Source organism: Amycolatopsis acididurans (assembly GCF_012328925.1).
Classification (GTDB): Bacteria; Actinomycetota; Actinomycetes; order Mycobacteriales; family Pseudonocardiaceae; genus Amycolatopsis_E; species Amycolatopsis_E acididurans.
Map to the genome: position 1 here is coordinate 1 of NZ_JAAXLS010000015.1, position 57,671 is coordinate 57,671.

Here is a 57,671-nt window from a genome sequence, read left to right on the forward strand (position 1 = left end):
GCAGTACTCGCTGGTGGGGGATGCGGAGTTGGATGAGGGGGCGGTGTGGGAGGCGATCATGGATCCGATGGTCGCCGAGCTGGGGGAGGTGGTGTGGATTGTTGATTTGAACCGGCAGAGCCTGGATCGGGTGGTGCCGAACATCGGGGCGCCGCGGCTGGCGGGGATGTTCGGTGCGGCGGGCTGGCAGGTGCTGACGGTGAAGTACGGGCGGTTGCTGGAGGAGTTGTTCGCCCGGCCGGGCGGGGACGCGCTGCGGCGGCGGATCGATGAGATGTCCAATCCGGAGTATCAGCGGTTGCTGCGCTGTACGCCGGCGCAGTTGCGGGAGCGGTTGCCGGACTCGCCGGAGCTGGCCCGGCTGGTGTCCACTGTAGATGATGACAGTCTGTATGCGGCGATGCGTAATCTCGGCGGGCACGACCTGCGGGCGGTGGGTGATGCGTTCGCGCGGATCGACGACACCCGCCCCACGGTGATTTTCGCCTATACCGTGAAGGGTTTCGGGCTGGCCAGTGAGGGGCATCCGCAGAACCATTCGTCGCTGCTGACCGCCGGCCAGTTCGCCGAGCTGGCGGCGCGTTGTGGCATGTCGGTGGAGGCGCCGTGGCAGCGGTTCGGCGCGGATACCCCGGCGGGCAGGTTGTGTGCGGCCACGGCGGAGCGCCTGCGCCGGGAGGCGGTGGCGCCCGCGGTGGTGCCGCCGTTGCCGGTGGACATCGGCCGTACCCCGTCGGGTAGGGCGACGACGCAGGCGGCGCTGGGCCGGGCGTTGCTCGATCTGACGCGGGAGGCGCCGGAGGTGGCGCGGCGGGTGGTCACACTGTGCCCGGACGTGTCCAGCTCGACGAATCTTGGTGGGTGGGTGAACAAGGTCGGCGTGTGGTCGCCGGACGAGCGCCGGGACTGGTTCGACGACGATCCGGAGACGATCCTGCACTGGCGGGAAAAACCGAACGGGCAGCACATCGAGCTGGGGATCGCCGAGGGCAACCTGGTCGGGGCGCTGGGTGAGCTGGGTGCCACGTGGAGCAGGTGGGGGCAGCCGTTGCTGCCGATCGGGGTGCTCTACGACCCGTTCGTGGAGCGTGCGCTGGAACCGTGGTCGTTCGGGATCTACGCGGGTGGACAGTCCATTTTGGTGGGTACGCCGTCCGGGGTGTCGCTGGCGCCGGAGGGTGGGGCGCATCAGTCGATCACCACCCCGTCGGTGGGGCTGGAGCAGCCGGGCTGTATCACCTACGAGCCGGCGTTCGCGATCGATGTCGAGTGGACCCTGCTGGCGTCGCTGGCCCGGCTGGGCCGCCCGGACGGGACCAGCGCCTATCTGCGGCTCTCGACCCGGCCGGTGGACCAGGTTCTGGCCGGGGTGCCCGCCGACCCGGCCGCGCGGGAGCGGCGCCGCAAGCAGGTCGTCGCGGGCGCGTATCCGCTGCGCCGGTCGGCGGGAGATCCGGCGGTGACGATCGCCGCGATGGGCGCGATGGTGCCCGAAGCGCTCGCCGCCGCCGACCGGCTGGAGTCACTGGGCACCGCGGTCGACGTCGTCGTCGTGACCAGCCCCGGCTTGCTGTTCCAGGCCGTCCAGGCCCGCGCGGGCCACGGCCCGGCCCAGACGTGGGTGCTGGAGGCCGCGTTCCCGGCCCGGCGCGCCGCGCCGCTGGTCACCCTGCTCGACGGGCACCCGCACACGCTGGCCTTCCTCGCCGGGATCAACCAGGTGCGCGCCACACACCTCGGCGTGACCCGCTTCGGCCAGTCCGGCGACCTCGACAGCATCTACCACTACCACGGCATCGACACCGACGCGGTCGTCGCCGCCGCACTCGACCTGCTCTAGGAGCGATCGGACGGAGGGCCGGTTGCTGTTCTCGCGTTGACTGCGTAATTCGCGCCGACCCCGGTTCCGGAAACGGCGTTGTGACTTCAGGTGATCGTGGCGCGGACTTGGAATTTGCCTTATAGCCGAACGTCTTCGGTCGCTTGAACGCGGGTCCCGTGCCCGTCGAACTTCCTCCCGTCTTGGTAGCGTTTCTCGCTTTTCGTCGTCCTTGATGGGAGTTTTCATGTTTGCGCGTAGATGTGGTGTGTTTGTTGCCGCGGTCGCGGTGGGAGTCGGATGCGCGGCCTGTGGCGGTTCGCCGGCGGCGGGCCAGGCCCCGGCGAGCGCCGCGGCCGCGGCGTTGACCGCGGACCAGGTTGGGGCGGCGGTGATGGCGGCCGCGCATGGCGCGTCGGCGGTGCATGTGCGCGGGACGGTCAAGGACGGATCGACCACGATGAAGATCGACGTGCAGCTGAACAAGGACAGCGCCGCCGGCACGATCATCCAAGGGGACACCACGATCCCGGTGCGGCGGGTGGGTTCGGTGTACTACGCGCAGATGACCGATGGCGTGATCACGATGGCGGGTTTGTCGCCGAAGACGATGCCCGGACCGTTGATGCGGGACAAGTGGGTGTCCTCGCAGTCGAAGCTGGGCGCGGATCTGGTGGAGGGGAGCAAATCGTTCCTCAGCTATGACGAGTTCGTCGCGAACACGGCGGGCCAGATCCGGACGGCGTCGCTGACGGCCGCGGGCAGCGACACCGTGAATGGTGTGCCGGTGCTGGTGTTCCGCCAGTCCGATGGTTCCACCGCGGATGTCACGACGGCGGCTCCGCACTATCTGGTCCGGATGGCCGACGACACCGGCGGGTTCGATTTCAGCGGCTGGGATCAGCAGGTGGCGGTCGCGGCGCCCTCGGCCGGGGAACTGTATTCCGGGCCGGGTGCGTAAACCTCAGCCTGCCGGTGTGCGCTTCGAGCAGGGCGGCCATCTCCCGATTGCCGTGGTAGCGCGCGGCGCCGAGGGCGGTGGCGCCGAACAGTGGTTCGGTGAACCGGAGATCGGGATTCTTGCCGAGCAGGAACCGGGCGACCGCGCGGCGGTCGTGTGCGGCCGCCCAGATCAGCGCGTACTCGACGGCCCGTTGCGGGGCCAGCCGCGGGCCCCGGGCGCCCATCCGTTCCGGCGGCGTGATGCCGTCCTCGATGTAGCGCCGGACCTGGTCGAGTTCGCCCAGAGCCGCGGCGAAGCACAGGTTGTCGACGCGGGCGCCGGATCGGGCGAGTGCTTCGGCGGCGGCCGTGTGCCCGGACGTGATGGCGGTCCACAGTGGCCGGCCGTCCTCGTCGATCCCGTCCGGGCCGGCGCCACCGCGGCAGAGTTCCTCGACCAGCGCCGCGTCCACCCCGGCGGCCGCCGGGCCCGCGGAGGAGACCAGCAGGCACAACGTCGTCATGCCGCCTCCGTAGCTGGCGCAGGTGGCATCCGGGTCCGCGCCTCGCGCGAGCAGCAGCCGCAGGACCTCGACGGCGTTGGCCGGCGACCGCTGCTGCCGTTCGACCTCGACACCGTTGGCCGCCACGTAGTGCAGCAACGTCTGCCGGTGCGGGAAAGGCGAGGGGGCCGTGATCAGCGCGGGGTGCGCGTCGAGCAGCCGGCGCAGCGTGCCGAGGTCTCCCGCGTGAACGGCGTCCGCGGCGGCCTCGAACCGTGTGTCGACCGGCTCGTTGCCGTGGGCCAGCGCGTCCGCCCAGTCCGCGTACCAGTGATCCCGGGCGATGGCCAGCTTCGCCGCATCGCCGTCGAGACGGTCGGCGGGCACCCCGGCAAAACGGAGCACGTCCTCGGCCATCCGGTCGCCATGGGCGGCGGCGGCACGCAACAGCCCGGCGCGCAGGGCGATCCACCGCTGGACCGGAACCTCGGTTTCCGCGACCTCGGGGGTCAGAGAATCCGACGCGCTGGTCAGAATGGCTCCCCGGGACGGGCCTCCGCGGCGCGATCCAGCGCACTCTGCTCACGATCGGCCCACGCCGCCATCCGGTCCTCGCGCGCGCGGTCACGATCCCGCCGTGCCGCGTCACGATCGGTCGCGGCCGCGGCACGATCCCGCGACTCCGACCGCCACTGATCGGCGATGCGGTTGATGACCTCCCACAGTTCCCGGCGCTCAGCGCGCGCTTGCACCCGGTCGGCGGCCGCGGCCGAACGGTCGGCTCGCGCGCGGTCCCACAGTTCGGCGAGCTCCTTGGCGCCCAGCCCGTCCGCCTCCGCGGCCCGCTCCCGCCGGGCGGCGGCCTCGTCGCGCCGGGCCGCGGCATCGTCACGCTGTTCCGCCCGCGCGATCGCGCCGCGCACCGCCAGGTAGTCCGAGGACGTGTCGGCCCCGCGAGCCCGGGCGATCTGGTCCCGGTCACACGCGGTGTCGTCCCGGACCGTGGCCTTGGCATCACGCTGGGCCGCGGCGTCGTCCCGTGTCAACGCGTCCCAGTCCCGCTGGTCACCGCGCCCCGAGCGCCTGCTCATGACCTCCATCGTCGCACCTTTCCGCCCGGTTACACACCACCGGCGGGAAGGGAATCCACGGCGAAGCCTCGAGCAAGGTCGACCACTTGGACCGCCTGAGTTATCCGCGATTCACATACCTCATGGAAGCGCAAGGCGCGGTTCGGCGATTCTTCCGCCATAGGCGGGCATTTTCTCGGGCGACACCCTTGCCATCTGGCTCTTAGTGAATCATGATGCACTAAGAGTCGAGTCCGGCGATGTCGGCCGGTGAAGGAGTCGATGTGGACTTTCGGGAGTCGTCGGAGCACAGGGACCTCCGGGACACGGTGCGGGCCATCGCCGCCAAGTTCGGGCCGGAGTACTACGTCCCGCGGGCCGAGGCCGGTGAGCCGACCTCGGAACTGTGGGCGGAGCTGGGCCGCAACGGTTTCCTGGGGATCAACCTGCCGGAGGCCTACGGCGGAGGCGGCGCGGGGCTGGCCGAGCTGGCGATGGTGTGCGAGGAGACCGCCGCGGCCGGTTGTCCGCTGCTGTTGCTGCTGGTGTCGGCGGCGATCTCGGGGGAGATGATCTCCGACTTCGGCACCGAGGAGCAGAAGCGCTACTGGCTGCCGCGCATGGCCTCCGGCGAGTCGAAGGTGGTCTTCGGCATCACCGAGCCGGATGCGGGCTCGAACACCCACCGGCTCTCCACGGTGGCCGAACGGGATGGTGGTGACTTCGTGATCAACGGCACGAAGCACTACATCTCCGGGGTCGACGAGGCCGAGGCCATCCTGCTGGTCACCCGCTCCGGCCGCGACGAAGCCACCGGGCGCGGGCGCCTGTCGCTGTTCATCGTGCCCACCGGCACCCCCGGCCTGGTGGCCACGCCGTTGCCGGTCTCGGCCAAGCTGCCGGAGAAGCAGTTCGTCCTGCACTTCGACGATCTGCGGGTGCCGGCGAGCGCGCTCGTGGGCGAGGAGGGCAACGGGTTCCAGCAGGTCTTCCACGGCCTCAACCCGGAGCGCATCACCGGCGCCGCGGTGTGCGTCGGCGTCGCCCGGCACGTGCTGGCGCAGGCCGCGGACTACGCGTCCACCCGATCGGTATGGGATACCCCGATCGGTGCCCACCAGGGCGTGGCGCACCCGCTGGCGAAGGCCAAGATCGAGGCCGACCTCGCCGCGTTGATGACGGCGAAGGCGGCGTGGCTGCACGATGCCGACCTGCCCGCGGGCGAAGCGTCCAATGTGGCCAAGTACGCCGCGGCGGAAGCGGCCGGTGCGGCGGTCGAGGCGGCCATCCAGGCGCACGGCGGCAACGGCCTGGCAACGGAGTACGGCCTGCTGCCCTACTGGGGGATCTCGCGGCTGTTGCGGATCGCCCCGGTGAGCCGAGAGATGGTGCTCAACTTCGTCGCCCAGCACAGCCTCGGGCTGCCGCGCTCCTACTGATTCCGGAAGAACGGACCATCGCGTCATGACGACTGTCCTGCGCTCCGCGCTGAGTACGGCGGACGAGACATTCCAGACCAACTACCGGCACCAGAAGCAGGTGCTGGCCGAGCTCGACGAACAGATCCAGGCCGCCATCGCCGGCGGCGGGCCGCGGTACCAGCAACGGCACCGCGACCGCGGGCGTCTGCTCGTGCGGGAGCGGATCGAGCTGCTGCTCGACCGGGACGCGTCGTTTCTCGAGCTGTCGACGCTGGCCGCGTGGGGCACCCAGTTCCCGGTCGGCGCCTCGGTCGTGACCGGCATCGGCGTCGTGTCCGGTGTCGAGTGCGTGCTCATCGCGCACGATCCGACCGTCCGCGGCGGCGCGATGAACCCGTACTCGCTGAAGAAGACGTTGCGCGCCTTGGAGATCGCGCGCGTCAACCGGCTGCCGGTGATCAACCTCGTCGAGTCCGGCGGCGCCGACCTGCCGACGCAGTCGGAGCTGTTCGTGCACGCGGGCAAGATCTTCCACGACCTCACCGAACTGTCCTCGATGGCGATCCCCACGATCGCGCTCGTGTTCGGCAACTCCACGGCCGGCGGCGCGTACGTCCCGGGCATGTGCGACTACGCGGTGATGGTCGAGCGGCAGGCGAAGGTGTTCCTGGGCGGCCCGCCGCTGGTGAAGATGGCGACCGGCGAGGAAGCCGACGACGAGGAGCTGGGCGGCGCGTCCATGCACGCCAGGATTTCCGGGCTGTGCGACCACTTCGCCGTCGACGAGCGCGACTGCATCCGCATCGGGCGGCAGATCGTCTCGGAGCTCAACTGGCACAAGCTCGGCCCGGGGCCGACGCTTCCGGCCGACGAGCCCCGCTACGACCCGGACGAGCTGCTGGGCATCGCGCCCTCGGACATCAAGGTGCCGTTCGACCCGCGCGAGGTGATCGCCCGCGTGGTCGACGGGTCCCGTTTCGGCGAGTACAAACCGTTGTGGGGCACCAGCCTGGTGACCGGCTGGGCCTCGGTGCACGGCTATCCGGTGGGCATACTCGCCAACGCTCGCGGCGTGTTGTTCAGCGAGGAGGCCAAGAAGGCCAGCGAGTTCATCCAGCTCGCCAACCAGACCGACACCCCGCTGCTGTTCCTGCAGAACACCACGGGCTACATGGTCGGCAAGGACTACGAGCAGGGCGGGATCATCAAGGACGGTTCCAAGATGATCAACTCCGTCGCCAACAGCAAGGTCCCGCACATCACGGTCAACCTGGCCGCCTCGTTCGGTGCCGGCAACTACGGCATGTCGGGGCGGGCCTACGACCCGCGGCTGATGTTTGCCTGGGCCGGGTCGCGGCTCGCGGTGATGGGCGCCGCGCAGCTGGCGGGCGTGATGTCGATCGTGGCCAAGCAGTCGGCGGCGGGCTCCGGGCGCGAGTTCGACGCCGAGGCCGACGAGCGCAACCGCGCGGCGATCGAGCAGCAGATCGACAAGGAGTCGCACGCCTTCTTCGTCACCGCGCGCCTGTACGACGACGGGCTCATCGACCCGCGCGACACCCGCACCGTGCTCGGCATCGCCTTGTCCGCCGCGCACTCCAACATCGTCGCCGGCCAGCGTGGCTACGGCGTCTTCCGGATGTGAGGACCACCTGACATGACCACACAGACCACTGTGGACCGTCGCCCGATCCGGAAGCTGCTGGTCGCCAACCGCGGCGAGATCGCCGAACGGGTCATCCGCTCCGCGCGGGCGCTGGACATCGCGACGGTCGCGGTGCATTCCGATCCCGACGCGGACGCGCTGTTCGTCGCGGCGGCCGACGAAGCCGTGCTCCTGCCCGGCGCCACCTCGGCCGAGACCTATCTGCGCGCCGACCTGATCATCGAGGCCGCGCTCGCCACCGGAGCCGACGCGATCCACCCCGGCTACGGGTTCCTGTCCGAGAACGCCGGCTTCGCCCGCGACTGTGCCGAGGCCGGACTGGTCTTCGTGGGCCCGCCGGTCGAGGCGATCGAGGCCATGGGCTCGAAGATCGCCGCGAAGGAGCTCATGGCCAAGGCCGGAGTCCCCGTTCTTCCCGGCGCCACGATCGACGACGCCGACGAGGTCGACGCACACGCGGTCACCGCGATGGCCGACGACATCGGATATCCGTTGCTGGTCAAGGCGGCCTTCGGCGGCGGCGGCCGCGGGATGCGGATCGTCCGGGATGCCGGCGAGGTCGTCGAGGCCGTGACCGGTGCCCGCCGCGAGGCGGCGTCGGCGTTCGGCAACGGGACCGTGTTCCTCGAGCGGTACGTGGAGAACCCGCGCCACGTCGAGGTGCAGATCTTCGGCGACACCCACGGCACCGTCGTGCACCTCTTCGAACGCGAATGCTCCATCCAGCGCCGCTACCAGAAGATCATCGAGGAAGCGCCGTCGCCCGCCGTGGACGACGCCTTGCGCGAGCAGCTCGGCGAAGCGGCCGTCGCCGCGGGCGCCGCCATCGGCTACACCGGCGCGGGCACCGTCGAGTTCGTCATGGCACCCAACGGTGAGTTCTTCTTCCTGGAGGTCAACACCCGCCTGCAGGTCGAGCACCCGGTCACCGAGGAGATCACCGGCCTGGACCTCGTCGCCTTGCAGCTGCAGGTGGCCGAAGGTGAGCCGCTACCGGTCGAGGTGCGGGAGGCCCGGATCACCGGGCACGCCGTGGAGGCCCGGCTCTACGCCGAAGATCCCGCCGCCGACTACCTGCCGGGCAGCGGAACCCTGCACCGCTTCCGCATCCCGGAATTGCCCGGGGTGCGGGTGGACACCGGCGTGCGGGACGGCTCGGTCATCGGCACCCACTACGACCCGATGCTCGCCAAGGTCATCGCCTACGGCAGGACACGCGGCGCGGCCGTGCGCAAGCTGGCGAGGGCGCTGGCGGAGGCGCAGATCCACGGGCTGGTGACCAACCGCGACCTGCTCGTGGCGATCCTGCGGGAGGCGGAGTTCTGCGCCGGCGCGACCGACACCGGCTACCTCACCCGGCACGATCCCGCCACGCTGGCCCGGACGCCCGGCGAGCGCACGCTGTCGGTGCACGCGCTGGCCGCCGCGATCGCGGGGCAGTCGGGGCGCCGCGCCGGGGCGCGCGTGCAGCGAGCCGTGCCCACGGGGTGGCGCAACGTCGCGAGCGCGCCGCAGCAGGCCGAATACCGCGCCGGTGACGCCCACATCTACCTGACCTACCGCTTCACCCGGGACGGGCTGCGGGCGCACGTCAACGACGAACCGCTCACCGGTGTCGAGGTCATCGCCGCGCGCAGCGACCTCGTGGATCTGCGTGTCGGCGGGGTGCGGCGGACCGTGCACGTGCACGCCGTCGGGGACACCGTCTACTGCGACAGCGTGCTCGGCGGTACCACGTTCGTCGAGCAGCCGCGCTTGCCCGAGCCGGGCACCGACGTGGCGCCGGGCTCACTGCTCGCACCGATGCCGGGCACCGTGGTGCGCGTCGTGGCCGAGCAGGGCCGTCAGGTCGATGCCGGAGCCGTGATCGTCGTGTTCGAGGCGATGAAGATGGAACATTCCGTGCGCGCGCCGGTTCCCGGGATCGTCGCCGCACTGTCTGTCCAAGTAGGACAAACGGTCGAGTCCGGTGAGGTCGTCGCCGTCATCGCCGAGGAGGAAGCCTGATGAGCACCGTGCGCTACGAGGTGACGGGCGGCGTCGCCTGGTTGACCATCGACCGGCCCGAAGCGCGCAACGCGTTGAGCGAAGACGTCCGGAAAGGACTGTTCGACGGAGTGCGCCGGTTCAACGCCGACGATGAGGCCAAGGTGCTCGTCCTGACCGGCGAGGGGGAGAAGGCGTTCTGTGCCGGCGGGGATCTCAAGGAGATGAACGCCACCGCGCTGCGGGTTCCGCCGCCGGACTTCCTGCCGCAGCTGGGGCGCAACATCGACGTCCCGAAGCCCACGATCGCCGCGGTGAACGGGATCGCTTACGGCGGCGGGTTCTTGCTCGCCCAGCAATGCGACCTCGTCGTCGCGGCCGAGCACGCGCGCTTCGCGGTCTCCGAGGTGAAGATCGGCCGCGGCTCACCCTGGGCGGCGCCGCTGTCGTGGCTCGTGCCGCCGCGCGTCGCGATGGAGATCCTGCTCACCGGTGACCCGATCAGCGCGGCACGAGCCCAGCAGTACGGGCTGGTCAACGAGGTGGTCCCGGGCCCGGAACTGCGGCAGCGCACGCAGCGGCTCGCCGAGCGCATCGCGGCCAACGCGCCACTGTCGGTGCTCGCCGCCAAGCGCACCGCGTACCTGTCCGCGAGCCACTCGCGGGCGGAGGCCTACGACCGCGCCGAGGAGATCTGGGAACCGGTCTACCTGTCCGAGGACGCGCAGGAAGGCCCGCTGGCCTTCAAGGAGAAGCGCGCACCGGTCTGGCAGGGGCGCTGACATGGCCGGGTCGATGCACGCGGTGCTCGACGATCTCGTCGCCGAGACCGAGGTCGTCCAGAATCTGGTGGCGGGTCTCGACGACGCGGGGATCTCCGCGCCGACCCCGGCGCAGGGGTGGAGCATCCGGGACCAGCTCACGCACCTGGCTTATTTCGACGAGACCGCGACGCAGGCCGCCGTCGACCCCGAGGTGTTCCGGCGTGACTCGACGGCACTGATGGCGGCCGGAATGGATTTCCCCGACCGGGTCGCGGCCGAGTACTCGGCACTGCCCGCGCACGAGGTACGCGCGTGGCTCGCGCGGGCGCGGGCCGAGTTCGTGGCCGTGTTCCGCGAGCTCGAGCCCAAGACACGACTGCCGTGGTACGGGCCGGACATGAGCGCGCTCTCGTCGGTCACCGCGCGGCTGATGGAGACCTGGGCGCACGGTCAGGACATCGCCGACGCGCTGGGCCGTGACCGCGAGCCCACCGACCGGCTGCGGCACATCGCCCACCTCGGCGTGCGGACGACCGGTTTCTCCTTCGTGCTCAACGGAAAACCGGCGCCGACGGCGCCCATCCGCGTCGAGCTCGACGCACCGTCGGGCGCGCGATGGGAGTGGGGCCCGGCGGACGCGGCGGACCGCGTCACCGGACCGGCACTGGACTTCTGCCTCGCGGTCACCCAGCGCAGGCACGCCGACGACACCGCACTCGCCATCACGGGTCCCGTCGCGGCCGAGTGGATCTCACTCGCGCAGACCTTCGCCGGGGCCCCCGGCACCGGCCGCGTCCCCGGATTCGCAACCAGGCAAGGAGCAACGCGATGACGACGCACCCCACCCGCGCCGTGCGGATCGGCAACTGCTCGGGGTTCTACGGTGACCGCATCTCCGCCGCCTGGGAGATGGTCGACGGCGGTCCGATCGACGTGCTGACCGGCGATTACCTCGCCGAGCTCACCATGCTGATCCTGTGGAAGGCCAGGCAGAAGGACCCGTCGGCGGGCTATGCCAAGACGTTTCTGACCCAGGCCGAGCACGTGCTGGGCACGTGTCTGGACCGCGGCATCCGGATCGTGTCCAACGCGGGCGGCCTGAACCCGGCCGGGCTCGCCACCGAACTGCACACGCTGGCCGGCCGGCTCGGCCTGCACCCGCGCATCGCGCACGTCGACGGGGACGACCTCGTCGACCGGCTGGACGAGTTGCAGGCCGCGGGACACCCGCTGGCGCACCTGGACACGGGCGTGAAGCTGGCGGACGCCGGCGTGCGGCCGGTGTCGGCGAACGCCTATCTCGGCGCGTGGGGCATCACCGAGGCCTTGCGGGCCGACGCCGACATCGTGGTCACCGGCCGGGTCACCGACGCCTCCGTGGTCGTGGGCCCGGCGGCCTGGTGGCACGGGTGGCGCCCGCAGGACCGCGACATCCACGACAAGATCGCCGGCGCGATGGCGGCCGGGCACGTCATCGAATGCGGTCCCCAGGCCACCGGCGGGAACTACGCGTTCTTCGAGGAGGTCACCGATCGCCGGTACCCCGGTTTCCCCATCGCCGAAGTGGCGGCCGACGGCTCGTCGGTGATCACCAAGCACGAGAACACCGGCGGCCTCGTCTCGGTGGGAACCGTGACCGCGCAGCTGCTGTACGAGATCGGCGCGCCCGCCTACCTCGGCCCCGACGCCGTCGCGCACTTCGACACGCTTTCCCTTGCGCAGGAGGGTGAACACCGCGTCCGCATCAGCGGCGCCCGCGGAAGCTCGCCGACGGATCAGCTCAAGGTGGCACTCAACTACGAGGGCGGGTACCGCAACACGATGACCCTCGTGCTCACCGGAACGCGGATCGAGGAGAAGGCCGCGTGGGCGATCGAGCAGCTGGCCGGCCTGCTCGGCGGCCGCGACCGGTTCGCCGAGTTCGACGCCCAGCTCCTGCGGTTCGACCACCCCGACGCCCCCACGAACGCCGAAGCCACGGCGCACCTGCGCGTCACGGTCAAGGATCCGGACCGGCGCAAGGTGGGGCGCGCCTTTTCCAACACCACGATGGAGCTCGCGCTCGGCGGTTACCCGGGTTTTCACACCACGACTCCGCCGTCGGCGGAAAGCGCTTTCGGCGTCTACTGGCCGACCCTGGTCCCCGCCGCCGAGGTCGAGCACCGGGTCACCCTGCCCGACGGGACTGTCCACAGTGTCCCGCATGTCCGCGGGGATACCCGCGCGCCCGAGCCGGTCGCGCCGGAGCTCCCGGCGGTACCCGGCGGGCCGACGCGCCGCGTACCGCTGGGCACCGTCGCCGGAGCGCGCTCGGGGGACAAGGGCGGCAACGCCAACATCGGGGTCTGGGCCCGGACCGACGCCGAACACGCGTGGCTGCGGGAATACCTCACCACCGACCGGCTCAAACAGCTGCTGCCCGAAACCGCCGAGCTGGAGGTCCACCGGTACGAGCTGCCGAACCTGCGCGCGCTCAACTTCGTCGTCGTGGGCATCCTCGGCGACGGAGTCGCGTCGGCGACCCGGCCCGACCCGCAGGCCAAAGGCCTCGGCGAATATCTGCGCAGCAGGCTCGCCGAGATCCCGGAAAGCCTGTTGCGGACTTGATCGCCGTGGACGAGGCACGAGTGCGCCGCCGTGACCCGGCACGCAAGGAGCGGATTCTGGCCGCGTCGGCCGAGTTGATCTCGCGACACGGCTATCACGCGGTGGGACTGGCGGACATCGGTACGGCGGCCGGCATCGTGAGTACCGGGGTCTACCGGCATTTCGAGAGCAAGGCCGCGATACTGGCCGCTCTGCTGCACCGGGTCATGGACCTGCTGGGCGACACCGCGGGCACGATCGTGGGCAAGGCACCCGACGACGCCGTCGCGATCAGCGAACTCGTGCGCCACCATGTCGGCGTCGCGATCCACGAGCGCCGGATCCTGCAGGTCTACCACCTGGAGGCCCGTAGTCTGCCGCCCGAAGACCTGCGCCGGTTGCGCCGCGCCCAGCGGCACTACGTCGAGGAGTGGGTGGCCGCGCTGACCCGGCTGCGGCCCGGGCTCACCGACGGCGAGGCCAGGGTGCTGGTGCATGCGGCGATCGGCAGCATCCAGTCCATCCTCTTCCACAACTCGGGCCTGGACTCCGACCGGCTCGCCGTGGTGCTCGCCGGGGCCGCACACGCCTGCCTCGGAGTGAAACCACGCGCGCTAGTAGATAGCCATTCACTCAAAGGCAGTGGAAATCGAGCAAATAGCGATTCTCATGTGAACCATTGATTACTCGGCTCTTGCGGTGCGGCGCGTCGCGGAGGAAGCTGTCAGGCAATCAGGCGGGCGGCAAGGAGGCTGTTGTGGACCTGAACGGGAAGATCGACGTCACGACGTTGCGCGGGCGTCGCGCGGTGAACCGGTGGGAGCGGACGTCGGTCGGCGACGTGTTCGAGCGGCTCACGTGGAGCTACCCGGACAAGGTCGCGATCACCGGCAGGCCCGGCGCCTACGGTGAGGACCGGTTCGCCTCGGTGACCTACCGGCAGGCCGATGAGATCGCGAATCGGCTCGCGCACGCGCTCGCCGCCCGCGGCCTCGAACCTGGCGCGCGCGTGATCTTGTTCTGCGAGAACTCGGTCGAGGCGTACCTCGCCAAGATCGGCATCGCGAAGGCGGGGATGGTCGCGATGCCGGTCAATCCCTCGCTGGCCCCCGATGTGCAGGAATACCTGGTGCGCCAGGCGGAGCCGGGCGCCGCGATCGTGGACGCCGAACTGTGGCCGCGCGCCGAAAAGGCTTTCGCGGCGACAGGACTGCCGGTCGCCGCGACGATCACCATCGGCGGCGGGCCGGTGGCGGGCAGCCCGTCCTTCGGGGAGTTCCTCGCCGGGCAGCCCACCACGGAACCCGAGGTCGAGATCCACGGGGACGACATCTGGCAGCTGCTGTACACCTCGGGGACCACCGCGATGCCCAAGGGCGTCATGACCTCGCACTACGCCAGCCACTTCGCGGCGCTCAACTTCACCGTCTCGCTGACCCGCGGTGTCCGGCTGGAGACCGACCTCAAGGTCATGACCTTCCTGCCGATGATCTACCACGTCGGCGACCAGATCTTCACCTTCTCCGCCTTCCTCGCCGGGGGCTCGCTCGTGCTGGGCCGCCGGCCGGCGCCTGCGGATGTCGCCGCCGCGGTCGCCGAAGAACGCCCGACCGCCTTGTGGGCGGGCTCGCCGCAGTTCGTCGCGGCACTGACCGCGGCAGCCGAAGCCGAGGGCCGGGACCTGTCGAGCCTGACCGTGCTCGTCTACGGCTGGGGCGCGCTCGAACCGGAGGTTTACCAGACGCTGCAACGCAAAGCGCCGGGCCTGGTCGCCCTGGGCATCTTCGGGCAGACCGAGGCGATCGCGTGCCACCGGTTCTGGCCCGCGAAGTGGCCCGAGGTCTACGAGCGCACCGCGCCCGCGGTGAACTATGTGGGCGTCCCGAGCCCGCTGCTGGCGTCGGACGTGGTCGACGAGACCGGGGAGTCCTTGAGGGACAAGCCGCAGACGCCGGGTGAAGCGGTTTACCGCAGCCCGGTCGTCACGGCGGGCTACTACCTCAACGAAGCCGCGACGCGGGAAGCGTTCCGGGGTGGCTGGTTCCACTCGGGCGACAGTGCCTCCGTGGACGCGGACGGTCTGCGCGTCATGGTCGACCGGTTCAAGGACATCGTGAAGTCCGGTGGCGAGAACGTCTCCAGTCTCCGCGTGGAATCCGTGCTGCACCGCCATCCCGCCGTCGAGAAGGCAGCGGTGATCGGTCTGCCGCACGAACACTGGGGGGAGGCGGTCACCGCGGTGGTCGTCCTGCGCCCCGGCGCCGAGGCCGACGAAGAAGCGATCATCGCGCATTGCCGTGCCGCGCTCGGCGGCTACGAGACACCCAAGGCGGTCGTCATCACCGATTCGTTGCCCGAAACCGTCGGCGGCAAGATCCTCAAGTACAAACTGCGCCGGCAGCACGCGGAGCTGTTCCGCAGCCGCGCCTGAACCAAGTGGACCGGCTCAGGCTCCTTGTTCGCCCTGGCACTGCGCGGGCGAAGCGACGACGGACACCGACGGGGCCGCGTCGACGCCGAGGCAGGCGTGCGCGGCCCTTGCCAGCAGCTCGGCCAGCTCGGCCTCGGGAAGGCCCGAGTTGAAGAACAGGATCGACTGGATGCTGCCGATCGCGGCGTGGACCAGCACGCGCACCTCGCCGTCGGCCAGCCCCGGGCGCAACGGCGCCACGGCGGCGACCCAGTCCTCGATGTAGTGCCGCTGGGCACGGCGCAGCTTGCGCAGGTCCTTGTCCGGGAGGTTACGCGCCTCACGGTGGTAGACCTGCAAAATGCGGCGGTCGTGGATGGCCACCCGCACGTGGTTGCGCACCAGGTCGCTGACCGCACCGCGATCGTCGGCGGCGTCCTCCACGATCGAGGATGCCGCCGCGGTGAGGCGATCCATCACCTGCTCCAGCAGCTCCGCCAGGATCGCGGACTTGCTGTCGAAGTGCCGGTAGATGCCCGAGCCCACGATGCCCGCCGCCCGGCCGATGTCGGCCATGCCCACGGTGTGGTAGCCGTTGCGTGAGATCAGCTCGGCCGCCGCGCGCAGAATGCGTGCCTTGCGTTCAGGATCACGTCGAGGCCGCCGCGCCTCCGCCACCGGTACCTCCCTCGCCAATTCGCCGGCCTCGATGCTACCCCGAGCCCGTGAACCACTGTTCTCGTGGAAGGGGGCGGTGGTGCGGCCCCGTGCGCCGCACGGGGCCGCACCACGGCTCAGCTCCCGGCGATGACGCCTTCCGGGAAGGTGCCCACGAGAGTGTCGGTCAGGTTCCCGATGGTGGACAGGGCCTGCGCCATGCCCGGGATCGGGTCCTGGTTGTCGCCGAGCCCCGGCACCACGTTGCTCGCCTGTTGCAGTAGCGCGATGGCAGGCACGACAGCCTGCATCACGGTGGCGTTGACGGCTTCCGCGGCGGGGCTGGGCGCCGGGTTCGGCGGCGCGGGCACCGGTGCGGCCGCACCAGGCGCCGTGTTCTTCAGCGCATCGCCCGCTCCGACGTACTTGTCGGCGAAGTCGAGCATGTCCGCGTTGCTCTGCGGAGCGCTCCTCTCCAGCTGCAGGTCGTGGGCGGTGTTCGGGACCACGTCGGCGACGACGGTCGCGTGGGGGCCGTAGAAGGGCCGTTCGAAGTCGGCGAGGGTCTGGGAGTTCGTGCAGCTGGGGCCGAGGAGACCGCAGATGAACGGGTCGTGCTGTCCGACGACGGTGTAGACGGGGATGTTCAGCGTGCGGTCGACGTTCAGCACGTTGTAGCCCGCGAGGGTCGCCAGTTCGACGACGTTGCCCGTCTCCTTCAGCTGTTCGTCCTTGGCGACGACGCCCGCGTCGGTCGCCGAGGGGTTGTCGAGGTAGAACCCGCCGCGGGTGCCGGGGTAGCTGGTGAGATAGGCGGGATCGAGGCCGGCGGAGGAGAACTTGGGGTCGAGCGCGGCCGGGTAGTCGTCGGCGATGATCTTGGTGAGGACGTTGACGTAGTTGATCGAGTGCGCGATCCCGGTGGGCATGATGGCGTCGACGTCCTTGTACAGGCCCGCTTCGGTCATCGTGACGATGCCGCCGAGGCTGTGGCCGACCTCGATCACCTTGCCGAACGGGGTGCCGAGATCACCGCCGCGCAGCGCGGTGATGACCTGGTGCACGGTGCTGACGTCGGCGTAGAAGTTGTCGAAGGCGCTCAGGGGATGGGTGGACCGGCCGTCACCGAGGCGGTCGATGTCCAGGGTGGCGTAACCGCGCTTGTTCGCCGCCCGCACGTACGAGTAGGTGTCCTGCTCGTAGGGCATGTCCCAGTAGTACCGGGCGTAGGACCAGCCGTGCACGAGCAGCTGGACGGTGGTGGCGCCGGGCGGAGTGCACAGCGTGCCCGTGATGGTCGACGCCTGTCCCGCCGCCGTGACGGGCACGGCGACGTTCCTGCACTCGGTCGCGGGGGTGCTCGTCGCGGAAGCAGCCGGGACGGCGGCGCCGAGCGCGAGCAGGACGCTACCGGTGAGCACGGCCGCGCGTCGCCTCGGGCGCCGATGTTGTGAACGCCGATTCTTGGTAAAAGTCATGCCGACCTCGTTGTCATCATGAATTAGGGGGCTGTGTAAGCGCTCTCAATCGCCAGGCTGACGCCTGGTCGATGCCGCGCCTCGACAGCAGTGAACCGCAATTCACTCGGCAGCAAAGTAACACACTGCGGAGCAACGTGTGTTCCCCTAACCAGGGGAGTCCCGTGGGGCCGGTCCATTGTGGAGGTGCACCGCGGCACCGCCCGTACGGACCGCCGTCGGGCCGGGCAGTCGCTCGTGATCCGGTTGCCCACGGCGAGGTGAGCAGGCTCCGCTTCAGATTTCGCGAATCGGCCCGTTGCCTAGCGTCAAGCCGGATCGCCCGTCACCGTCGGGTCGAGCGGTGCGCGGTGGAGCCGGCGGAGCGTGAGGGCGAGGTGGAGGCGGAAGCGGCCGGGGGTGTCGCCGAGGGACCAGCCCAGCAGGTGCTCGGCGTGGGTGAGGCGTTCCTGCAACGTCGAGTGGTGCACGTGCAGTGCCGTGGCGGCGGCGCGCAGGCTGGTGGCGCCGGCGAGCGTGTCGAGGGTGGTGAGCATCCACGGCGCGGTCTGGCTCGCCGTTTCGACGGCGATGACGTCGGCGATCTTGGGCGTGTCCGGGCCGACGGTGCGGGCGAGCACGATGAGCCCGCCCGCGTCCTCGGCGTGGACGATGCGGGGCCCGGGATCGGCGGGGGTGCCCTCGGCGGTCAGGCGCAGTGCGAGCCGGGCGGCTTCCCAGGAAGCGGGTAGTTCCTCGACCGGGACGGCGGGCCCGATTCCGGCGCGGGCGCCGTCGGGTATCGCGTGGCTGTGCCCGGCCGACGACGTGCCGGACGCGGGCTCGACGCGCGCGTCGCCGCCGGCCAGCGCGACGGCGCGGGAGTGCTTGTCGAGCCCGAGCCGTCGTGCGGCGGCCGACCGGGCCCCCGCCGGCGCGGCGGGGTCGAGGAGGACCTCCACGGACGCGGGGTCGTGACCACTGTTGGGGCCGCGGCCGTATACGCGCTCGAGGACGGCCGCGGCCGCGGATGCAGCTCGTTCCACGATCATGTCGTCGACGGGGCGTGCCGGCCCTGCTCGTTCCAGCCAGAGCACGGCGTTGCCCGGCCCCACGGGCGCGCTGGGCCACGCGGGGTCGGGGTCGTCGTCGGAGAGGCTGCCGCCGCGTCCCGTGCGATCGATCCGGACGCGGATCCCGCGGTCGTTGTCGACCAGTGCGGCGGCACCGGCACTGAGCACGGCGGCGCCGCGGACGATCGCCTGAACCCCGGCACCGTGGGAGAGGAGGTCGTCGAAGTAGGAGATGACGCGCAGCGCCGCACCGGCTTGCGGGTCCAGTGCGTCCAGGCGAACGGTCAGGTCCTTCATCGGCAACACCTCGTGACGGCGCATCAGCCGGCTTTCGCCTGCCTCAGTTCGACAATAGCCTGCGCAGCCACGGCAGACGGGCCGCCGCGGAGTCGTGTGAGAGCGTCGCCTGGGGCGCCAGCCCTTCGAATCCGTGGAAGCCGCCGGGCCACACGTGCAGTTCGGCTCGTCCACCGGTCTGCCAGATGCGACTGGCGTAGGTGACGGCTTCGTCGCGGAAGGTCTCGGCGGAACCGACGTCGATGAACGCGGGCGGCAGCCCCGAGAGGTCGGTCGCGCGGGCCGGGGCGGCGTAGGGGGAGACGTCGCCGGTGCCGCGTGCCGGTCCCAGCAGCGCCGTCCACCCGCCGCCGTTGGAGGCCTGGTCCCAGACGCCGATGCCGCGCATCTGCCGCGCCGAAGGGGTGTCGTTGCGGTCGTCGAGCATCGGGCACATCAGGATCTGGCCGATCAGGGCGGGGCCGCCGCGGTCGCGGGCGAGCAGGGCCAGCGCCGCGGCCAGGCCGCCACCGGCGCTCGCGCCCGCCACGAGGATCCGGCCGGGGTCGGCACCGAGTTCGCCGGCGTGCGCGGCGGTCCAGACGAGTCCGGCGTAGCAGTCCTCGACCGGTCCGGGGTGCGGGGTTTCCGGTGCCAGCCGGTATTCCACCGAGACGACGGTCGCGCCTGCCTCCTGCGCCAGATCGAGCATCGCCGGCACACCCTGCCGGTTGTCGCCGATCACCATGCCGCCGCCGTGCGTGTGGTAGATGACCGGGGTGGCGCCGGTAGCGCCGGCCGGGCGGCAGATCAGCAGCGTGATGTCGGGGGCGCCCTCGGGGCCGGGCACGGCGCGTTCCTCGACCAGGAAGGCTCCGTCCCTGGACAGTTCTTCGTCCGCTACGCGTGCCATGCCCGTGGGGTCCTGGCGAACCATCGCGATGTTCGCCGGGTCGCCGAACAGGTCGGGCGGCAGTTGCTCGTTGATGATCCGCAGGGCGGGCACGAGTTCGGGGTCGAACGGCGGCGGGGGACCGACCGGGGCGCTGGAGCTGTCGGGAACGGAGATGGTCATCATCGACTCCTCGGGGGTTGAGGTGTGCTCGCCATCTTCGTCGCGGTGGTCGGCCGCGGGCCCCTCCGGATGGCGGCCATTGCCCGCCATCCGGCGGGGTGCGACCGTCCGCCGGCTCGCGGCCGATGACGAACCGCCCCCGCTAGGCGACCGAGATCCCGCCGTTGACGCTGACGACCTGCCCGGTGATGAGCCGGGCCAGGGGAGAGGCGAGGAACAGCGTGAGGTTGGCCAGATCCTCGGGTTCGGTGAGGCCGAGATGGGCCTGGCCGGTGATCCGCTCGAAGATCTTCTTGCTGAACGGCTGCGACATGGCCCGGTCGTAGGAGCCGGTGTTGGCGATCAGTGACGGCGTGATCGCGTTGACCCGCACGCCATAGCGTTTGGCCTCGAGCGCGAGGGTGCGCGAGAAGGTCACGATGGCCGCCATCGCCGCGCCGAGACAGGTTTCGCCAGGGGTCGGCACCTTCGCCGCGTCGGAGGCGATGTTGATGATCGATCCGGATCCCTGCTCACGCAGGAACGGCAGCACCGCCCTGCTCATCAGCAGCGGTCCCAGCGCCTGCTGGGTGAGGATGTTGCGAACGTCGTCGACCGGGATCTCGTGCAGGGGCGTCGGCTGGTAGGGCGCGACGACGGAATTGACCAGGATGTCGATTCCGCCCAGACGTCGGTGGGTCTCGGCGGCGGCTTCGGCGGCCGACGCCGGATCGTTGGCGTCGGCCGGCAAGAACTCCGCGCGCGCATCTGTGACAGTACCGAGAACTTCGTCCACGGCGCGCTTACCGCGTTCTTCGTTGCGGCCGAGCAGCATGAGCCTGCGGCAGCCCGCCAGCGCGAACGCGACAGCCGTCGCCAAGCCGACTCCGGAAGTACCGCCCGCGATGAGCACTCCGCTGCCGGAGAAGTCGAATCCCTCGGCGGCATTCGGGATGGAGTCGGTCATTGTCGCGCACGTCCTCTCTGGTCGGCCCGCGAAGTGGCGGGACGGATTCAGCGTAAGACTTCATATGACGCTAGACAAGACTCAGTATCAAGTTATGTCTAGTATCACGTCGCTCTAGCTGCGGTCGCCGGCTGACGTGCGACACCTCGGGGAACACGACCCGGAGACATCGCGACGACTTCGGCACCGCGATCGCCGCGTATCCGGCCGGCCGGTCGACGTTCACGCCGTGCACCGAACCGGACAGCGAGGCCTGCTGGTGTTCGGCACCGTGGATCGATCAGGGCAGGCCGGCAGCCGATGCCGGCTGCGCGGTGCCGCCCGACGTGCGCACCGCGTCGAAGCGGAGCGTGCCCTGCTCGAAACGTTCGTGCAGCACGAACTTCTGGATCTTGCCGCTCGGCGTCGCCGGCATCTGGTCGACGAAGGCCCAGTAGACCGGTGTCTTGTGGGGCGCGATCTGCGAGCGCAGGTAGTCGGTCAGTTCCCGCAGCGAGGGACGGTCGGCGCCCTCCCGTACGGTCACGACCGCGCCGATCTGTTCGCCCCACGTGGCATCGGGCACGCCGATCACGGCGGCGTACTCGATCGCGGGGTGATCGCCGAGCGCGGCCTCGATCTCGGCGGGATAGATGTTCAGCCCGCCCCGGATGATCATGTCCTTCATCCGGCCGCGGATGGTGACGAATCCGCGCTCGTCCATCGACCCGAGGTCGCCCAGGTGCAGCCACCCGTCGGCGTCGATCGTCGCGCTGGTCTCGTCCTCCTGCCCGAAATACCCGAGCATGTTCTGGTAGCCGCGGCAACAGATCTCGCCGGTCTCGTGCAGCGCGACCGGCTCTCCCGTGACCTGGTCTGCGATCTTGACCTCCAGTTGTGGCAGCGGCTGGCCGACCGTCTCCGCCTGGTCCTCGGGCGAATCGGTCACCCTGGTCTGGCAGATGACGCCATGCGTCTCCGTCTGTCCGAAAAGGATGCTGAACTGGCAGTTCAGCAGTTCTTGTGTCCTGCGCACCAGCGAGGCGGGCACCGAGGCCGCACCGCTGAGGATCGTCTGGACGCTGGAGAGGTCGCGCTGGGCGCGATCGGGGTGGTCGAGCATCGCGATCAGCATCGTGGGGACGACGAGGGTGTGCGTGCCGCGGTAGGTTTCCAGTGCTTCCAGCAGTAACCCGGGGTCGAAGCCGGGCAGGATCACGAAAGTGCCGCGTTTGGCCCAGGCCCCGAACGACGTGACGGCACCGCCTCCGATGTGGTACATCGGCATCGCGTTGACGTAGACGCCGCCGTCGCTCATCCCGGCGCGTTCGGCGACATGCCTTGCCTCGTTGAGCAATCCTTTGTGGTGCAGCATCGCGCCCTTGGGAAAGCCGGTGGTTCCCGACGTGTACTGGATCTGGACGACGTCCTCGGCCCCCACAGCGGGAAGTTCCCGGTCCGGGTCCGCGCTGCCGAGGAACTCGTCCCATTCGTCGAAGGTCACGATTTCCCGGAGCTCGGATGTCTCGTGGCGGATATCGTCGAGCATGCCCCGCATGTCGAAGCCGCGGTGGTTGTCAGGGCAGAACAGCCCGGTGGCTCCGGACTGGCGGAGCACGAAGCTCATTTCCCTTGCCCGGTAGGCGGGGTTGAGTGCGACCAGCACCATTCCGGCCATGGCGATGCCATGTTGCAGGATGATCCATTTCGCGCTGTTCGGTGCCCAGATGGCGATGCGGTCACCCGGTGCGAACCTGGCCAGCAACGCACGGGCGACGCACTCGGCGTCCGCCACGAACTCGGCGTAGGTCCAGCTCTCCCGGGGGCCGGCGTCCGGTACGCAGTCGACGAGTGCCACCCGGTCCGGCACTGTCGCGGCCGCGTGCCGGAGCGCCTCGCACACCGTGGTGTCGTGCACGTCTCCCGGCTCGGCGGGCCAGTACGACGTCTCCAGGGCCCGGACGGTGGCCATCTCGCTACTCCTTTGTATCGATGTGACTCGGGTCACCGAAGTGTACATATTCGGTCGTACCCTGCCAATGGTCTGGCCAACATTTGTGTGACGACATTGTGGCTTGTGTTGCATGGGTTGTAAAGTGATCGTTCTGACCGCAATAGTGAATGTGCCGCTTTCTAGCCTTAGCCGGTGAAGTCGTGCGGTCGTCTTCGGTGTGTTGTCTGTCTACAACACCGCGTCTCCGGTGAGGTTGCACGTAGAATGCGGACGGTGATGCCCGATGTCGGGGAACGGCGTCGATAGGCTGCCGATGGGCCGGGAGCCGACCCGCAGACAGATCCTCAGGAGGCCAGCATGCCGACGCCCGCGGCGGTCGAGACGCCAGGCGAGTCCGCCGACGCCGCATTGGCCAACGCCAGTGCGCGGTCGCTGCTGATCACCATTCTCGGTGAGCTGGTGTGGCCTGCCGGGCAGCCGGTGTGGACGTCCACCCTGGTGCACATCTTCCAGGGACTGGGCATCGAGGCGCAGACGGCCCGGCAGGCGATAGCCCGTGCGTCGGCGTCGGGGTGGATCACGCCGGAGCGTCAGGGGCGCGAGGTGCGCTGGACGCTCACGGACAAGCTGGTCCACATCTTCGAGACCGGCTCCCGCCGCGTGTACTCGCTCAGCGATCCGTTCACCAGCTGGGACGGCACCTGGCTGGCGTTGTGGGTGATCATTCCCCAGACGCTCCGCCGCACCCGCAGGCCGCTCTATGCCGGTCTCACCTGGGCCGGCTTCGGCAACCCGGCGCCAGGGCTGTGGATGACGCCCCACGTCGAGCGGTCCGGCGAGGTTGGGCGCCTGCTCGAACAGCTGGAGCTCACGGAGCACACCTTCGCTCTCACCGGCAACGTGGACGCGGTGGGCATTCCGCAGGACAAGATCGTCGAGAGGGGCTGGGATCTGGCCACACTGCGGTCCCAGTACGAGACCGTGTGGACGGCGATGGACGCCATGCGCCCGGCGAACCCGCGGGAGACGCTCCTGACGCACATACGCCTGATCAGCGAATGGCAGGAGTTCCCGCGGGTCGATCCCCAGTTGCCCGAGGCCATTCTGCCGGACTGGGTCGGCAGGCGGGTGGCCCGGCGGATCGAGGCGTTGCGAGCACAGTGGGCGCCGATCGTGCGACGGCACTTCGCCGAGCTCAACACAGCCTGAACCACCCGCACACCGCGATTCCAAGGAGCTTGAATGCACACGGTGACCTCGTGTCACAACCGTCGTGAGTTTTGCCCCGGCGGTCCCGAGCTGATGTTCGGCGTCGAAGACTTGACGGCCGACGGGGACGCCTACCGGGGGGTCATGACCACCGGTCCCTGGTCGAAGGGACCGGGAAACGCCGCGGCGGTCGGTGTTCTCGCGGACATCGTGCTGGGGTATGCCCTCATCGCGTCCTCGCCCGCGGACCGGTGGTCGGTGAGTACCGAGATCTCGCTCGATTTCCTGGGTCCGCTGCCCTCGGACGGGTCGCTGTTGACGGCCGAGGGGCGCGTCGTGCACCAATCTCCGGGGACGGGGCTCGCGGAGGGCTCGATCACCACCTCCCACGGCCGGCCGCTCGCCCGGTGCCGTCAATGGGGCCGGTTCATCGAGGTGGACCCCGCCGAGCGGCCCGGCGAGATTCCTTTCGCGGGTCCTTGCCGGTCGGCGGAAGAGCTGGCCGACACCGTCGGGGGCACCGTGGCGGCCGCGGACGGCCGTGCCCGGATCTCGTTGTCCATTGAGGACGATCTGGTCAATCCACTGCGGACACTGCACGGCGGGATCACGCTCTGGCTGGCCGAATTTCTGGCCGGCCGCGCGGTCGAGTCCGTCGCGGGCCCGCTGATCCCTGCCTCGCTGACCGTCAGCTACCTGCGGCCGCTCGTGTGCGGTGACCTCGCCACGTTCAGCGCCGAGGTCACCAGCAGCGGCCGCAGGCTGGCCGTGACTCAGGTGACGGGTGTCAATCAGGCCGGCAAGCCCTGCATAGTCGCGTTGGCACACCACCACGGTGCGCACTGACCGGTCAGGGGGCGCCGACGCCCGAGGGCAGGCGTGCCGCCAGTGAGCGCAGGATCCCGGCCGCCTCGTCGGCCATCCGGGGCACGAACTCCGCGACGTCGACGAGGTCGGTGATCGCGGAGGCCACCTGACCGGTCATCACCAGGCTGTTCTCCGTGTCACCCTCGGTCTGGGCCCGCTGCATCGATTCGATCTTCCAGCGGGTGAGTTCGACCGGATCCACCACCGCCTCGTCGTGCCGCCCGGCGGCGTCGGCAAGCCGCTGTGACGCCGCGTTGCGCAGGCCGCGGCATGGTCCGTAGACCCCGTCGAACGCCACGTCGTCGCCTTCCCGTGCGTCCAGCAGTGCCTGGATGTAGGCGGGATGCCAGTCGGAGTTGGCGGTGCTGGTGATGAAGCGCGTTCCCATGGCGACCCCCTCCGCGCCCAGGGCCAGCGCGGCCGCCAGTCCACGGGCGTCCCGCGCGCCGCCGGTGAGCAGGACCGGAACGTCCACCGCCTCGGTCACGCTCGGTACGAGCACGAAAGTGTGCACGGCCTTGCTCGGTGCGTGGCCGCCCATCTCGAAACCCGCGGCGATCACCACGTCGACGCCCGCCTCGGCCGCCTTCACGGCCTGGCGGGTCGCCCCCACCTTGTGCTGGTGGACCATTCCGGCGTCCTTGATGAGCTGGATGTAGTCGCCGGGAAAACCGGCCGAGGTGGTCAGCACGCGTAGTTGCCGCTCGAGCGCCGGATCGGCCGCGCGCGCCTCCAGCGCGGTCCGGATATAGATGTCAGTGAAGGGGAGCACGTCCCCGTTGCTGTCCACTCCCACGGGGATGTTCACCGCGAATACGCGGTCGGTGAGCGATGCGCACTCCTCGATGTGCTCCCGGAAGGTCCGGGCGCCCAGCGCGATGTCCTCGGGCATTCCCGGCATGGACACCGTGCCGAGCCCACCGGCCTCGGATACCGCCGCGGCAAGCTTCGGCGTGCGGAAAGGCCCGAGCCCCTCCTGGACGATGGGGTGCTCGATGCCGGTGAGCCGGGTGTAGCGGTTGACGATCGGGGGCATGCCTCGACTCCTGTTCGGACGCCTTTAAAACTTTACGTCAGTTGTGATTGTGTCTCACGACGCGTAGAGTATCTGATGTAGCCGACGAGAGGAACCGTCAACGATGACCGAAGCGTCTTCCTTGGCCATGTCGAGGCTGGCCGAGGTGGCGCGCGATCCGCGTGCCTACATCGAGCAGTGGCGGTCCCGGCACCCCGGCCGTCCCGTGCTGGCGATCCTTCCGATGAACTTTCCGCGCGAGCTGGCGCACGCGGCCGGTGCGCTGCCGGTGATCGTCCAGGACGATCAGCAGCCGGTCACCGAGGGCCGGGCGCTGCTCGCGGAGTTCTACTGCGGCTACACGCGCAATCTGGCGGACCAGGTCGCGACCGGGCGCTTCGCCGTCTACGACGGGGTTTTCATGGCCGACCACTGCATCCAGCTGATCGGTTCGGCCGAGATCGTGCGCTCGGTGAAACCGGACACGACCGTTTTCCTCGGCATGCTCAACACGTCCATGAACGATTCCTGGGCCGGCAGCCAGGTTTCGTCGATGATGCGCCGGATCCGGGCGGAGATCGAGGAGTTCACCGGGCAGGCGGTGGAGCCCGGCGCGCTCCGCGACAGCATCACCGCGTACAACCGCGACCGCAGGCTGATCCGGCGTCTGCTCGACGAGCGCACCGCGGGCAACGCCGCGTTCGGTCCCGTCGCACTGCAGGACATCATCACCTCGAGCATGGTCATGGACCCGGCCGAACATCAGGCCCTGCTGGCGGAGGCGCTGCTGGAGCCGCGCACGTCGGAACGGGACGACCGGGTCCGGGTGCACCTGTCCGGGCACCTGTGTCACGCGCCGCGGCGGGAGCTGCTCGAGGTGATCGAGGACAGTGGGGCACTGGTCGTCGACGACGATCTCTACCACGGCCGCCGTTACGTCTCCACCGATGTCGCGGAGACCGGTGACCCGCTGGAGGCGCTGGGGGAGTGGTACGCCCAGCGCAATGTCACCATCCCGTGCCCCACACGGGTTCAGCAGGACGTCGACTGGGACGGCTACCTCGTGGACGCCGTTCGCGGCAGCGACGCGGAAGCGGTCATCCACCTGATGCCGAAGTTCTGCGAGCCACACATGCTCTATTACCCGGAACTGCGCAAACGTCTCGACGCGGAAGGCATTCCGCAGCTGCAGATCGAAACCGAACACGAAGGAATCCCGCTCGAGTCGTTCCGTACGCGGATCGAGACGCTGGTGGAGCGCGCTCGCCGGCGCCGGCCCGTGCGTGTCTGACACCCGACCGACAGGAGACGAGCCGAAAATGCAGGAAACCATCCAGAAGCCCGCCGAGGACAAGAGCAACAGGCTCGGGATCACCCGCGTCGGTGGTCGGCTTATCTCGGACTACTGGGACGATCTGTTCACCGCGCGTGAACGGGGAAAGCAGATCGTCTGGTACAACGGCGGCGCGCTGAACCCCATGTTCCAGGCGGCCGGGCTCGCGTGGTGTCACGGCGAGGCGTTCGCGGCACGGCTGGCCGCCCAGCGGCTGGAGGGGCCCGCGCAGCTGGCCGGCGCCGAATACGGTTACAACGCCGAGCTTTGCTCCTACTCGCGCACCCATCTGGGCTGTTCCGTGCTCACCCTGCAGGGCACCGACGGCGACCAGACCGGCGTGGTCGGCGCGCACGATCAGGAAGTGCTGGCAGCGAAGTTGCCCGCGCCGGACTTCTTCGTCAACAACTACGCGGGTTGCAGCACCGGGCAGCAGTGGGACGGTATTTCCTACCGGGTCTTCGGCAAGAAGCTGCCCATCTTCAACATCTCCCACCCGTTCCTGTGGGGCAACCGGCCCGACGCCGGTTACCTCACGGGAGAGGAATGGGAGGACGCGTCGAAGTTCGTCGCCGAGCAATTACGGAATCTCATCGACTTCCTCGAACAGCAGAGCGGCCGTCCGTTCGACTACGACGCGCTGTGCGAGAGCATGACCTACATCAAGCGCGCGGCGGAGTTACGCCGCGAAGGCCTGGATCTGTGCAAGGCCAAACCCGCGCCCGCGACGTTCTGGGACTGGATCGCGAGCGTCGCCCCGATCAACTTCCTGCCGGGAAACCAGGCTCTGGTCGACTACTTCGCGGGCGTGCGCGACGAGATCTCCGACCGGGCCGACAAGGGAATCTCCGCGGTCAAGGACGAGAAGTACCGGCTGTACTTCGACGGCATCATGAACTGGAACAAACTCGGCTTCCTGTCGCGGAAATTCGCCGAGTACGGAGTGGCGGTGCTGGCCGGCCGCTACATCCAGAACGCGTTCTGGCAGGAGCCGCACCTGATCGACACCTCGGACCCGATCCTGGGGATGGCGCAGCACTATCTGTTGTGCCCCACCAACCACGGCGCCAAGACGCTGGAATACATGACGTTGCGGGACTGCGAGGAGTACGACCTCGACGGCCTGGTCTTCCACTCCACGCGCACGTGCCGTGCCTTCACCGGCCCGCAACGTCTGCTCGCCAAGGCGGCGCAGGACAAGCTCGGTATCCCGTCCATCTTCTTCGAGGGGGACGTGGCGGACGCGTCCTTCTACAAGGACGGCATCCTGGAGAGCAGGCTGGTGGCGATGCTGGAGGCGATCGACGTCCGCAGGCAGCGCGGGTCGTTGCCCGCCGGGTTCAGCGCGATCGCATGACCGGGCACTGCCTGGGCGTCGACCTGGGGTCGACCACCGCGAAGGCCGTCGTCGTCGACCACGCCGGCACCATCACCGGATCCAGCGTCGTGCAGATGGGTGCGGTGAGCAGGCAAGGCATGCGCCAGGCCATCGAGGCCGCGTTGGCCGACGCGGGGATCGTCGAAGACGACCTGGCGGGCACGGTGTCGACCGGGTACGGGCGCAAGCTCGTGCCCGGCGCGCACCGGACGTTCACCGAGATCACGTGTCACGCGCGTGGCACGGCGGCGATGTGCCCCGGTGTCAGGCTCATCATCGACATCGGCGGCCAGGACAGCAAGGCGATCACCGTCGACAAGGACGGCCTGGTGGACGATTTCGCCATGAACGACAGGTGCGCGAGCGGGACAGGACGGTTCTACGACGTGCTGGCCCGGGCGCTCGAATGCGATATCGAGGGACTCGGCGAGCTGGCGTTGCGGGGCAGGCAGGACCTCGAGGTCAGCAGTATGTGCGCGACCTTCGCCGAGACCGAGATCGTTTCCATGCTGGCGGAGGGACTTCCCTCGCCGGACATCGCCGCGTCGGTGCACCGCGCGATCGCGGGACGGACACTGGCGTTGGTGGCTCAGGTCGGGCGCCACGCACCGGTGGTCATGACCGGCGGTGTCGCCCGGAATCCCGCGGCGGTGCGCTATCTGGAGCAGGCGCTCGACCTCGAGGTGCGGGTGCCCGAGCATCCGCAGATCACCGGGGCGTACGGGGCCGCGTTGCTCGCGCTCGAATCGTCCGGGCAGCCCGTGACGCCGCCGGGCCAGGACGCGGACACCGACGTCCAGCTTTTCCCGCACACCCACTCGGGAGCGGGACATTCGTGTGGCGGATGCGACGGCACCGCGGGCGGAGCCGTCCACCTGGGGTCGTCCATCACCGTCCGACGTAGCTGAACCACGCTCGACGACCTGCGGTTTCGCACCCACGCTCCTATCCTCCGAAGAGCAGTGTCTGGTTTGGACCGCGGAAAATCCGTGCGCTACCTGGATTCACATCTCCTCGAGGCCCCGTATTTATACGTGTTTTGCGCCTGAGTATTGCCACACGTCGAACATCTGGCAAAAATCGAATGACAGGGCAAACAGAGGTAGATGCGGATCGTGGCGAAGAGGAGATGACGATGGCGACAACCAGCGTCGCTGGGGTCGATTCGGTTCAACGAGAGCCGGCCGAGCCACCCGAATCGCGGAAGTGGCTTGTAGTGCTGTTCATAGCATTCGCGTCGCTGATGACCTTGCTGATCGTGACTGGAGAGACCGGTCCTGGCGCATTGCGTGATTCGAACCCCACGGCGACCCACGTGGTCGACGGTTACCCCAGGGCGAATCCACCGCTGCTGGGTTTCGAGTACTGGCCACAACTGTGGCAGGCCATTGGTTTCGGTGGCGCGGCGATCCTGCTGATCGTCTTCGGTATGAAGTCATGGCGTGCGCGACGAATGCACAACGGCCTGGTCGTGACTTTCGCGGCCGGCGGCATGATGGCGTTCGATCCGCTGTACAACTGGCTCGGCTACTTCCCGACTGATCCCCGCTTCCTACACATCCCGCACGGTGCGACCCCGTGGTCGGATCTCGCGCCCACATTCGAGCCGGTCTTCTTTTGGCCCCTGTACATGTTGTGGCTGACCGCTCCGGCCCTGCTGGCTCACTGGGTCTGGACGAAGCTGCGCGATCGCGCGCGCCGCCGCAAAGGGCCGGGCACCTGGATGCAACGGCACCCATTGCTGAGCCTTTTGCTGGTCTGCAAGCTCGTCACGCTTCCCCTTGACTGGGGCGGCTTCCGTCTCGGGATCCTGACGGATGCCTTTATCTTCTCGCAGGCTCCGGGCCCGCTCGTCAGCGCCGGCCACACCTCGCAGATGCAGCTGCTGTGGGAGCCGATCCTCTTTCCACTGACGATCATGGCGACATCTTTGCTGTTCTACCGGGACAGCGAAGGTCGCACGCTGCACGGCAGAGCCGCGCGCAAGGTGCGGACATTCGTGCGGTTTCCCCGGCTTACCGAGTTCGTCGTGGCCTGGTCGATCATCGCGCTGTCCTACGTCATCTGTCTCAGCGGCATGGCGGTCCTGCGTTTCACCGGACAGGCGGACGAGCTGGCGAGGCCCTGGCCCTACCAGGACACCCAGGTGTACGACCCGGACGGGCTCTACCAACAGTCCGGCGAACCAGGGCTCAAACGAACCGGCAGCGGCGACTTCGATCTGATCCGCCCGGTCATCCCGAAATAGAAATAAACGAGGAACCATTGTGTCGTACGTAATCGCCGACTCCTGCATCGACATCATGGACCGCTCCTGCATGGAGGAGTGTCCGGTCGACTGCATCTACGAGGGCGAGCGCAAGCTCTACATCAATCCTGTCGAATGCATCGACTGCGGCGCCTGCGAACCGGCCTGCCCGGTGAGCGCGATCTCGCAGGACCGCAAGGTGCCCAAGGACAAGGAGGCCTTTCTCGCCGACAGTGAACGGTTCTTCAACGAACCGCTTCCCGGGCGTGACGAGTCGATCGGCGCCCCCGGCGGCGCCGCGGTCGTGGGACCCATCGGTGTGGACACCGAGCTGGTGGCCGCGTATCCGGGGAATCAAGCAGCGTGACCGCGGGGCTGCTGATGGAACACGAAGTCGACCTGCTGGTCGTGGGTGCCGGGCCAACCGGGCTGTTCGCCGCGTACTACGCCGGTTTCCGTGGAATGTCGGTCGCGGTGGTGGACTCGCTGCCCGAACCGGGCGGGCAGATCAGCGCGATGTACCCCGAGAAACAGATCTATGACATCGCCGGCTTTCCCGCGGTGCGTGGCCGTGAGCTGGTGGAGCGGCTGCTCGAGCAGGCCGAGCCGTTCAAGCCGCTTTACCTGCTCGGGCATCGTGCGGACCAGCTCGAACCCGGGTTCACCGTGACGACGCACCGGAACACGCGAATCGCCGCCAAAGCGATCGTCATCACCGGCGGCATAGGCACATTCACGCCACGCCCGCTGCCTGCCGCGGACGCGTTCGACGGCGACGGCCTCGCGTACTTCGTGCGCAGACTCGATGACTACGCCGGCGCCGACGTGGTGATCGTCGGGGGCGGCGACTCCGCGTTCGACTGGGCGCAGGCTCTGCAGCCGCTCGCGAAATCAGTCACCTTGGTGCACCGTCGGAGCACGTTCCGGGCGCACCCGACGACGGTGGCCGCGGTGCGGGCGAGTCCGGTGGAGATCATCACCGACGCGCAGGTGTCCACAGTGGTCGGTAACGGTTCGGTCGAGTCCGTGGAGATCACGTGCGGGGACGAGGTGCGCGCCGTGCCGTGCCAGAAGATCATCGCCGCGCTCGGCTTCACCGCCAACCTCGGCCCGTTGCTCCACTGGGGTGTCGAGGTGGAGAACCGGCGCCACATTCCGGTCGCGTCGTCGATGGCCACGAACGTGCCCGGCATCTTCGCCGCCGGCGACATCAACGACTACCACGGCAAAGTGCGGCTCATCGCCGTCGGTTTCGGTGAGGCCGCGACCGCCGTCAACAACGCCGCACATTTCATCGACCCCGGCAAGCCGGTCTTCCCCGGCCATTCCACCGACGCCACCTGACGAATACGACCACGACCGGCCGGGCACACGGTTCTTCCGTGTGCCCGGCCGGTCGTGCGCGTTCACAGGGACGGAATACCTGATTTCCCCGGCGATACCCGGGCGCGAAAACCCCGTATTTCTACGTGTTGTTCGTCCCCGCCGGCGCCCAATAGTTTTCTCGGTGAGCGGCGTCACCTTCCTGGGCACGCGTTACATCGAGGGGTACAGCAAAGGAGCTGGAACATGGCAGTGGCGTATGACAGCTTGTTCATCGACGGCGGCTGGGCGACACCCGCATCGGATCGCCGTATCGATGTCGTCAATGCGACCACCGAGGAGTCGCTGGGCAGCGTCCCGGAGGCTGTCGAGGACGACGTCGACCGCGCGGTCCGCGCCGCCCGGCAGGCTTTCGACGATTCCCCGTGGGCGACGGCCGAACCCGCCGAGCGAGCCGCGGTCCTGAACCGGTTCGCCGACGCGCTGGAGAAGCGCACCGATCTGCTGACCCGGACGGTGAGCCAGCAGAACGGCATGCCGTTGAGCCTGAGCGAACAGTTCGAGGGCGGGTACGCCGTCGCGCTGTTGCGTTACTACGCCGCACTGGCCACCTCGACCGAGTTCGAGGAGCGCAGGCCCTCGCCGCTGGGCTTCGACACGTTGGTCCGGCGCAGTGCGATCGGTGTGGTCGGGGCGATCGTGCCCTGGAACTACCCCGTCGTACTCGCGATCACCAAGATCGCGCCCGCGCTCGCGGCCGGGTGCAGTGTCGTGGTGAAGCCTTCGCCGGGCACGGTACTCGACAGTTTCGTCCTCGCCGAGGCGGCAGCGGAGGCCGGAGTTCCGGCCGGTGTGCTCAACTGGGTTCCCGGTGGTCGTGAGCTCGGCGCGTACCTGGTGTCGCACCCCGGCGTCGACAAGATCGCCTTCACCGGGTCCACCGCGGCCGGCCGGCTGATCGGGGAGCAGTGCGGTCGCCTGATGCGGCCGGTTTCCCTTGAGCTGGGCGGAAAATCGGCAGCTGTCGTCCTCGATGACGCCGATCTGGACAAGGTGACCGAAGGCCTGTACTTCGCGTCGCTGGCCAACAACGGCCAGACCTGCATGGCGTGCACGCGGATCCTGGCCCCGCGCAGCCGCTACGACGAAGTGGTCGACGCGATCGGCGGCTGGCTCGGCGCGCTCCAGGTCGGCGACCCGTTGGATCCGTCCACTCAGGTCGGTCCACTGGCCTCGGCCGAGCACCGGGAGCGCGTCGAGGGATACATCGCCAAGGGCCGTGGTGAGGGCGCGAGGCTGGTGCTCGGTGGCGGCCGCCCGGCCGGGTTCGACCGCGGCTGGTTCGTCGAGCCGACCCTGTTCGCCGATGTGGACAACGGCTCCACGATCGCTCAGCAGGAGATCTTCGGTCCCGTGCTGTCCGTCATCGCGTTCGACGACGACGAAGACGCGGTCCGGATCGCCAACGACTCCGAGTACGGCCTCGGGGGCAGCGTGTGGTCGGCCGACGCCGCGCGAGCCACCGAGATCGCCCGCAAGGTGCAGACCGGCACGATCGGCGTCAACGGCTACGTCGTGGACCTCAACGCCCCGTTCGGTGGCGTCAAGGGCAGCGGCATCGGCCGCGAGTTCGGCCCCGAGGCACTCGCCGGTTACCTGCAGCTCAAGTCCATCTACCTGCCTGCCTGAAGGAGATTCTCATGCGTATCAAGGCCGCGGTCGTGCGTGAGGCCGGCCAGCCGTTCCAGATCGAGGAGCTCGAGCTCGACGCGCCCCGGACCGGCGAGGTCCTGGTCAAGATTCATTCGTCCGGCGTGTGCCACACCGACATCGGCGTCCGCAACCAGTGGCTGCCCGTACCGCTGCCGCTCGTTCTCGGCCATGAGGGCGCCGGCGTCGTCGAGGCGGTCGGACCCGGCGTGTCCAAGGTCGCGCCGGGCGACAAGGTCCTGCTGACCTTCGCGTCCTGCCGCAACTGCCGGATGTGCCGGCAGGGCGATCCCGCCTACTGCGAACAGTTCGTGATCAGCAACGTCGCCGGCTCCCGGCCCGATGGCACCAACGCGGTGCACGGCGAGGGCGACGTGCACGGCTTCTTCTTCAGCCAGTCCTCCTTCGCCACCCATTCGATCGCGGTCGAGAGTAACGTGATCAAGCTGGACGACGACGCCGATCTGTCGATCGTCGGCCCGCTGGGCTGCGGAATACAGACGGGCGCCGGCACGGTGCTCAACCGGCTTCGCCCGGAGGCCGGATCGAGCCTGGCCGTCTTCGGTGCCGGTGCGGTCGGCATCGCGGCGGCGATGGCGGCGAAGGCGGCGGGGTGCACCAAGGTGATCGCCGTGGACCTCGTGCCGGACCGGCTCGCGCTCGCCGCGGAACTGGGTGCCACGCACACCATCAACGCGTCCGATGTGGACCCGATCGAGGAGATCCAGTCGATCACCGGCCGCGGTGCCGACTTCACGGTGGACACCACGGCCGTGACCTCGGTGGTGCGCCAGGCGGTCAGCGCACTGGCGCCCAAGGGCACCTGCGCGGTGCTCGGCTTCGGCCAGGCCGGCACCGAGGTGCAGGTCGACATGCTGGAACTGCTCATGACGGGCCGCACGATCACCGGTGTCACCGAGGGCGACGCGCGACCCGACGAGTTCATCCCGCGGCTGCTCGAACTCCTCCGGCAGGGCCGCTTCCCGTTCGACAAGCTGATCACGAGCTACGACTTCGCCGACATCAACGCGGCCTGTGAGGACTCCGACGGGGGCAAGACCGTCAAACCGGTGTTGCGAATGGTGTGAGCGCTGTGCCCGGAACCTGCCAGAGGAGAGGACAAGACCGTGAGTGTCGATGACGGCGTGATCGGCAAGCTGATCGAACATTTCAGCCTGCACGACAAGGATTGCCAGAAATACCAACACGAGATCTTCACCGAGATGCGGAAATCGTGCCCGGTCGCGCACAGCGTCGAGCACGGCGGATATTACGCCCTGTCGCGTTACCGCGATGTCTACGACGCGGCACACAAGCCGGAGCTGTTCTCGTCGTTTCCGGTGACGATTCCCCCGTTCGGCAACCCGACCCCGATGATCCCGATCGAGGCCGACCCGCCGATGCACCGCAAGTACCGGACACTCGTAGGCGCCCAGTTCAGCCCCAAGTCCGTCGAGGCGCTCGAGCCGTACATGCGGGAGATGGTGCGCGGCATCGTCGACGGTCTTGTCGGCAAATCCGAGGCCGACCTGGCCAAGGAAGTGGCGGTCGCACTGCCGTTGCGCGCCATTCTCGAGCTCTACCTCGGTGTACCCGAGAAGGACTGGGAGATGCTCAAGAACGAGTTCATCTACATGCTGCAGCCCGACCCGGACGCGACCGACGAGGAGAATCAGGAACGGTCGATGCAGGCCGGGCTGAACTGCACCATGTACTTCGCGGAGATGCTCGAGGAGCGCCGCACCCAGGGCTACGGCTCGGACCTGATCAGCCACCTTGATCAGGCCGAGCTGGAGGGTGAGCGCCTCACCGACGACGAGATCTTCGGCTTCTGCCTGGTGCTGGTGCCTGCGGGATTCGACACCACGGCGAGCGTGCTGAGCCGGTTGCTGCTGATGTTCGCCGAGAAACCCGAGGTGCGCGACCAGCTGGAGCAGGTCATCGACGACCCCGGCAAGCTCGACCTCGCGATCGAGGAGCTGATCCGGTTCATGCCGCCGCAGCCCGGTGTGGCGCGCAACGTCACCGAGGCTTGTGAGTTCGCCGGACAGGAACTGGCCGAGGGGGACCGGTTGCTGTTGCTGTGGCCCTCGGCCAACCGCGATCCGGAGGAGTTCCCGAACCCCGACGAGCTCGTGCTCGACCGCCAGCCCAACCGGCATCTCGGGTTCGGCTCCGGCATCCATCGTTGCCTCGGATCGCATCTGGCCCGGCTGGAGCTGAAGATCCTTTTGCAGGAGTTCCTGCACCGGGTTCCGCGCTATCGCGTCGCGCCGGGCAAGGAAGCCGTGTGGCACACCGGCAACACGTGGGGCGTGAAGACGGTGCCCGTGGTGTTCGAGCAGTGGGAGACCGCGTGACCCGCGTCGCCATCGACGGTAGCAAGTGCCAGGGGCACGCACGCTGCGTCACGCGTGCTCCCGAACTGTTCGATGTGGACGACGAGGGCATCTCCTTCGTACTCGCCGAAGAGGTGCCGCCCGAACACGCCGACGCCGCGCGCCAGGCGGCGGAGGCGTGCCCCGAGCGTGCGATTTCCCTTCAGGAATAGGACCGTCAGAGCAAAGGAGCTCTCCGTGGGTGTCTTCAGGGACGAGGACGAGGTCTACCGGTACCTGGGCCGGATCTTCCAGGTGAGCATGGCCGACCCCGAGATGGGGCCGAAGCTGCGCAAGGTCGGATCGGTGCTCAAGCTCAACCAGTCCGACCCCGAGTCGACGATCGTGATCGACTTCGGGGAGGGAGTCGTGCAGCTGGGCGCCGAGGGCACGCCACAGGTGACCCGGCCGATCGACGCCGAGCTGGAGATGCAGGCCGACACCGCGCACCGGTTCTGGCTGGGCAAGGTGAACGTCGCGCTGGCCATGGCGCGCGGCCAGATCAAGACCAAGGGCAAGGTGTCCGCGGTGATGAAGGTCGTGCCCATCACCAAACCGCTGTTCAGCACGTACGAGACGATCCTCAGGGACGCCGGGCGTGCCGACCTCGTCGATGCGGTGAAGTGACGTGACCGCGATCGAAGAGCGCGACACCGCACCGCCGCCGCCCCGCCGGCCGGCCGGGGACCGGCTCGTCACGGCGGTGCCGGGGCCGGCCAGGACGGTCGTGCTGGAAGTCGGCCAGATGTGCCGCCTGCTCGGACAGGTCGTCTACAGCGCCGTCCGCCATCCGCGCGGGTACTGGAAAGAGACGCTGGACGAGATGTATGCGTTGCTGCGGCTGTGTTTCTGGCCCGCGACGTTTTCGATGGCGGGCTTCGGTTTCCTCATCACGGTGATGGGTGTCGGCCTGCTGGTGCTACTCGGCGCGGCCAACCGGATGGGCGCGTTCTGGGTGATGGCCGACATCCGGGAGATCGCGGCGTTCATGGTCGGCATGGTCGTGGCCGGGGTGATCGGTACCTCGATCACCTCGGATCTCGGCGCGCGACGGGCCCGCGAGGAGCTCGATGCGCTCAAGGTGCTCGGCCTCGACGTCGTCAGGATGCTGGTGATCCCCCGGGTCATCGCGACCGCGGTGATGTGCGCCCTGCTCAACTGCCTCACGTCGTTCGTCGGCGTGCTGCTCGGCCTGCTGGCGGTGGGTGCGCTCGGGGACACCAGCTCCGGCGCCTACCTCGACAGCATGTCGCACAACCTGTACGCCGCCGACGTCTGGGGCGCCGAGCTGAAGACGTTGCTGACCGGGCTGCTGATCGGGGTCATCTGCAGTTACAAGGGACTCAATGCCGGTGGTGGCCCGGAAGGTGTCGGCCGCGCGGTCAACCAGGCGGTCGTCATCTGTTTCGCGATGGTGTGGGTGTTCAACTTCTTCTTCAACGCCATCGCACAGGGACTCAACCCCAACCTGCTGATGCTGCGGTAGAGGACATCCACTCATGACGACTGTCCAAAGTATTCCCAAGCTGCCGAGCCTGCACACGGCGGTGCCGAAGCGATCCAACGTCCTGCGCGCGGCCGCCGAAACCGTCGGCGACATCGCGTACTTCGGGTTCCGGGTGCTTCTTGAGGCCCCGATGACACTGGGCCTGTACTTCTCGGAAGTCCTGCGCCAGGCCGCGATCCTGGTCCGCTCCAGCGGTCTGATCATCTGGTTCATGATGTTCGCCATCGGGGCGGAGACGGGCTTGCAGGGCCACTACATCCTCGACCAGGTGGGCGCATCCGGGTACGTGGGTGTGTTCACCGCCGTCGGTGACCTCAAGGCGGACACCACGTCCATGTGGGGCTGGGTGCTCGCGGCCAAGGTCGGCTGCGGGTTCGTCGCCGAGATCGGCTCCATGCGCATCAGCGACGAGATCGACGCGCTCGAGGTGATGGGCGTGCATTCGCGGGCCTACCTCGCGGGCACCCGGCTGTGGGCGATGTGGATCACCGCACCGTTCCTGTTCCTGGCGGGGGAGGGCTGCCAGTACATCGGCTCGTGGCTCGTCGTGCAGCCGATGCTGCAGACGACCTCACCCGGTGGTTACTCGAACATCTTCTGGTCCTTCCAGACGCCGATCGACCTGCTGTACGCGTTGATCTGGGCGATGCTGCTCGCCACGCTCGTGGTGATCGTCGGCTGCTTCTACGGCTACACGGCCTCGGGCGGCCCCGTGGGCGTCGGCCGCAACACCGCGAAATCGATGATGGTCAACATGATCATCGTCTCCGGTGCGGCGGCGATCCTGTACCAGTTCTTCTTCGGCACGACCATTCAGACACCCATCGCCAACTGACCGTTCGCGGTGGAGTTGAGGAGTACGCATGTATCCGCAGAGTCGCGGTGAACAGAGCACCCAGGAGCTACCGGCGGTCTCCGCGAACGGGTCCGGGGACGGGTCGGTCGCCATCGTTCGTGATCTGCACAAGTCGTTCGGCTCGTTCCAGGTCATGCGTGGCCTCACGCTGGAGTTCAAGCCCCAGGCCATCACCACCATCCTCGGCCCGTCCGGAACGGGGAAGAGCGTGCTGCTCAAACACATGGTGGGCCTGCTGGAGCCCGACTCGGGCACCGTCGAGGTCTTCGGCCAGGACATCTGGAAGATCCATGAGCGCAAACGTGCGGAGCTGCGCAAGCGGTTCGGCGTGCTGTTCCAGGACGGGGCGTTGTTCGGCTCCATGAACGTCTACGACAACGTGGCCTTCCCGCTGCGCAAGCACACCGACATGTCCGAGGCCGAGATCCGCGAGATCGTGATGGAGCGGCTCAAGGAGGTGGGGCTCGAGGCGGCCGTGAAGAAAGCGCCGAACGAGATCTCCGGTGGCATGAAGAAGCGCGCCGGATTCGCGAGGGCGCTCGTGCTCAACCCCGAGATCGTGCTGTTCGACGAGCCGGACTCGGGCCTGGACCCGGTCCGCACGAGCCTGCTCAACGACGTGATCCTCAAGGTGCACGACGACGACAAGGGCACTTACGTCGTGGTCACGCACGACATCAGGACCGCGCGCAAGGTCAGCGACTACGTCGGGCTCATCTGGCAGGGCAGGGTCGTCTACTACGGCGCGGCCGACGAGGCGTTCTCCTCGGACGACCCGTTCGTGCGGCAGTTCCTCTCCGGTGACTCGGTCGGCCCGCTGGGGATGGACTGACATGGCGGTGACGAAATGGCTGGCGGGCGCCGTCGTGCTCGCGGCCGCCGTGATCGGGGGTGGCTACCTGCTGGCCACCCAGAACGACGGCTACCAGGTCAAGCTGGTGATGCCCAACGCGGCCAACCTGCTCGACGGATCGCGGGTCGAGATCGATGGCAAGCCGGTCGGTTCGGTCACCAAGCTGGAGACGCGGGACAGCCAGGCGCTGGTGACCGTGTCGGTCGACGACGCGCACGCGCCGCTGCACACGGGCAGCACGGCCCAGGTCCAGTGGCGCGGGCTGCTGGGCGAGCGAGTGGTGGAGCTGATGCCGGGCCCGGCGGGCAACCCGCGGATCCCATCCGGCGCGATGCTGCCGGCCGGCAGTGAGCAGGTCGAACTCGACCAGGTCCTCGCGGCGCTCGACCCGGCCACCCGGTCCCACCTCGATTCCGTTGTGCAGCAACTGGACCAGAACCTCAAGGCGCATCCCCAGGACATCAAGGCCACCCTGGACACCGCGGGGCCCGCGGTGAACGAGCTGGGCGAGGTGCTCAAGGCGGTGGGGCAGGACGGTCCGGCGATCAGCAACCTCATCGGCGACCTGCACCAGATGATGGATCCGGTGGTCGCGCGCCAAGTGCAGGTGCGCCAGGTGATCGGCAACCTGACCTCGGCGACGGACTCGCTCGCGGCCGAACAGTCACAGCTGCAACAGGCTCTTGGCGCATTACCATCCACATTGGACGCCGCGCGGGGCACGATGGACAGCGTGCCCGCGGCGGTGGACGCATCCGTGCCACTGCTGAAGCAGCTCCAGCCGGCCACCTCCCAGCTCGCGGGGCTCTCGCAGAACCTCAGCCCGCTGCTCGCGGACCTGCGGCCCACGATCGCCGACCTCCGGCCGACGCTGCAGGCCGCGAACAAGTTGCTGCAGACGACTCCGGCGCTGCTGGACAGCGCCAACGGTGTCCTGCCAGGGGCCACCCAGGCCGTCACGCAGCTCAACCCCGCGGTGAGCTTTCTGCGTCCCTACACGCCGGACGTGATGGGCTGGCTGTCCAACTGGGGAGCGGCCTTCGCCAACTACGACGCCCAGGGCCACTACTTCCACGGCCTGGTCCAGGTCAGCACGAGCATCTTCGACGACAACCCGGGCGCCGACGTCGGGCTGAAGGGCGGCCCCAACTCCACCCCGGCACCGGGCATGGCCTCCGGCCGGCCCTGGGTCGACGCGAACGGGAGCGGACCCCGATGAACAGCAAGGTCAAACGCGTCCTCAAGATCGGCGCGGTGGTCGCCGTGGTGGCGGCCGCGGCAGCAGGTTACCTGGCATCTCAGTCCAGTTCGGACAGTGTCGAGGTGACGGCGGTGTTCGCCGATGCCAGCCCGCTCATCCCCGGCAACCTCATCCGCATGGACGGCGTCGACGTCGGCGAGATCGAGGCCGTCACCCTGCGCAACGGGCAGGCGAACGTCCAGATGAAGCTCGACCGCTCGGTACTGCCACTGCATCAGGACGCGAGCGCGAAGATCCGGCCGGTCACGCTGCTCGGCGAACGCTACATCGACCTCGACCGCGGCTCGGCCAACGCACCGGAGATGTCCTCGCCCCGGCTCATCGCGGCCGCCCACACGACCCGCGCCGTCGACCTCGACGAGGTGCTCGACTCGCTCGACGACCCGACGAGCACGGCGCTCGCGGCGCTCGTGACGACGCTGGGCGAGGGCACCGCAGGCCAGGGGCCCGACGTGGACGCCGCGATCAAGGCACTGGCTCCGGCCATGACCGACACGCGACAGCTGACCGACATCCTGAACGGGCAGAACGCCGTGCTCGGGCAGCTGGTCGACCGTGCCACGCCGATAGCGCAGGCGGTGTCCGGCGATCAGGGCAAGAACCTGGACAAGGCCGTCGACGCCGGCAACCGGATGCTCGCCGCCGTCGCCGCGCAACGCCAGGCGATGCAGGATGCGCTGCAGCAGCTCCCGGGCACGCTGCGCACTGCCCAGCGGGTGCTGGGCGAGGCAGCGGGTGTCGCCCAGGAGGGCACGCCCGCCCTGCAGTCGCTGCGGCCGCTCACCGGCAACCTCGTGGACGTCAACGCGGAGCTGAACGCGTTCGCCGACAGCGCGAACCCGGCCCTGTCCTCGCTACCGGCGGTGCTCGACCGCGCGAAGAGCCTGCTCGACCAGGCCGCGCCACTGGTGCGCGACCTCCGTCCCGGCGGCGCGGTGCTGCCCGGCGCGAGCGCGTCCGCGAATCGCCTCGTCGGCGATCTGACGCCCGCGCTGGGCACGGCGCTCGACTTCATGAAGTACTGGGCGATGAGCACCAACGGACGGGACGCGCTGGGCAACTACTTCCGCGCGTTCGTGGTCACCACCCCGAAGTCGCTGCTGCAGATTCCCGGCACGGGGCTCGGGCCTGCGACGCAATCCGCACCCGCACCCGCACCCGCACCCGCACCCTCACCCGCACTGCCGAACCTGCCGGTTCAGGTGATGCCACCCGGCGGTGACCCGGGCAGCGCGACGGGCCTTACCCAGCCGCAGGAGAACAACCTGCTCGGCCAGCTTCTCGGAGGGCTGTGATGGGCACGTCGAAAGCACGTACCTTCCTCATCGGTGCCGGCGGCCTCGCGGTGCTCGCCCTGATCCTGCTGTTCGGGGTCACCGCAAGTTCCGGCATGCCGGGTACACCGAAGACGGTCGTCCGTGCGGCCTTCCACAACGTCGGCGCGCCGCTCAAGGTGGGCGACGACGTCCGGGAGAACAGCTCGCGCATCGGCCGGGTGTCGGCGGTGGATTACGACGGTACGCAGGCCGTGGTGACACTGGAGCTGGACGGCACGGTCGCCGTCTACTCCGACGCGCGCGCCGCGGTATGGGACCAGTCGGCGCTCGCGAAGAAGTTCGTCGAACTCGACCGCGGGCACGCCCAGGCCGGCCCGCTGGGGGATCACCCGATCCCGGCCGACCGCGACGTGGACTCGGCCGACCTCGACCAGGTGCTCGACGTGCTCGATCCGCCCACCCGCGACGCGCTGGCCGGTACCGTGCGCCAGGTCGGCGGTGGAGCCGCGGGACACAGCCAGGACCTGCACGATCTCCTCGAACATCTGCCTGCCGAGCTCAACGGTCTGGGGACGGTCGCGGGCTCGCTCAGCGCGCCGGAGGCCGATCTGCCCGCGCTGCTGGCGCGCGCCGACCAGCTGGCCGGGTCGATCGCCGGGCACACGCAGCAGCTCGCCGACCTCGTCGGACAGGCAGGCGACACCGCGGACGCGGTTGCCACCGACAGCGGGAAACCGTTGCAGGACACGATCAAGGACCTTCCCGGCACACTCGCCGGCGCGCGAGGGGCCCTCGACTCGCTGGACAAGCCGCTCACCGACGTGCACGGCGCGCTGACCACGGCACGGCCGGGACTGGCCGCGCTGGGCCGGGCGACTCCCGACCTGCGCGGGGTGCTGCGGGAAGCGCCGACACCGCTGAACGAGGTGCCGGGCGTCGCGCGGGCCGCCGAACCGGCACTGCGTGATCTGACCGCCACGGTGGCCGACGCCCGTCCACTCGCGCCGGAGTTCTCGCGCGGACTGGTCGACGCCGCGTTGCCGCTCAACACACTCGCCCCCTACAGCACCGAGGTCGTGCAGTTCTTCCGCCGCATCGAAAGCATGGTGTCGACCGAGGTCGCACCGGGCGTCCACGGCGCGCGCGTCGGCGTCGCGGTGGAGGGACCGTCCATCCTCACCGGCGGGGCGCTCAAGGATCCGCTGCAGGGCCAGGACGCCTACCCGGCGCCGGGTCAGGCGGATGGTGAGCACACCCAGTCGCCGGTGAACATCCTCCCGGGAGGGAACAACTGATGGCGGCCAAGCTTCGTAAGCCCGTCGTGCTCGGCGCGGTCCTGCTGATCCTGGTGGTCGGTGCCCTCTTCGCCGTGTACCAGAAGGAACGGATCGGCACGATGCTCTCCTCGGGAGACGAGGTGCGCGCCGTGTTCGCCAGGGACTACCGGCTCGTGGCGAACTCCTCCGACGTCAAGGTGGCCGGAGTCGTGGTCGGCAAGGTGACCGACATCGGCAAGGACGACAAGGGGCAGGCCGTGGTGTCGATGAAGGTGGACGACGGCACGAGCGACAAGCTCGGTACGACGCCGTCGGCCATCATCCGGCCGACCACGCTGCTCGGTGGCAACTACTACATCGAGCTGGTGCCCGGCGGCGCGCACAAACCCTTCGACGGCACCCCGATCCCGGTGTCTCGCACGTCGATCCCGGTCGAACTGGACCAGGTGCTCGCCGCCATCCCGGGCCGCGCGCGACAGTCCATTCAGGACACCACCCGGCTGACCGACCAGACGTTGCGGGCGGGCGCCGGTTCCGCCGCGGGAGACCTGCTGCGGGACGCGCCGGGAACGCTCGCGCCGGCCGACGACGTCCTCTCCGCGCTGCGCGGAACGCAGCCGCAGCAGGACCTCTATCGGCTGGTGCCGGACCTGGACAAGGCCGTCACCGCGATGACGCGGCAGAAGGGGCAGCTCGCCGACATCATCGGCTCGCTCGACACGGTGAGCGGGAGCCTGGCCGCACAGCGGGCGCCGCTGTCGGAGGCGGTGGCCGGCCTTCCCTCGACGCTCGCGGCGACGAAGGACGGTCTCGGCGCGCTGCAGGGCACGCTCCAGCGGCTCACGACGACCGCTACCGGCGCCCGGCCCGCGGTCGCGGAGCTGACGCCGCTGCTGCAGAAGGCGAACCCGGTGGTCGCGCAGGCGCGGCCGCTGGTCAACGACCTGCGCCCGCTGCTGCACCAGGCACTGCCGCTGGTGAACGAGCTGGTGCCGACGTCCACGCAGGCGACGGCGACGCTGAACAACGTGCGCGGTCCCGTGCTCGACCGGGTCAACGGGCCGATCGCGAAGACCGTCCTCTCGCCGTGGACCGGTACCGGGGCTTATCAGGGCGACGGCGGCAACGGCCACAAGTTCTACGAGGAACTGGGCTACCTCGCCGCGCACACCGCGAACCTTTCCCAGTACGGCAACAACAACGGGCGGATGCTCGGCCTCGGTCTCGGAGCCGGCGTCTCCAGTGTGGGCGGCAACGACCCCGGCACGGCACAGCTGCTGCAGTCGCTCGGCCTGCTGCCCGGTGGCGGTGTACAGCTGCTACCGCCGCCCGACAACGCGGGGGACACCTACACCCCCGAGCCGGCGACGGCACCGGGCCAGAACCACGTGCTGCCGACGCTGCCACCACTGCCGCTGCCGGGGAACTAGGAGCATTGCGATGAAACGGACCTTCTCGATGCGCCGGACCTGGGAACGGATCCGGACCGTCCCCGGACTGGGGCGCAACCTGCTCACCGTGGCGGTGCTGATCGTGATCGGTGTGGTCAGTACGTCCACCATCCTGGGCAACCAGCGGTTCGTCCCGCCGTGGCAGGACCGCTACGAGTTCTCGGCCGACTTCGCGGAGGCGCCCGCGGTCAACCCCGGGCAGCAGCCCAAGGTGCGGATCGCCGGCGTCGAGGTCGGGCAGATCACCGGTAGCGAGGTGACACCGGACGGCAAGGCGCGGCTGAAGTTCTCGCTGGAACCGGGCCATCCCATCTACTCGAACGCACATCTGGTGCTGCGGCCGACGAACCCGCTCAACGAGATGTACGTGGAGGTCAACCCCGGCGGGCCGCCCGCCGCGCAGCTGCCCGCCGGCGGGGTCATCCCGGTCGGGCAGACCGAACGGCCGATCCAGCCCGACGAGGTGCTCAACCACCTCGACGAGCGCAGCCGGGCCGCCGTCGCCAACCTGCTCTCGACGTCCGACGTGGCGCTGGCCGACGCACCGGCCAGCCTCCCGGGAGGCCTGCGGGCCGCGGACGGCACGCTGGTCAACGCCAAGCCGGTGCTGGACGCGCTCGCCGCGCGGCGGGCGAACATCGCCAAGCTGGTGACCGCGTTGTCGCAGATCAGCACGGCGGCCGGGCACAACGACGCGCGGCTGACCGAGCTGATGAACTCGACCCGGCAGACACTGTCCACTTTGTCCCAGCACAATGCCGACCTCGAAGCGACGCTGGCCGAGTTGCCGGGCACCTCCGATCAGCTCAAGCATGCCATGACCGGGGTCTCGGAGCTGACCACGCAGCTGAACCCGGTGCTGGACAACGTCGACCGCGTGTCCGCTCAGCTGCCTGACACACTACGGAAGCTGTCCGGCACCGTGGACGACCTCGGCGCCACCGTCCGCGCGGCCGGGCCGGTGGTCTCGGCGGCGGGACCGGTGGTCGGTGACGTGAGCCCGCTCGTGTCGGACGCGCACCGCGCGCTCGGCGACCTCGAGCCGGTGACGAAGGACCTGATTCCCGATACCGCCACCCTGGTCTCCTACCTGGGCGACCTGCAGGCGTTCATCTTCAACACCAACGGCGCGTTCAGTCTCTCGGACGCGAACGGCGGATTCATTCGCGGCCACGTCGCCGTGCCGCTGCCCGACGCGGGCGTGCTGCCGGGGACGCACGGCGGCAACACCGGTGGGAGCCACCCATGAGGATCTTCAAAGGAACCGCGGGCAAGATCACCGTTCTCGGCGCGTTCTTCGTCCTGTCGATGGTGTATCTGGGATACCTGTTCGACCGTGCCGGGGTGGGCAATCCGCTGGCGTCGTCGGACTCCTACACGCTCTCGTTCGACACCACGGACGTCGACAACCTGATTCCCGTCGGCGATGTCGACATCGCCGGCGTCAATGTCGGCAAGGTCGAGGACGTGTCCCATCGCAACGGGACCGCGACCGTTGTCGTCAGCCTCGACCCGGACGCGGCGCCGGTGCATCAGGGTGCCACCGTCCGGGTCGGCGCGAAATCGCTCGCCGGAGAGTCCTATGTGGACATCGAGGACGGGCAGGGCCCGGCGCTGCCGCCGGGCACCAAGCTCGGCCCCGAGGCGGTCAAGCCCGCCGTGCAGCTGCGCGACGTCGTGGCGAGCCTCGACCCGAAGACGCGGGACGCGCTCGGCAGCCTGGTGCGCACGGCCGGCGCGGGCACCGCGGGAACCCAGCAGGACGTGGCGAACGCGCTGACCGGACTGGGCAACCTCGGCCGCCAGGGCTACACCGCGATCGACGCCATCGCCGGCCAGTCCCAGGACCTGACCGCGCTCGCCCAGCAGACCACGGTCGTGCTGGACGCGCTGAACACCGGCCAGGGTCAGATCGGCCGGCTCGTCGAGGACGCGCAGAAGCTGACGGCGGCCACGAGCGGGCAGCAGCAGAGCCTCGCCGACACCGTCCGCCGCCTGCCCGGTGTGCTGGGCAGCACGCAAACGGCGACGGTGAAACTGCGCGACCTCTCGAGCGCGGCCGGGCCGGTCGCCGCGGACCTGAACCAGGCGGCTTCGCCGCTGAACGCCGCGCTGCAGCAGCTGCCCGCCACGACCCAGGACCTGCGGGGCCTGCTGCCGGACCTCACCGGTACGCTCCGGTCGGCACCGGCCACTTTGGACCGTGTGCCCACGCTGACACGGGACGCTTCCGCGCTCGTCCCGCAGCTGCGCACCACGATGGCGCACCTCAACCCGATGCTGGGTTACATCTCGCCCTACGGCCCGGAGCTTGGCGCGTTCTTCGCGAACTTCGCGGCGATGCTCAACTACACCGACGAGGCGGGCATCCACTTCTTCCGCCTGGAGCCCGACCTGGGCAACGAGAGCATCGTGAAGGGCGTTCCGGTGCCGCTGCCCACGGTGCTGACCAACCGCAACCCCTATCCGGCTCCGGGGCAGAGCCTCGCGCCGGACGGCCGCCCGTTCACCAGGCTCCAGCCGGCTGGAGGATGACATGCCGACCTACTCAGTCCCCAGCGACGCGGACTGGCTTGCCGAGATATACCGCCGGTGCCGGGATGATGTGTACCGCTACATCCGGACCTGGGCGGTGAGCCCCGCGGCAGCCGAGGACTTCGTCAGCGAGACCTTCCTGCGTGCGGCCAAGAACGTGGTGAACCTCAAGCAGAGACAGGACAGCGTCGTCCCGTGGCTGTTCCGTGTGGCCAAGAACGTGATCCTCGATGATCGCAAGTCTGCCTACACGCGACGACGCGCGTCGGTGACCGACGTGCCCGAGCTGCCCGCCGATCAGGAGTCCTTTGAGGACAGGTTGGTGCGGAAATGGCTTGTGGGAGAGGTTTCCCGCTGTCTCTGCCTGCTCAACCAGGCCCAGCGTCACTGCCTCGAGCTGCGGTTCGGCGACGGGTTGTCGGTGGCCGAGACCGCCGTGGCGATGGACAAGACCGAGAACGCGGTGAAGCAACTGCAGCACCGGGCGATCGGCAAGCTGGGCCTGCTGCTGGCCGAACGCACCGGGGAAGCAGGCCTTGCCGAGGCCGCCTGATCAATTATTGACGTTTGCAGCTACCAAGTCACCGATGACGTTGACTATCTACTGTGGTCCCGATACTGTGACGCGGGCCACGCCGGAGGGAACGAGGTGCGATGCGGCACAGGATCACCCGTCGACGGCTCCTGGCAGCGGTGCTGCTGGTCGCGACCCTGGCCACCACGGTCGCCGGTGTGCTGCGGCTACGGGTGGAGACCACGCTCGATTCCTTTCTCCCGCGGGGCGATCCCGCGGTGACGGCGCTCGCGGACAACGCCCGTTCCTTCGGCGGAGACCCGATCGTCGCGGTGCTGGAGTCGTCCGCGCCGCGGGGACTCCTTCTGGGCCAGGGCCAGCTGTCCGCGCTGATGCGGCTGGAGGGGACGCTGGCGCACCTTCCCGACGTGGCCGCCGTGTACGGGCCGGCGACGATCATGAACCAGATCGCGATCACCTCGCAGGACATGATCGCCCGGCTCAGCGGAACCCGCGACGGCCTGCGTGCCCGCGCCGAGGACGACGCCCGCGGGAAGGGGCTGTCCGCGGCGGCGGTCAAGGCCGCGGGCGAGGCGGCGGTCGGTGACTTCGATCGCCGCTACGGCGGTCTGCTCGTGCGCGGCCTGCCCGCGGGCCTGCCGACGACGAGCAATCCGAATTTCGTGCAGAACGTGATCTACGACGGCGCCGGCCAGCCTCGTGCGCGCTGGCATTTCGTGGTGCCGACGGCGAACAGCGTGACGGTGCTCGTGCGGCCGCGCGAAGGTCTCGACGAGACGGCAACCCGGCGCCTGGTGTCGGCCGTCCGTAACGCGGTGTCGGCCGCCGGCCTGGCGACGAGCCGCACCACGGTCACCGGCGTGCCTGTGATCACCTCGGCGGTGACCGACGAGGCCACGGGCGAGATCCCGCTGATCGGCGGACTGGCGTTGGTCGTGCTCCTGCTGCGGTTCCTGCTGGCATCGCGGGCGCAGAGCTGGTGGCGAAAGCTGTGGCCGCTGACCGCCGCGGTGACCGGCAGCGCGCTGACGCTCGCCGCGTTCGGGTGGGCCGGGCTGCCGGTGTCGTTCGGCGCCATCATGCTGCTGCCCCTGCTGCTGGGCATCGGCAGCTCGTTTCCGCTCTACCTCGGTGCGGTCGCGGACCGCCGGAAGGTGGTCGTGGTGTCGCTCGCGAGTGCGGCGGCCTTCGGGTCCCTGGCGATCTCCCCGCTGCCGTTCGTCCGCGAGCTGGGCCTCGCCCTCGCCCTCGGCGTGCTGCTCACCGTGGCTGTGACGCTGGTGCTCGGTCACAAGATGGCGCCCCCGCCGCGCGTGCGCACGCAAGGAGCTGCGCCCGGCGCCCTGCGGTGGGTGGTGGTGGTCTGCCTGGTCGTGCTGGCGGCCGCGGGCTGGGTCGCGTTGCCCCGCCTGGACGTCCGGGCAAGCCCGGAGGACGTGGCGAGCGGGCTGCCCGCGCTCGCGCAGGCCCGTTACGCCGAGCAGGTCCTGGGGTCCTCCGGCCAGGTCTCGGTGGTCCTGCGCGGAACCGACACGCAGAGCCCGGACGCGCTGCGCTGGCTGACGCAGGCGCAGGACGCCGCGGTGGCGCGGTTCGGTGACCAGCTCCGGCCCGTCCTGACGGCACCGGATCTGCTCGGCTTCCTCGGCGACCAGCCCACCGCGCAGCAGATCTCGGCCGGGATGCAGCTATTGCCGCCCTATCTCACCACCGCGGTGTTCAGCCCGGACGGCAGGCAGGCGCTGCTGAGCTTCGGCTTGAAGTTCCAGGACCTCGGCGCGCAGGCGCAGCTCCTTCGCGATCTGCGGGCGGCACTGCCGCCGCCACCGGCGGGCGACCAGGTGGATACCGTCGGGTTGCCGGTGGCCGCCGTGCACGCCTATGACCAGGTGTCGCGAGACCGGTATCCGGCCAACCTGACCGGTATCGCCGCGGCCGGGCTGGTGCTGCTGGCGGGGTTGCGGCGCCGGTCCGACGCGTGGCGCGCCATGCTCGCCGCCGCGCTGGCCACGGGCTGGATGATCGCGGGACTCTGGGCGCTGGGCCAGTCGCTCAGCCCGCTGACCGTGGCGCTGGGTTCACTGGCGTCGGTCACGGCGTGCGAGTTCACGATCCTGCTGCTCGACGGCGCCCGGGCGCGCCGCGTCGCGATGTGGGCGTGCGCGACATCGGCGATCGGCTATCTCGCGCTCGTCCCGTCCCGGATCGGACTGCTCCGGGAGTTCGGCCTCACGCTCGCGGCGACGGTCCTGCTGTCCTACCTGGCCGCGCTCGCCGTCGCCCGGTCAGGACAGCGCCGTAAGTCCCGTCCGGCGGCGCGAACCGCGCTGCCCGAGGCAGAACTGGTGGAGGTGTAGCCGTGAAGCTCCGAGTACCCCGTTTCCTCCGGCGGCCGGCGCTGGTCCCGTCCGGGTTTCGCGCGCAGGCCGCGCTGGCGGCGGTCTTCGTCGTCATCGCCGGCGGTTCGGGTGGGAACCTTGTCCTGCGTGAACTGGGAAAGCTCCCCGACGGCGCGGTGTTCCGGGCCGGCGACACGGTGGTGACCGAGAACCAGCTTCAGCACCGGGTCACCCTGATGCGGTTCCTCTACGGTGTGCAGCAGCCTACCGATCCGGCCGGACTGGACCAGTTCAAGCGATCGGTGGCCAAGGCGGTCGCGGTGAGTGACATCGTCGACGACGCGGCGCGCGGAGCGGGCATCGTTGTCGCCGACAAGGCCGCCAGCGACCAGCTCGACAAGCTCGTCTCCGACAACGGCACGGACCGGCGGACCTTCATCCAGCAACTCGGCGCGAACGGAGTGTCCGAACAGGACGTTCTGGGCGAGATCAAGCGGCAGCAGGCGGGGGCTCGGCTCTTCCAGCAGATGACGGCACCGGTCAAGGCGACGACCGACGCCGACGCGCAGAAGTACTACGACGAGAACCGCGCGCAGATGGTCTCGCCCGAGCAGCGGGAGCTGTCCAACATCGTCGTGTCCGCGCCGGACCAGGCGCAGCTCGTCGCGCAGCAGGCACGGTCGGGGGCGGACTTCGGTGCGCTGGCCACCCAGTACTCGATCGACGGCAGCACGAAAGGCAAGGGCGGCGCGCTCGGCACGGTGACCGCGAGCCAGCTCGATCCCGGCTATGCCAAGGCGGCTTTCGCCGCGCCGGCCGGGTCGGTGTTCGGTCCGGTACAGACCCAGAGCGGGTGGAACGTCGGCCGGGTCGTTGTCATACACCCGGGCAGTCCCCTGTCTTTCGACCAGGTCAAGGACGCCATCAAGACCAAATTGGACAATGACGCGAAGCTGAAGGTCTGGGACGACTTCCTCGTCACCAAGATCAAAGCGGCGCACGTCGAGTACGCACCCGCTTACCTGCCCGCAGATCCCGATGCGCCACCCGCAGCCGGCGCGTGACCGAGAAGGAGGACGACAATGTTAGCTCTGATCCTGGCGGTCGTCGCCGGCATCTGCCTTGCCGCGGGCTGGCTGTGGGAGCAGGTCATCGCGGTGTACGTGGCGCTCGGCGCGTCCGTGGCCGGCCTGGTTCTGGTGCTGGGACAGGTGTGGCTGCGCCGGCGCGAGGCCGCGAAGGACACTGTGGACGAGCCGGATCCCGAACCGGGCGAGGACCTTACGCTGCCGGAAGCCGAGCATCAGGAACAGGACGAGGTGGTCTTCGTGCTGCCCGGCCGCAAGCGTTTCCATGTGTCCGGTTGCCGCATTCTGGACGGGAAAGTAGCCGAGGAGCTCACCCTCGCCGAGGCGGAGGAGGAGTCCTTCACCGCGTGCAGTGTGTGCGCCTCTCGCGAGGCCGACGAGCTGGTCGCGCACTGACCATCTCCGTGATCGTTGCCAGGTTACGAACTTCGGTTCTTGACGGTAATCAGTTACAATGCTCCTGGTCGCGCGATGGAGCGCTGGCAAGGGATGTGACTGACTTTGTGTCCACAGCGAACCGTTACCAGCAACGAGCTGACCAGTTTCATCGGCCGCACGCGAGAGATCGCTGATGTCAGGAAGCTCCTTTCGGTCGCACGGCTCATCACACTGACCGGAGTCGGCGGTGTCGGCAAGACCAGGCTGGCCAGACGCGTCGCCTGCGAGGTGCGCGACGAGTTCGCCGACGGTGCGTGGTTCGTCGATCTCGCGCGTGCGTCCGAACCCGCTCTGCTGGCCACCATCATCGCCGACACGCTCGGTGTGCCCGATCAGTCCGCGGGGTCAACCGAAGCCGCGCTCATCGAGTATCTGGCCAACCGTAAGCTTCTCTTGATTCTCGACAACTGCGAACACCTCCTTCAGGCGTGCGCCGCACTGGTCCACGAGATTCTCCAGGAAGCGGAAACGATCACGATCCTTGCCACCAGCCGGGAATCGCTCGGCGTCCTGGGCGAGTACAGCTGGCCGGTGCCGCCCCTGTCGATGCCGGACCTGGCCAACGTCGCCCCCTCACGTGGCGGGTACGTCTACGGGCACGAGGCATTGGACTTGTTCGAGGAGCGCGCCCGCGCGGTACGGCCGGGGTTCACGTTGGACTCGGAGTCGCGAGGTGTCGCCGCTCAGCTCTGCCAGCGGCTCGACGGTCTGCCCTTGGCGATCGAACTCGCCGCGGTACGGCTGCGGGCGTTGTCGATCGAGCAGATCGTGACGCGGCTGGAGGACCGGTACCGCCTGCTGTGCACCGGAAACCGAGGCGGTCCGGCCCGGCACCAGACCCTGCGTGCCGCGGTCGACTGGAGTTTCGACCTGTGCTCGGAGCGTGAGAAGACGATGTGGGCACGGCTTTCCGTGTTCGCGGGTGCGTTCGATCTCGTCGACGCCGAAGAGGTGTGCGCCGGGGTGGGAATCGCGCGGGAGGAGGTGTTCGAGCTCCTGTCCGATCTCATCGACAAGTCCATTGTGCTGCGTGAAGGCACCGATGAAGCGCCGCGTTACCGGCTGCTCGAGACGATCAAGGCCTATGGCAGGCAGAAGCTGGCGGTCGCCGGCGGCGATGTCGTCCTGCGCCGCAAGCACCGTGATCACTACTTGCGGCTGGCAGAACGCAGCGAGAGCGGCTGGTTCGGTTCCGAGCAGGCGCTGTGGTGTCTGCGCCTGCGCAACGCACAGGCGAATTTCTGGGCGGCGCTGGACTTCTGCCTGACGACGGCGGGGGAGGCGCTGACCGGCTTGCGGATGGCGGGAGCGCTGATCTTCTACTGGAACGCGTGCGGGCACCTCAAGGACGGGCGGTACTGGCTCGAGCGGACACTGAACGCCGCACCCGCGCCCTCGCCGGAAAAGGTCAAAGCACTGTGGGTCAACGGGTACATCGCGATGACCCAAGGCGACAACGAGTCGGCGATGCGCAGTTTCGACGACTGCGTCGAACTCGCCGGGCAGCTCGAAGACCCGGTCGCGCGTGCGTTCTGCTTGCAGTTCCGCGGCTCGGCCGAACAGTTCAAGGGAAACTTGACCGAAGCCGAGACGCTGCTTGCCGACGCGGTCGACTTTCACCGCGGACGGGGCGCGCTGAACTCGCTGACGGTGCTCGCGACGGCGCAATTGGCCTTCGTGTCCTGCTTGATCGGCAAGGCGGACCGGGCGGTCGCACTGTGCGAGGAGTGCCGGGCCGTGAGTGCGATCCACGGCGAGCAGTGGGCCCTGTCGTGGGCGCATTGGGTGCTGGGATTGGCGCGGTGGACGCTCGGAGACTACGAACCGGCGGCGCTGGCGCTCAACCAGTCGCTGGTCGCGAAACGAGCGCTCGACGACAACTTGGGCATGTCGGCATGTGTCGAGCTTCTGGCGTGGGTGGCGTTCGAGGAGGGCGACGCCAAGCGGGCGTGCCGTCTCTTCGGTGCGGCTGTCGCGTTGTGGGCCTCTGTCGGTCACCCGCTGTTCGGCTCCGCCGAACTGCTGGCGATCCACGACCGGTACGAGGAGCGGGTACGCGGGACGCTCGGCAGCAGGGCCTACGAGCGATTCCACGTGCAGGGCCAGCAGATGACGCTCGACGAGGTGATGTCGTTCGCGTGCGCGCAGACGGCGCCGCCGGACGCCGAGCCACGCCTGACCCGCCGCGAGAACCAGGTGGCCGGGCTGATCGCGGAAGGGCTGAGCAACAAGCAGATCGCCGCGCGATTGGTCATCTCCCAGCGCACGGCCGAGGGCCACGTCGAGAATGTTCTGGCGAAGCTGGGTTTCCAGTCTCGCGCACAGGTCGCGGCCTGGTTCGCCGGGCGGGATTGACCGCGTGCCGGTTGCTGAGGTGGCGGCGTTCTGACGCAGTCCGTTCGCTACGAAATCCGTAGGGACGGTCGGCGTCCCCTTCAACCAGTGGTCGGTGCTTGATCCAGGCTGACGGGTTTCGCCGTGTTGGCGATGAGGTTCCACATCACTTGTGCGGCGTCGGTGGTGACGCCCTGGGGAAGCGTCGCGGCGGCGACGGTCCAGACCAGCGAGGCGTTGTCGATCGGAACCAGCGCGGTGGGGACACGTGTGGCGATCGCCAGCGGGCGTGGCACGATCGCCAGCCCCAGCCCGTGCGCGACGAGTTCGAGGAGTGAACCGATCTCGTTGCAGGTGACCCGCACGGTGCGGCTCAGGTCGGCCGCGTCGAATGCCTGGTCGGTGACCTGTCGTGCGGCGAGGTCGGGGTGGAAGTCCACGAAGGTCTCGTCCCGCAGGCTCTCCAGCGTGATCGACGGGCGGCCGGCGAGCCGGTGCCCCAGCGGGCAGGCCAGGACCATCGGGTAGGTCGCCAGCGGCGTCAGCCTCACGCCTGCCGGGACCTGAAGGGGCATGGTGACGAAGGCGAGTTCGAGCGTCTCGTCGGCCACCTTCGCGAACAGGTCCAGCGGCATACCGACCGTGACAGCCACGTCGACGTGCGGGTTCTCCGCGGTGAACCGGCTCAGCAGCGCGGCGAGGTCGAGACCGGCGAACGACGGGATCGCCCCGATCTGCAGGGTGCTCTTGACGACACCGGGGCCGCCGCGAATGTGGGACTCCGCAGCTTCAAGTGTTGCCAGTGCCCGGCGTGCGGCGGCGTAGAGGTCGCGCCCCGCCTCGGTGAGCTCGGCCCGTTTCCGGCTGCGTACGAACAACGGCGTGCCAAGGCCGTGCTCGAGCGTGCGGATCGACGTGGACAGCCCGGGTTGCGAGATCCGGAGTCGTTGCGCGGCGGCAGTGAAGGTGCCGGCGTCCGCGACGGCGAGGAAATGCCGGAGCTGGCGAGTCTCCATGTATAGCTCCTACTTATGCGACTGGCAGATTTTCAGTATTGGACATCTGTTAGCTATGTCAAGCACTCTCGACGAAGAAGGTGGTACTCATCGACGAGGAGTTGGCATGCGCATCAGCCTGCAGGTGCTCGAAGAGCTCGATCTCGACGTGGTGCTCGGCGGGCTTCCGCCGGCAGGATCGTGGCGCGGGCTGGTCGACGTTGGCGGTATCGCGTTCGGTCTGTCTGGAGTGGACAATGCGGTCCGGATCGTGCCGGTGTCCGGGATCAACGACCGCTGGGACTTCGAGTTCCTGCTGTCCGAGGAGGACTGGTCGGCGTTCTGCGCGGAGCCCGTGGCGCGTGGTTACACCACAGCGCAGGCGGTGGTGGCGACGACGAACGGCCGCCCGGTGCGCGGTGACCGTGCGGTGTGGGCAAGGGTGGCGCCGGTGGTCGACCGTGTGCTGGACGCGGTGCGTGCGGCCGTGCGCACCCCGTCGGTGCGACGCCCGGAACCGCCTGAACCGCCGCTGGGCGTCAGCCCGATCACCGGACGCTACCTGACCGTCGAGGTCCAGGGGCGGCGGCAGCGGATCTACTACGAGACCGCGGGCGCCGGCCCCGCCCTCGTCTGCCTGCACACGGCGGGCGCCGACTCGCGCCAGTTCCGGTACCTGCTGGAGGATCCCGCGGTGACCGAGCGGTGGACCGTGGTCGCGTTCGACATGCCGTGGCACGGCCGCTCGGAACCGCCCACCGGGTGGCAGCACGAGCCCTACCGGCTGACGACACAGGTCTACGCCGACACCGTGCTCGCCGTCATCGACGGTCTCGGTCTGCGGCGACCCGTGCTGGCCGGTTGCTCGATGGGCGGTGCGATCGCGTTGTACCTCGCCAGCACGGCGGGCGAGAGGTTCACCGGGGTGTGCGCGCTGGAGGGCGGGCTGGGCAACCCTTCCCGGTTCGTGGAGTGGACGAACCGGTCCGATGTGGACCATTCGCTCTTCCTGACCAGCTGGGTCGGCGGTCTCATCGCGCCGACGAGCCCGGCCGGGCCCGCCGCGCAGACGCTGTGGGGCTACGCGCAGTCCGGGCCGGGGGTCTATCAGGGCGACACGTACTTCTACTCGCACGATCTCCCAGAACACGCCGAGTCGCTCCGGCCCGCCACCTGCCCGCTGTACGTGTTCAGCGGCGAGTACGACTACTCGGCCACCACGGAGATGAGCAAGGACGCGGCGGAACGCCTCGGCGGGCAGCTCGTCGAGATGTCCGGGAAGGGGCATTTCCCGATGTCGGAGGATCCGGCCAGCTTCGCCGAGTACCTCCTCCCGGTGCTGGATCTGTTGCGGGACAAATACGAAGACTGAGTCTCTCACCCCAGAGAAGTGGTGAACAGCATGTTGCGTAACGATATTTCCCGTACCGACGGCAGGCGGCGCGTTCTTGCGGCCGGTGCCGGAAACTTCATGGAGTGGTTCGATTTCTCCGTCTATGGTTTCTTCGCTGGGGCGATCGGCGCCAACTTCTTCCCGAGCGCCAGTGCCACCTCGTCATTACTGTCCACTTTGGCCGTGTACGGCGTGGCGTTCTTGATGCGGCCAGTGGGCGGCTTCGTCCTGGGAGCGGTCGGCGACCGGCGTGGCCGGCGCTTCGCCCTCACGCTTTCGGTGGTGCTGATGGGAGTCTCCACGGCACTCATCGCGGCGTTGCCGTCCTACGCGCACCTCGGCGTGGCCGCACCCGTCCTGCTGGTGCTGCTGCGCTGTGTGCAGGGATTCTCCGCCGGGGGTGAGTGGACCGGTTCGGCGGCCTTCCTGGTCGAAAGCGCGGCGGCGCACCGCCGCGGCCGCACCGCGAGCGTGGTCCCGGCCACGGCCGCGCTGGCCGTGGCCGCGGGTGCCCTGAGCGCCCTGGTGATTCGGGTGACCGTGCCGTCACCGGAGATCGTCACCTGGGGCTGGCGCATCCCGTTCCTCGTGGCGTTCCCACTGACACTGGTGGGGCTGTATCTGCGGATGAAACTGGAGGACACCGAGGTCTTCCGCGAGCTCAAAGCGCGGGGTGCCGTGGCCGAAGCGCCGATCCGGGCGGTGGGGCGCGGCAACGCGAAAAGCGTGGCGATCTCCTGTGCGCTGTCGGCCATCACGGTGCTCGGCTTCTACTACATAGCGGCCTACTCCACGACTTTTCTGACCACGACAGCGCGCATGGCTCCGCGTTCGGCACTGGTGGTCGTGGCGGTCGGCGCGCTGATCTACGCCGCGTGCTGCCCGCTCGCGGGGATCCTGTCGGACCGGTTCGGCAGGCGGCCGGTCTCCTTGGCGGGCGGTGCGGGGCTGGCGGTGTGTGCCGTTCCCGCGTTCCTGCTGATGGGCACCGGGAGCCCGGTGCCCGCGGTGGCCGGCATGGTGTTGTTCGGCCTGTTCGAAGCCTTGCACAACACCACGACCACGGTGATGCTGACGGAGTTGTTCCCCGCGCACATGCGGTCCACCGGCAGCGCGATCGGGTACAACATCGGCGCCGCGCTGATCGCCGGTCCCGGCCCGCTGATCGCCGCGGCGCTGGCCACCGCCGGGGCGGGGCTGCCCGCGGTCTACATCGCAGGCGTCGCGTTCGTCTGCACGGTTGTCCTGTGGTTCGCGTTGCCGGAGACCCGGTGGCGAGCACTTGGTCCGGATCCGCGCACCGCGGCGGCCGGACGTCCCATCACCAGCGCCTGATCCGGAAGGGAGTCGCGATGCATCTGATCCGCTCGCGGTCCGGCCGCCCGAGTGGCCGCCGGACCGGCACGTTCACCGGGGAGGTCTGGGGAGACCCGGTATCGCCGGAGGGGTCGGATCCCGTGGTCAACACCGTGCTGTTCGCGCCGGGC

The 57,671-nt window shown here is 69.1% G+C and carries 50 protein-coding genes (1 of these 50 running past the window's edge); 40 read left to right on the forward strand and 10 right to left on the reverse strand.

Translation table 11 applies throughout. The features are described from left to right. Together HFP15_RS21400 and HFP15_RS21405 are read left to right on the forward strand one after the other, a co-directional pair. Positions 1–1,840 (forward strand): transketolase-like TK C-terminal-containing protein (locus HFP15_RS21400; protein ID WP_168518412.1); only part of this gene is annotated, 1,840 nt, incomplete at its 5' end. Positions 1,841–2,054: 214 nt separating this feature from the next. After that, positions 2,055–2,780 carry a hypothetical protein gene (locus HFP15_RS21405; protein ID WP_168518414.1) on the forward strand — a complete coding sequence of 242 codons (726 nt, stop codon included), beginning with the start codon at positions 2,055–2,057 and terminating at the stop codon, positions 2,778–2,780. On the opposite strand, the gene HFP15_RS21410 is transcribed toward HFP15_RS21405, so the two are convergent. Then, positions 2,707–3,681, reverse strand: a complete 975-nt coding sequence (locus tag HFP15_RS21410) for an ankyrin repeat domain-containing protein (protein WP_168518416.1) — start codon at positions 3,679–3,681, stop codon at positions 2,707–2,709. The genes HFP15_RS21405 and HFP15_RS21410 overlap by 74 nt on opposite strands. A gap of 113 nt (positions 3,682–3,794) precedes the next feature. Beyond that, positions 3,795–4,355, reverse strand: a complete 561-nt coding sequence (locus HFP15_RS21415) for a hypothetical protein (RefSeq protein WP_168518418.1) — start codon at positions 4,353–4,355, stop codon at positions 3,795–3,797. A 263-nt stretch (positions 4,356–4,618) separates the two neighbouring features. Between HFP15_RS21415 and HFP15_RS21420 the strand changes: the two genes are divergently transcribed. From HFP15_RS21420 to HFP15_RS21455, 8 genes are all read left to right on the forward strand, one after another. Continuing rightward, positions 4,619–5,773 (forward strand): acyl-CoA dehydrogenase family protein, encoded by a 1,155-nt coding sequence (locus HFP15_RS21420; RefSeq protein WP_168518420.1) that lies wholly within the window; start codon positions 4,619–4,621, stop codon positions 5,771–5,773. A gap of 25 nt (positions 5,774–5,798) precedes the next feature. Next, entirely contained in the window at positions 5,799–7,400 is a 1,602-nt protein-coding gene (locus HFP15_RS21425; protein ID WP_168518422.1) for an acyl-CoA carboxylase subunit beta, read from the forward strand. A 12-nt stretch (positions 7,401–7,412) separates the two neighbouring features. After that, positions 7,413–9,428, forward strand: coding sequence for an acetyl/propionyl/methylcrotonyl-CoA carboxylase subunit alpha (locus HFP15_RS21430; protein ID WP_168518424.1), 2,016 nt, complete (start codon positions 7,413–7,415; stop codon positions 9,426–9,428). Next, positions 9,428–10,189 carry an enoyl-CoA hydratase/isomerase family protein gene (locus HFP15_RS21435; RefSeq protein WP_168518426.1) on the forward strand — a complete coding sequence of 254 codons (762 nt, stop codon included), beginning with the start codon at positions 9,428–9,430 and terminating at the stop codon, positions 10,187–10,189. The genes HFP15_RS21430 and HFP15_RS21435 overlap by 1 nt, the downstream gene beginning before the upstream one ends. A 1-nt stretch (position 10,190) precedes the next feature. Then, complete coding sequence (locus HFP15_RS21440; RefSeq protein ID WP_168518428.1) at positions 10,191–11,003, forward strand: TIGR03084 family metal-binding protein; 813 nt, start codon at positions 10,191–10,193, stop codon at positions 11,001–11,003. Further along, the gene (locus HFP15_RS21445; protein WP_168518429.1) at positions 11,000–12,778 is read left to right on the forward strand and encodes an acyclic terpene utilization AtuA family protein; all 1,779 of its coding nucleotides are present in this window, start codon (positions 11,000–11,002) and stop codon (positions 12,776–12,778) included. Before HFP15_RS21440 ends, HFP15_RS21445 begins: the two co-directional genes overlap by 4 nt. Positions 12,779–12,783: 5 nt before the next feature. Next, positions 12,784–13,440, forward strand: coding sequence for a TetR/AcrR family transcriptional regulator (locus HFP15_RS21450; RefSeq protein ID WP_168518431.1), 657 nt, complete (start codon positions 12,784–12,786; stop codon positions 13,438–13,440). A 74-nt stretch (positions 13,441–13,514) separates the two neighbouring features. Continuing rightward, positions 13,515–15,188, forward strand: a complete 1,674-nt coding sequence (locus HFP15_RS21455; RefSeq protein WP_168518434.1) for an AMP-binding protein — start codon at positions 13,515–13,517, stop codon at positions 15,186–15,188. 15 nt (positions 15,189–15,203) lie between these two features. On the opposite strand, the gene HFP15_RS21460 is transcribed toward HFP15_RS21455, so the two are convergent. From HFP15_RS21460 to HFP15_RS21485, 6 genes are all read right to left on the reverse strand, one after another. Further along, positions 15,204–15,845: a TetR/AcrR family transcriptional regulator gene (locus HFP15_RS21460; RefSeq protein ID WP_168518436.1), complete on the reverse strand. Its 642-nt coding sequence runs from the start codon at positions 15,843–15,845 to the stop codon at positions 15,204–15,206. A 116-nt stretch (positions 15,846–15,961) separates the two neighbouring features. Next, positions 15,962–17,245, reverse strand: a complete 1,284-nt coding sequence (locus HFP15_RS21465) for an alpha/beta hydrolase (protein WP_168518438.1) — start codon at positions 17,243–17,245, stop codon at positions 15,962–15,964. A gap of 365 nt (positions 17,246–17,610) precedes the next feature. Further along, positions 17,611–18,651 carry a PucR family transcriptional regulator gene (locus HFP15_RS21470; protein ID WP_168518440.1) on the reverse strand — a complete coding sequence of 347 codons (1,041 nt, stop codon included), beginning with the start codon at positions 18,649–18,651 and terminating at the stop codon, positions 17,611–17,613. A gap of 43 nt (positions 18,652–18,694) precedes the next feature. Continuing rightward, positions 18,695–19,705, reverse strand: a complete 1,011-nt coding sequence (locus HFP15_RS21475) for an alpha/beta hydrolase (RefSeq protein WP_168518442.1) — start codon at positions 19,703–19,705, stop codon at positions 18,695–18,697. A gap of 142 nt (positions 19,706–19,847) precedes the next feature. Next, positions 19,848–20,651 carry an SDR family NAD(P)-dependent oxidoreductase gene (locus HFP15_RS21480; protein ID WP_168518444.1) on the reverse strand — a complete coding sequence of 268 codons (804 nt, stop codon included), beginning with the start codon at positions 20,649–20,651 and terminating at the stop codon, positions 19,848–19,850. Between the two features lie 280 nt (positions 20,652–20,931). Further along, positions 20,932–22,602 (reverse strand): AMP-binding protein, encoded by a 1,671-nt coding sequence (locus tag HFP15_RS21485; RefSeq protein ID WP_168518446.1) that lies wholly within the window; start codon positions 22,600–22,602, stop codon positions 20,932–20,934. 339 nt (positions 22,603–22,941) lie between these two features. Between HFP15_RS21485 and HFP15_RS21490 the strand changes: the two genes are divergently transcribed. Together HFP15_RS21490 and HFP15_RS21495 are read left to right on the forward strand one after the other, a co-directional pair. After that, positions 22,942–23,793, forward strand: a complete 852-nt coding sequence (locus tag HFP15_RS21490; RefSeq protein ID WP_168518448.1) for a PaaX family transcriptional regulator — start codon at positions 22,942–22,944, stop codon at positions 23,791–23,793. 33 nt (positions 23,794–23,826) lie between these two features. Beyond that, positions 23,827–24,639 carry a PaaI family thioesterase gene (locus tag HFP15_RS21495; protein WP_168518450.1) on the forward strand — a complete coding sequence of 271 codons (813 nt, stop codon included), beginning with the start codon at positions 23,827–23,829 and terminating at the stop codon, positions 24,637–24,639. Between the two features lie 4 nt (positions 24,640–24,643). Here the strand turns inward: HFP15_RS21495 and HFP15_RS21500 are convergent, their stop codons facing one another. After that, complete coding sequence (locus tag HFP15_RS21500) at positions 24,644–25,696, reverse strand: NAD(P)H-dependent flavin oxidoreductase (RefSeq protein WP_168518452.1); 1,053 nt, start codon at positions 25,694–25,696, stop codon at positions 24,644–24,646. Between the two features lie 103 nt (positions 25,697–25,799). On the opposite strand from HFP15_RS21500, the gene HFP15_RS21505 reads away from it, so the two are divergent. From HFP15_RS21505 to HFP15_RS21625, 25 genes are all read left to right on the forward strand, one after another. Next, positions 25,800–26,966: a 2-hydroxyacyl-CoA dehydratase subunit D gene (locus HFP15_RS21505; RefSeq protein WP_168518454.1), complete on the forward strand. Its 1,167-nt coding sequence runs from the start codon at positions 25,800–25,802 to the stop codon at positions 26,964–26,966. 28 nt (positions 26,967–26,994) lie between these two features. After that, the gene (locus tag HFP15_RS21510; protein WP_168518457.1) at positions 26,995–28,365 is read left to right on the forward strand and encodes a 2-hydroxyacyl-CoA dehydratase subunit D; all 1,371 of its coding nucleotides are present in this window, start codon (positions 26,995–26,997) and stop codon (positions 28,363–28,365) included. Continuing rightward, positions 28,362–29,294: an acyl-CoA dehydratase activase gene (locus HFP15_RS21515; RefSeq protein ID WP_168518459.1), complete on the forward strand. Its 933-nt coding sequence runs from the start codon at positions 28,362–28,364 to the stop codon at positions 29,292–29,294. Before HFP15_RS21510 ends, HFP15_RS21515 begins: the two co-directional genes overlap by 4 nt. 227 nt (positions 29,295–29,521) lie before the next feature. Next, on the forward strand, positions 29,522–30,634 hold the full coding sequence (locus HFP15_RS21520; protein ID WP_168518461.1) for a spirocyclase AveC family protein: 1,113 nt from the start codon (positions 29,522–29,524) through the stop codon (positions 30,632–30,634). Positions 30,635–30,653: 19 nt separating this feature from the next. Beyond that, complete coding sequence (gene fdxA, locus HFP15_RS21525; RefSeq protein WP_168518463.1) at positions 30,654–31,001, forward strand: ferredoxin; 348 nt, start codon at positions 30,654–30,656, stop codon at positions 30,999–31,001. Between the two features lie 14 nt (positions 31,002–31,015). Further along, complete coding sequence (locus HFP15_RS21530; RefSeq protein WP_168518608.1) at positions 31,016–31,978, forward strand: NAD(P)/FAD-dependent oxidoreductase; 963 nt, start codon at positions 31,016–31,018, stop codon at positions 31,976–31,978. 225 nt (positions 31,979–32,203) lie between these two features. Beyond that, positions 32,204–33,646, forward strand: a complete 1,443-nt coding sequence (locus tag HFP15_RS21535; RefSeq protein ID WP_168518465.1) for an aldehyde dehydrogenase — start codon at positions 32,204–32,206, stop codon at positions 33,644–33,646. An 11-nt stretch (positions 33,647–33,657) separates the two neighbouring features. Continuing rightward, the gene (locus tag HFP15_RS21540) at positions 33,658–34,755 is read left to right on the forward strand and encodes an NAD(P)-dependent alcohol dehydrogenase (RefSeq protein WP_168518467.1); all 1,098 of its coding nucleotides are present in this window, start codon (positions 33,658–33,660) and stop codon (positions 34,753–34,755) included. Between the two features lie 39 nt (positions 34,756–34,794). After that, positions 34,795–36,027, forward strand: a complete 1,233-nt coding sequence (locus HFP15_RS43905; protein WP_168518469.1) for a cytochrome P450 — start codon at positions 34,795–34,797, stop codon at positions 36,025–36,027. Then, positions 36,024–36,218 (forward strand): ferredoxin, encoded by a 195-nt coding sequence (locus HFP15_RS43910; RefSeq protein WP_168518471.1) that lies wholly within the window; start codon positions 36,024–36,026, stop codon positions 36,216–36,218. Before HFP15_RS43905 ends, HFP15_RS43910 begins: the two co-directional genes overlap by 4 nt. A 25-nt stretch (positions 36,219–36,243) precedes the next feature. Beyond that, a complete protein-coding gene (locus tag HFP15_RS21555) occupies positions 36,244–36,672 on the forward strand; it encodes an SCP2 sterol-binding domain-containing protein (protein WP_168518473.1) in 429 nt (142 codons plus the stop codon). Position 36,673: 1 nt separating this feature from the next. Next, complete coding sequence (locus HFP15_RS21560) at positions 36,674–37,531, forward strand: MlaE family ABC transporter permease (protein ID WP_312871680.1); 858 nt, start codon at positions 36,674–36,676, stop codon at positions 37,529–37,531. A 13-nt stretch (positions 37,532–37,544) separates the two neighbouring features. Next, entirely contained in the window at positions 37,545–38,387 is an 843-nt protein-coding gene (locus HFP15_RS21565) for an ABC transporter permease (protein ID WP_168518475.1), read from the forward strand. 28 nt (positions 38,388–38,415) lie between these two features. After that, positions 38,416–39,240, forward strand: coding sequence for an ABC transporter ATP-binding protein (locus HFP15_RS21570; RefSeq protein ID WP_168518477.1), 825 nt, complete (start codon positions 38,416–38,418; stop codon positions 39,238–39,240). A 1-nt stretch (position 39,241) separates the two neighbouring features. After that, the gene (locus HFP15_RS21575) at positions 39,242–40,480 is read left to right on the forward strand and encodes an MlaD family protein (RefSeq protein ID WP_168518479.1); all 1,239 of its coding nucleotides are present in this window, start codon (positions 39,242–39,244) and stop codon (positions 40,478–40,480) included. Beyond that, positions 40,477–41,817, forward strand: a complete 1,341-nt coding sequence (locus tag HFP15_RS21580; RefSeq protein WP_168518481.1) for an MlaD family protein — start codon at positions 40,477–40,479, stop codon at positions 41,815–41,817. Before HFP15_RS21575 ends, HFP15_RS21580 begins: the two co-directional genes overlap by 4 nt. After that, positions 41,817–43,094: an MlaD family protein gene (locus tag HFP15_RS21585; RefSeq protein ID WP_168518483.1), complete on the forward strand. Its 1,278-nt coding sequence runs from the start codon at positions 41,817–41,819 to the stop codon at positions 43,092–43,094. Before HFP15_RS21580 ends, HFP15_RS21585 begins: the two co-directional genes overlap by 1 nt. Next, a complete protein-coding gene (locus tag HFP15_RS21590; protein WP_168518485.1) occupies positions 43,094–44,506 on the forward strand; it encodes an MlaD family protein in 1,413 nt (470 codons plus the stop codon). The genes HFP15_RS21585 and HFP15_RS21590 overlap by 1 nt, the downstream gene beginning before the upstream one ends. Before the next feature lie 10 nt (positions 44,507–44,516). Then, positions 44,517–45,776 carry an MlaD family protein gene (locus HFP15_RS21595; RefSeq protein ID WP_246271912.1) on the forward strand — a complete coding sequence of 420 codons (1,260 nt, stop codon included), beginning with the start codon at positions 44,517–44,519 and terminating at the stop codon, positions 45,774–45,776. Continuing rightward, positions 45,773–47,062, forward strand: coding sequence for an MlaD family protein (locus tag HFP15_RS21600; protein WP_168518488.1), 1,290 nt, complete (start codon positions 45,773–45,775; stop codon positions 47,060–47,062). Before HFP15_RS21595 ends, HFP15_RS21600 begins: the two co-directional genes overlap by 4 nt. A 1-nt stretch (position 47,063) precedes the next feature. Continuing rightward, positions 47,064–47,615, forward strand: coding sequence for an RNA polymerase sigma factor (locus tag HFP15_RS21605; RefSeq protein ID WP_168518490.1), 552 nt, complete (start codon positions 47,064–47,066; stop codon positions 47,613–47,615). 101 nt (positions 47,616–47,716) lie between these two features. Next, positions 47,717–49,954 (forward strand): RND transporter family protein, encoded by a 2,238-nt coding sequence (locus HFP15_RS21610; protein ID WP_168518492.1) that lies wholly within the window; start codon positions 47,717–47,719, stop codon positions 49,952–49,954. 2 nt (positions 49,955–49,956) lie between these two features. Further along, on the forward strand, positions 49,957–51,000 hold the full coding sequence (locus tag HFP15_RS21615; RefSeq protein ID WP_168518494.1) for a peptidyl-prolyl cis-trans isomerase: 1,044 nt from the start codon (positions 49,957–49,959) through the stop codon (positions 50,998–51,000). A gap of 18 nt (positions 51,001–51,018) precedes the next feature. Next, positions 51,019–51,420: a hypothetical protein gene (locus tag HFP15_RS21620; protein ID WP_168518496.1), complete on the forward strand. Its 402-nt coding sequence runs from the start codon at positions 51,019–51,021 to the stop codon at positions 51,418–51,420. A 105-nt stretch (positions 51,421–51,525) separates the two neighbouring features. Then, positions 51,526–53,817 (forward strand): ATP-binding protein, encoded by a 2,292-nt coding sequence (locus HFP15_RS21625; protein ID WP_168518498.1) that lies wholly within the window; start codon positions 51,526–51,528, stop codon positions 53,815–53,817. 80 nt (positions 53,818–53,897) lie between these two features. Here HFP15_RS21625 and HFP15_RS21630 read toward each other — a convergent pair whose 3' ends face one another. Beyond that, positions 53,898–54,812, reverse strand: coding sequence for a LysR family transcriptional regulator (locus tag HFP15_RS21630; RefSeq protein ID WP_168518500.1), 915 nt, complete (start codon positions 54,810–54,812; stop codon positions 53,898–53,900). 106 nt (positions 54,813–54,918) lie between these two features. On the opposite strand from HFP15_RS21630, the gene HFP15_RS21635 reads away from it, so the two are divergent. The 3 genes in view from HFP15_RS21635 to HFP15_RS21645 are tightly spaced (at most 30 nt apart) and all read left to right on the forward strand, a layout consistent with a single transcriptional unit that may run on beyond the window. Further along, a complete protein-coding gene (locus HFP15_RS21635; RefSeq protein ID WP_168518502.1) occupies positions 54,919–56,163 on the forward strand; it encodes an alpha/beta fold hydrolase in 1,245 nt (414 codons plus the stop codon). 30 nt (positions 56,164–56,193) lie between these two features. Further along, positions 56,194–57,519, forward strand: a complete 1,326-nt coding sequence (locus tag HFP15_RS21640) for an MFS transporter (protein WP_168518504.1) — start codon at positions 56,194–56,196, stop codon at positions 57,517–57,519. 17 nt (positions 57,520–57,536) lie between these two features. Then, positions 57,537–57,671: the 5' portion of a cupin domain-containing protein gene (locus HFP15_RS21645; protein ID WP_168518506.1), read on the forward strand. It continues 261 nt past the right edge of the window; only the first 135 of its 396 coding nucleotides appear in the window; the start codon lies at positions 57,537–57,539; the stop codon falls past the right edge of the window.

Excerpts from the sequence above, each read along its gene's own strand:
- HFP15_RS21405 (WP_168518414.1), top strand. The coding sequence starts at position 2,055 with ATGGGAGTTTTCATGTTTGCGCGTAGATGTGGTGTGTTTGTTGCCGCG.
- HFP15_RS21410 (WP_168518416.1), bottom strand. The coding sequence starts at position 3,681 with ATGGCCGAGGACGTGCTCCGTTTTGCCGGGGTGCCCGCCGACCGTCTC.
- HFP15_RS21415 (WP_168518418.1), bottom strand. The coding sequence starts at position 4,355 with ATGAGCAGGCGCTCGGGGCGCGGTGACCAGCGGGACTGGGACGCGTTG.
- HFP15_RS21425 (WP_168518422.1), top strand. The coding sequence starts at position 5,799 with ATGACGACTGTCCTGCGCTCCGCGCTGAGTACGGCGGACGAGACATTC.
- HFP15_RS21430 (WP_168518424.1), top strand. The coding sequence starts at position 7,413 with ATGACCACACAGACCACTGTGGACCGTCGCCCGATCCGGAAGCTGCTG.
- HFP15_RS21435 (WP_168518426.1), top strand. The coding sequence starts at position 9,428 with ATGAGCACCGTGCGCTACGAGGTGACGGGCGGCGTCGCCTGGTTGACC.
- HFP15_RS21440 (WP_168518428.1), top strand. The coding sequence starts at position 10,191 with ATGGCCGGGTCGATGCACGCGGTGCTCGACGATCTCGTCGCCGAGACC.
- HFP15_RS21445 (WP_168518429.1), top strand. The coding sequence starts at position 11,000 with ATGACGACGCACCCCACCCGCGCCGTGCGGATCGGCAACTGCTCGGGG.
- HFP15_RS21470 (WP_168518440.1), bottom strand. The coding sequence starts at position 18,651 with ATGAAGGACCTGACCGTTCGCCTGGACGCACTGGACCCGCAAGCCGGT.
- HFP15_RS21475 (WP_168518442.1), bottom strand. The coding sequence starts at position 19,705 with ATGACCATCTCCGTTCCCGACAGCTCCAGCGCCCCGGTCGGTCCCCCG.
- HFP15_RS21480 (WP_168518444.1), bottom strand. The coding sequence starts at position 20,651 with ATGACCGACTCCATCCCGAATGCCGCCGAGGGATTCGACTTCTCCGGC.
- HFP15_RS21485 (WP_168518446.1), bottom strand. The coding sequence starts at position 22,602 with ATGGCCACCGTCCGGGCCCTGGAGACGTCGTACTGGCCCGCCGAGCCG.
- HFP15_RS21490 (WP_168518448.1), top strand. The coding sequence starts at position 22,942 with ATGCCGACGCCCGCGGCGGTCGAGACGCCAGGCGAGTCCGCCGACGCC.
- HFP15_RS21495 (WP_168518450.1), top strand. The coding sequence starts at position 23,827 with ATGCACACGGTGACCTCGTGTCACAACCGTCGTGAGTTTTGCCCCGGC.
- HFP15_RS21500 (WP_168518452.1), bottom strand. The coding sequence starts at position 25,696 with ATGCCCCCGATCGTCAACCGCTACACCCGGCTCACCGGCATCGAGCAC.
- HFP15_RS21505 (WP_168518454.1), top strand. The coding sequence starts at position 25,800 with ATGACCGAAGCGTCTTCCTTGGCCATGTCGAGGCTGGCCGAGGTGGCG.
- HFP15_RS21510 (WP_168518457.1), top strand. The coding sequence starts at position 26,995 with ATGCAGGAAACCATCCAGAAGCCCGCCGAGGACAAGAGCAACAGGCTC.
- HFP15_RS21515 (WP_168518459.1), top strand. The coding sequence starts at position 28,362 with ATGACCGGGCACTGCCTGGGCGTCGACCTGGGGTCGACCACCGCGAAG.
- HFP15_RS21520 (WP_168518461.1), top strand. The coding sequence starts at position 29,522 with ATGGCGACAACCAGCGTCGCTGGGGTCGATTCGGTTCAACGAGAGCCG.
- HFP15_RS21530 (WP_168518608.1), top strand. The coding sequence starts at position 31,016 with ATGGAACACGAAGTCGACCTGCTGGTCGTGGGTGCCGGGCCAACCGGG.
- HFP15_RS21535 (WP_168518465.1), top strand. The coding sequence starts at position 32,204 with ATGGCAGTGGCGTATGACAGCTTGTTCATCGACGGCGGCTGGGCGACA.
- HFP15_RS21540 (WP_168518467.1), top strand. The coding sequence starts at position 33,658 with ATGCGTATCAAGGCCGCGGTCGTGCGTGAGGCCGGCCAGCCGTTCCAG.
- HFP15_RS21565 (WP_168518475.1), top strand. The coding sequence starts at position 37,545 with ATGACGACTGTCCAAAGTATTCCCAAGCTGCCGAGCCTGCACACGGCG.
- HFP15_RS21570 (WP_168518477.1), top strand. The coding sequence starts at position 38,416 with ATGTATCCGCAGAGTCGCGGTGAACAGAGCACCCAGGAGCTACCGGCG.
- HFP15_RS21575 (WP_168518479.1), top strand. The coding sequence starts at position 39,242 with ATGGCGGTGACGAAATGGCTGGCGGGCGCCGTCGTGCTCGCGGCCGCC.
- HFP15_RS21580 (WP_168518481.1), top strand. The coding sequence starts at position 40,477 with ATGAACAGCAAGGTCAAACGCGTCCTCAAGATCGGCGCGGTGGTCGCC.
- HFP15_RS21585 (WP_168518483.1), top strand. The coding sequence starts at position 41,817 with ATGGGCACGTCGAAAGCACGTACCTTCCTCATCGGTGCCGGCGGCCTC.
- HFP15_RS21590 (WP_168518485.1), top strand. The coding sequence starts at position 43,094 with ATGGCGGCCAAGCTTCGTAAGCCCGTCGTGCTCGGCGCGGTCCTGCTG.
- HFP15_RS21595 (WP_246271912.1), top strand. The coding sequence starts at position 44,517 with ATGAAACGGACCTTCTCGATGCGCCGGACCTGGGAACGGATCCGGACC.
- HFP15_RS21600 (WP_168518488.1), top strand. The coding sequence starts at position 45,773 with ATGAGGATCTTCAAAGGAACCGCGGGCAAGATCACCGTTCTCGGCGCG.
- HFP15_RS21605 (WP_168518490.1), top strand. The coding sequence starts at position 47,064 with ATGCCGACCTACTCAGTCCCCAGCGACGCGGACTGGCTTGCCGAGATA.
- HFP15_RS21610 (WP_168518492.1), top strand. The coding sequence starts at position 47,717 with ATGCGGCACAGGATCACCCGTCGACGGCTCCTGGCAGCGGTGCTGCTG.
- HFP15_RS21620 (WP_168518496.1), top strand. The coding sequence starts at position 51,019 with ATGTTAGCTCTGATCCTGGCGGTCGTCGCCGGCATCTGCCTTGCCGCG.
- HFP15_RS21630 (WP_168518500.1), bottom strand. The coding sequence starts at position 54,812 with ATGGAGACTCGCCAGCTCCGGCATTTCCTCGCCGTCGCGGACGCCGGC.
- HFP15_RS21635 (WP_168518502.1), top strand. The coding sequence starts at position 54,919 with ATGCGCATCAGCCTGCAGGTGCTCGAAGAGCTCGATCTCGACGTGGTG.
- HFP15_RS21640 (WP_168518504.1), top strand. The coding sequence starts at position 56,194 with ATGTTGCGTAACGATATTTCCCGTACCGACGGCAGGCGGCGCGTTCTT.